Annotated in this window: 35 protein-coding genes and 3 pseudogenes (1 of these 38 running past the window's edge); 15 read left to right on the forward strand and 23 right to left on the reverse strand. The window is 57.9% G+C overall.

Annotation, left to right across the window (positions count from 1 at the left end; genetic code table 11):
- From EOA16_RS16295 to EOA16_RS16310, 4 genes and pseudogenes are all read right to left on the reverse strand, one after another.
- Positions 1 to 24: the 5' portion of a HAMP domain-containing sensor histidine kinase gene (locus tag EOA16_RS16295; protein WP_063169275.1), read on the reverse strand. It extends 1,305 nt beyond the left edge of the window; 24 of the gene's 1,329 nt are visible here — the first part of the coding sequence; its start codon is at positions 22 to 24; its stop codon lies beyond the left edge, outside the window.
- The gene (locus EOA16_RS16300; protein WP_024505389.1) at positions 21 to 680 is read right to left on the reverse strand and encodes a response regulator transcription factor; all 660 of its coding nucleotides are present in this window, start codon (positions 678 to 680) and stop codon (positions 21 to 23) included. The genes EOA16_RS16295 and EOA16_RS16300 overlap by 4 nt, the downstream gene beginning before the upstream one ends.
- Before the next feature lie 619 nt (positions 681 to 1,299).
- Positions 1,300 to 1,732: pseudogene (locus tag EOA16_RS16305) on the reverse strand (helix-turn-helix domain-containing protein); the annotation flags it as partial.
- A gap of 244 nt (positions 1,733 to 1,976) precedes the next feature.
- Positions 1,977 to 2,435 carry a response regulator transcription factor gene (locus EOA16_RS16310; RefSeq protein WP_224570033.1) on the reverse strand — a complete coding sequence of 153 codons (459 nt, stop codon included), beginning with the start codon at positions 2,433 to 2,435 and terminating at the stop codon, positions 1,977 to 1,979.
- Positions 2,436 to 3,186: 751 nt separating this feature from the next.
- On the opposite strand from EOA16_RS16310, the gene EOA16_RS16315 reads away from it, so the two are divergent.
- Positions 3,187 to 4,308: a DUF418 domain-containing protein gene (locus tag EOA16_RS16315; RefSeq protein WP_063169274.1), complete on the forward strand. Its 1,122-nt coding sequence runs from the start codon at positions 3,187 to 3,189 to the stop codon at positions 4,306 to 4,308.
- A gap of 1,543 nt (positions 4,309 to 5,851) precedes the next feature.
- Positions 5,852 to 6,064: a cold-shock protein gene (locus EOA16_RS16320; RefSeq protein ID WP_008874821.1), complete on the forward strand. Its 213-nt coding sequence runs from the start codon at positions 5,852 to 5,854 to the stop codon at positions 6,062 to 6,064.
- A gap of 228 nt (positions 6,065 to 6,292) precedes the next feature.
- Here the strand turns inward: EOA16_RS16320 and EOA16_RS16325 are convergent, their stop codons facing one another.
- The 6 genes from EOA16_RS16325 to EOA16_RS16350 all read right to left on the reverse strand — a co-directional run bounded on the left by EOA16_RS16325 (position 6,293) and on the right by EOA16_RS16350 (position 12,201).
- A complete protein-coding gene (locus EOA16_RS16325) occupies positions 6,293 to 6,763 on the reverse strand; it encodes a MucR family transcriptional regulator (protein ID WP_024505385.1) in 471 nt (156 codons plus the stop codon).
- 894 nt (positions 6,764 to 7,657) lie between these two features.
- Positions 7,658 to 8,200 carry a tetratricopeptide repeat protein gene (locus tag EOA16_RS16330; RefSeq protein ID WP_082826568.1) on the reverse strand — a complete coding sequence of 181 codons (543 nt, stop codon included), beginning with the start codon at positions 8,198 to 8,200 and terminating at the stop codon, positions 7,658 to 7,660.
- Between the two features lie 53 nt (positions 8,201 to 8,253).
- Complete coding sequence (sctV, locus tag EOA16_RS16335) at positions 8,254 to 10,317, reverse strand: type III secretion system export apparatus subunit SctV (protein WP_063169272.1); 2,064 nt, start codon at positions 10,315 to 10,317, stop codon at positions 8,254 to 8,256.
- Between the two features lie 232 nt (positions 10,318 to 10,549).
- Complete coding sequence (locus EOA16_RS16340) at positions 10,550 to 11,440, reverse strand: hypothetical protein (protein ID WP_024505382.1); 891 nt, start codon at positions 11,438 to 11,440, stop codon at positions 10,550 to 10,552.
- A gap of 117 nt (positions 11,441 to 11,557) precedes the next feature.
- The gene (locus EOA16_RS33210; RefSeq protein ID WP_224570034.1) at positions 11,558 to 11,800 is read right to left on the reverse strand and encodes a nodulation protein NopA; all 243 of its coding nucleotides are present in this window, start codon (positions 11,798 to 11,800) and stop codon (positions 11,558 to 11,560) included.
- A 71-nt stretch (positions 11,801 to 11,871) separates the two neighbouring features.
- The gene (locus EOA16_RS16350) at positions 11,872 to 12,201 is read right to left on the reverse strand and encodes a hypothetical protein (RefSeq protein WP_081714433.1); all 330 of its coding nucleotides are present in this window, start codon (positions 12,199 to 12,201) and stop codon (positions 11,872 to 11,874) included.
- A 1,348-nt stretch (positions 12,202 to 13,549) separates the two neighbouring features.
- Between EOA16_RS16350 and EOA16_RS16355 the strand changes: the two genes are divergently transcribed.
- Positions 13,550 to 15,664 carry a hypothetical protein gene (locus EOA16_RS16355; protein ID WP_224570035.1) on the forward strand — a complete coding sequence of 705 codons (2,115 nt, stop codon included), beginning with the start codon at positions 13,550 to 13,552 and terminating at the stop codon, positions 15,662 to 15,664.
- Between the two features lie 525 nt (positions 15,665 to 16,189).
- On the opposite strand, the gene EOA16_RS16360 is transcribed toward EOA16_RS16355, so the two are convergent.
- The 12 genes from EOA16_RS16360 to EOA16_RS16415 all read right to left on the reverse strand — a co-directional run bounded on the left by EOA16_RS16360 (position 16,190) and on the right by EOA16_RS16415 (position 25,740).
- The gene (locus EOA16_RS16360) at positions 16,190 to 16,993 is read right to left on the reverse strand and encodes a hypothetical protein (RefSeq protein ID WP_024505378.1); all 804 of its coding nucleotides are present in this window, start codon (positions 16,991 to 16,993) and stop codon (positions 16,190 to 16,192) included.
- Positions 16,994 to 17,348: 355 nt separating this feature from the next.
- Complete coding sequence (locus EOA16_RS16365; RefSeq protein ID WP_024505377.1) at positions 17,349 to 18,386, reverse strand: EscU/YscU/HrcU family type III secretion system export apparatus switch protein; 1,038 nt, start codon at positions 18,384 to 18,386, stop codon at positions 17,349 to 17,351.
- Entirely contained in the window at positions 18,383 to 19,201 is an 819-nt protein-coding gene (gene sctT, locus EOA16_RS16370) for a type III secretion system export apparatus subunit SctT (protein WP_063169270.1), read from the reverse strand. Before sctT ends, EOA16_RS16365 begins: the two co-directional genes overlap by 4 nt.
- 8 nt (positions 19,202 to 19,209) lie before the next feature.
- Complete coding sequence (locus tag EOA16_RS16375; protein WP_024505375.1) at positions 19,210 to 19,485, reverse strand: EscS/YscS/HrcS family type III secretion system export apparatus protein; 276 nt, start codon at positions 19,483 to 19,485, stop codon at positions 19,210 to 19,212.
- A 2-nt stretch (positions 19,486 to 19,487) separates the two neighbouring features.
- Positions 19,488 to 20,153 carry a type III secretion system export apparatus subunit SctR gene (gene sctR, locus EOA16_RS16380; protein ID WP_029354851.1) on the reverse strand — a complete coding sequence of 222 codons (666 nt, stop codon included), beginning with the start codon at positions 20,151 to 20,153 and terminating at the stop codon, positions 19,488 to 19,490.
- Positions 20,146 to 21,174, reverse strand: coding sequence for a type III secretion system cytoplasmic ring protein SctQ (sctQ, locus tag EOA16_RS16385; protein ID WP_095769044.1), 1,029 nt, complete (start codon positions 21,172 to 21,174; stop codon positions 20,146 to 20,148). Before sctQ ends, sctR begins: the two co-directional genes overlap by 8 nt.
- Before the next feature lie 89 nt (positions 21,175 to 21,263).
- Positions 21,264 to 21,776 carry a hypothetical protein gene (locus EOA16_RS16390; protein ID WP_063169269.1) on the reverse strand — a complete coding sequence of 171 codons (513 nt, stop codon included), beginning with the start codon at positions 21,774 to 21,776 and terminating at the stop codon, positions 21,264 to 21,266.
- Entirely contained in the window at positions 21,752 to 23,110 is a 1,359-nt protein-coding gene (sctN, locus tag EOA16_RS16395) for a type III secretion system ATPase SctN (protein ID WP_063169268.1), read from the reverse strand. The genes EOA16_RS16390 and sctN overlap by 25 nt, the downstream gene beginning before the upstream one ends.
- Positions 23,107 to 23,730 (reverse strand): type III secretion system stator protein SctL, encoded by a 624-nt coding sequence (sctL, locus tag EOA16_RS16400; protein WP_024505371.1) that lies wholly within the window; start codon positions 23,728 to 23,730, stop codon positions 23,107 to 23,109. Before sctL ends, sctN begins: the two co-directional genes overlap by 4 nt.
- Entirely contained in the window at positions 23,727 to 24,413 is a 687-nt protein-coding gene (locus tag EOA16_RS16405) for a nodulation protein NolU (RefSeq protein WP_210326671.1), read from the reverse strand. Before EOA16_RS16405 ends, sctL begins: the two co-directional genes overlap by 4 nt.
- A complete protein-coding gene (gene sctJ, locus EOA16_RS16410; protein WP_024505369.1) occupies positions 24,358 to 25,221 on the reverse strand; it encodes a type III secretion inner membrane ring lipoprotein SctJ in 864 nt (287 codons plus the stop codon). The genes EOA16_RS16405 and sctJ overlap by 56 nt, the downstream gene beginning before the upstream one ends.
- Positions 25,222 to 25,230: 9 nt before the next feature.
- Positions 25,231 to 25,740 (reverse strand): nodulation protein NolB, encoded by a 510-nt coding sequence (locus EOA16_RS16415; RefSeq protein WP_024505368.1) that lies wholly within the window; start codon positions 25,738 to 25,740, stop codon positions 25,231 to 25,233.
- A 187-nt stretch (positions 25,741 to 25,927) separates the two neighbouring features.
- Between EOA16_RS16415 and EOA16_RS16420 the strand changes: the two genes are divergently transcribed.
- From EOA16_RS16420 to EOA16_RS16475, 12 genes and pseudogenes are all read left to right on the forward strand, one after another.
- Positions 25,928 to 26,626 (forward strand): secretin N-terminal domain-containing protein, encoded by a 699-nt coding sequence (locus tag EOA16_RS16420; RefSeq protein ID WP_024505367.1) that lies wholly within the window; start codon positions 25,928 to 25,930, stop codon positions 26,624 to 26,626.
- Positions 26,627 to 26,927: 301 nt separating this feature from the next.
- Entirely contained in the window at positions 26,928 to 28,862 is a 1,935-nt protein-coding gene (locus EOA16_RS16425) for an HrpF/NolX family T3SS translocon protein (protein ID WP_024505366.1), read from the forward strand.
- 1,056 nt (positions 28,863 to 29,918) lie between these two features.
- Complete coding sequence (locus EOA16_RS16430; protein WP_082826567.1) at positions 29,919 to 30,263, forward strand: helix-turn-helix domain-containing protein; 345 nt, start codon at positions 29,919 to 29,921, stop codon at positions 30,261 to 30,263.
- 37 nt (positions 30,264 to 30,300) lie between these two features.
- Positions 30,301 to 31,638, forward strand: coding sequence for a serine hydroxymethyltransferase (glyA, locus tag EOA16_RS16435; RefSeq protein ID WP_063169266.1), 1,338 nt, complete (start codon positions 30,301 to 30,303; stop codon positions 31,636 to 31,638).
- 57 nt (positions 31,639 to 31,695) lie between these two features.
- On the forward strand, positions 31,696 to 32,871 hold the full coding sequence (metK, locus tag EOA16_RS16440; protein WP_063169265.1) for a methionine adenosyltransferase: 1,176 nt from the start codon (positions 31,696 to 31,698) through the stop codon (positions 32,869 to 32,871).
- Positions 32,872 to 32,971: 100 nt separating this feature from the next.
- The gene (locus EOA16_RS16445; RefSeq protein WP_063170366.1) at positions 32,972 to 33,985 is read left to right on the forward strand and encodes an adenosine kinase; all 1,014 of its coding nucleotides are present in this window, start codon (positions 32,972 to 32,974) and stop codon (positions 33,983 to 33,985) included.
- Between the two features lie 65 nt (positions 33,986 to 34,050).
- Positions 34,051 to 35,085: an L-threonine 3-dehydrogenase gene (gene tdh, locus EOA16_RS16450; protein ID WP_063169264.1), complete on the forward strand. Its 1,035-nt coding sequence runs from the start codon at positions 34,051 to 34,053 to the stop codon at positions 35,083 to 35,085.
- A gap of 714 nt (positions 35,086 to 35,799) precedes the next feature.
- Positions 35,800 to 35,968: pseudogene (locus tag EOA16_RS33215) on the forward strand (transposase); the annotation flags it as partial.
- Between the two features lie 805 nt (positions 35,969 to 36,773).
- On the forward strand, positions 36,774 to 37,460 hold the full coding sequence (locus EOA16_RS16460) for a response regulator transcription factor (protein ID WP_063169262.1): 687 nt from the start codon (positions 36,774 to 36,776) through the stop codon (positions 37,458 to 37,460).
- 71 nt (positions 37,461 to 37,531) lie between these two features.
- Positions 37,532 to 38,953: a type II and III secretion system protein family protein gene (locus EOA16_RS16465; protein WP_063170365.1), complete on the forward strand. Its 1,422-nt coding sequence runs from the start codon at positions 37,532 to 37,534 to the stop codon at positions 38,951 to 38,953.
- 12 nt (positions 38,954 to 38,965) lie between these two features.
- Positions 38,966 to 39,526 (forward strand): CpaD family pilus assembly lipoprotein, encoded by a 561-nt coding sequence (locus tag EOA16_RS16470; protein WP_063169261.1) that lies wholly within the window; start codon positions 38,966 to 38,968, stop codon positions 39,524 to 39,526.
- An 83-nt stretch (positions 39,527 to 39,609) separates the two neighbouring features.
- Entirely contained in the window at positions 39,610 to 41,481 is a 1,872-nt protein-coding gene (locus EOA16_RS16475) for an acyltransferase family protein (RefSeq protein ID WP_063169260.1), read from the forward strand.
- Between the two features lie 106 nt (positions 41,482 to 41,587).
- Here EOA16_RS16475 and EOA16_RS16480 read toward each other — a convergent pair.
- Positions 41,588 to 41,719, reverse strand: a pseudogene (locus EOA16_RS16480) (IS481 family transposase); the annotation flags it as partial.

Below are 41,719 nucleotides of genomic sequence, written 5' to 3' on the forward strand. Positions count from 1 at the left end.
CGTCATGCTGTTCGAGTTCGTCATGTGACCACGAGCCTGTATCCGGAGCCACGCACGGTTGCTATTCTATCCCCGCCGATCTTCTTGCGGAGCCGGCTGACATAAACCTCCACTGTGTTGCTCTCGAACTCCGAATTGAATGAATAAAGCGCGTGCTCGATCCTCCCCTTTGAAACGACCGAACCGGGCCGGCGTAGAAGGCAGTCGAGCACCGCCCATTCGCGTCCAGACAGGTGGACCTCCTGCCCGTCGCGGAAGAGGCGTCGCTCGGCTGCCTGTATGGAAAGCGTCCCAACCGAAAATTGCGGCTCCGGAAAATGCCCTTGGCGACGTGCCACTGCACGGATGCGTGCCGAGAGTTCCCCCAGATCGAACGGCTTGACCAAATAGTCGTCGGCGCCAGCGTTGAGCCCCTCGATGCGATGCGAAATCCGATCGCGGGCTGTCAGAATGATGACCGGCGTTGTATCAAGCCCCTTGATCAGCTCCCGCAGATAGTCGATGCCATTGCCGTCCGGCAGGTGAACGTCGAGCAAAATAACGTCGTAGCCGGCCACAGCTGCATGACCGCGCGCTCCGGACAGGCCCTCGGCCCAGTCGACCGCGTGGCCACCAGCCACCAAATGATCGTGCACAGCACTTCTAAGGTCGTCGTCGTCTTCAATGAGCAGTATTCGCATCAGGCTGCCGAGCTCCGGTATGAGGGCAAGGCTCCTGCCTTATTGATCGAAGCTGACAGTAGGCTGAACCGGCGCCAGCGAATATCTGGGGGCTTTCAGGCTGCTGTCAGCTACAATTGCAAGAAAGGGGTCGTTAACAAAGCCAAACGAAGAGGCCTTATGAAACCCCTCCTGATCTCGGCACTTTTGCTCAATGTGACCACCGGCGGCTGTACACTGGTTGGCGGGCAATTCGACGTGGCGGTCAACGAATGGCAGCCGCGCCACGCGTCAATGTCCAGGCTTGAAACTGACAGGTGTCTTAAATACGAGGGCACCGTAGCGGGTGCCTCCAGTTATCGAACAGTGCCTAGCAGGTCAGAAGTGCACTTTGACCATAGGGGTCGTCCGTATTTTCGGCGCTCGCGAACAGAGTCGACGGTCAATCGATGCGCCACTGCCAGAGTCTGGAACGGTCAAGTGTTTGTTATCCCCCGTCCGGGCCATATTCTCTGCCGAGGACCAAGAAGGCCCTATTTTCGGTGCCCACGAACAGAGCCAACGGTCAATCGATGCGCCACTGCCAGGGTCTGGAACGGTCAAGTGTTTGTGATCCCCTGTCCCGGCCGTGTTCTCTGCCGAACTCGCCCTTGTAGTCGGCACACCAAAGATCGTTAGGGCGACAGCCGTTTGAAAGTGGTGTCCCCGTCGCCCTGTTGCGCCTGCGCTTGCGGCGCTCGACCATGCCGTGGCGGTCGAGCACGGCATGCACGGCCGAGATCGCGGGCCGGTGCACATCCGGATACAGCCGGGCCAGCCGCTCGCGTATCTTCGGCGCACCCCATGTCGGCTTGTCTTGCTTGAGGCGCACAATCAGCTTCTCGATTTGAAACGGAAGCTGATTGGCGTGGCGATAGGGCCGCCGCGATCGGTCCGTCAGCCCTCCAGGCCGCTGTCGTTGTAGCGCGTGAGGATCTTGTAGCCGGTCTTGCGCGAGATATCGAACTCCCGGCAAAGCACCGCCATCTTCTCGCGTCCAGCAGCCGGGCGACGAACTTCAGCCGCTCTTCCATGACGTTACACTCCTTCCAAGGCACCTTGCTCTCCTTGCAAAGGGCCGAAAGTGTAACCCATCTATCCGGAATGAACTGTCACCCATCTCTCGGGAAGGAAAGTCATGGCCAAGGCAACTGGAAGCCGAATTTTCTTTTAGAGTATGAATCAGCGCCGTCTGCCGAAAAGCGCGTCCACGATCTTCCCTTTTGAAACGACCGTGCAGGGCTGGGGCAGACGGTAGTCGAGCACCGCCCATCCGCGTCAAGTCAGGTAGACCTCCTGCCCGTCGCGGAAGAGGCGTCGCTCGGCTGCCTGTATGGAAAGCGTCCCAACCGAAAATTGCGGCTCCGGAAAATGCCCATGGCGACGTGCCACTGCATGGATACGCGCTGAGAGTTCCCCCAGATCGAACGGCTTGACCAAATAGTCGTCGGCTCCAGCGTTGAAGCCCTCGATGCGATGCGAAATCCGATCGCAGGCTGTCAGAATGATGACCGGTGCCGATTCAAGTTCCTTGATCAGCTCCCGCAGATAGTCGATCCCATTGCCGTCCGGCAGGTGAACGTCGAGCAAAATAAGGTCGTAGCCGACCACAGCTGCATAATCGCGCGCTTCGGACAGGTTCTTGGCCCAGTCGACCGCGTGGCCACCAGCCACCAAATGATCGTGCATAGCACTTCCAAGGTCCTTATCGTCTTCAGTGAGCAGTATTCGCATCATGCTGCCGAGCTCCGGTATGAGGGCAAGGCTCCCATCTTATTGGTCGAAGCTGACAATAGGCTGAACCGGCGGCAGCGAATTATTTGGGGAGCTTTCAGGCTGCTGTCAGCTACAACTTGCAAGAAAGGGGTCGTTAACAAAGCCAAACGAAGAGCCCCTATGAAACCCGTCCTGAACTCGGCACTTTTGCTCAATGTGACCCCCGGCGGCTGCATCAGCAAATTGATTTGGGAAACAGGCGCGCCGGTTCTAATGACCGACGCAGGCCGAGGTCTGGAGCTGGACCAGCGAACGGCGTCTTCGGTTTTTCAGGCAACAGCCACATGGAAGAATATGATTGGCTCGACCATGCGCCGAGCTTTGTCGAACGGATTGGTCGCGGGCGCACTACCACAGATTATGGCAGGTTTACGCCCTGGCCTTGACACCCGGGGTGATCGTCACCGGCGGAGCCGCGGCGTACTGATCGGATATCTAACGTCGCTGAGTCTCTCGTCGGTGCAGTGGATCTCTCGGCTTAGCCATCATGCAAAAAACGACGGTTCCGCGACACCACTTTTCAGGTCCGTGACACAGGCTTTGTGAGCCGATCTGTTGTTCTTACCCCAGGCTAATGGCTGAACAGCTCTGTCGCCGGCTCGATGCGCCAGATGGCGCGATGTTTTGAACCCTTTCACGAGGCGACGGCAGCAGCCGACCGGCTCTCCTATCGCGGCTCCCGCGATCCACACACCCAACAAGGGAATCTACCATGGTAATGAAGGCACCGGTTGCCGACGCTAGGAATGGGTCGGTAGTAGATCGGCTGGTCGGCATCGACCTCGCTCGGGGCCTGGCTGTCTTCGGGATGTATGCCGCCCATCTCGGTCCCGACCCCGGCGAAGGAGGACTAGTCGGGTTTCTGATGGAACTAACCCATGGGCGGCCGTCGGCCCTGTTTGCCGTATTGGCCGGTTTTTCAATCCTCCTGATTACAGGTCGCAAGGCGCCGAAGTCGGGGATAGCCGGTAGACAGGCCATCGCCAGAGTCGCAATTCGTGCCCTTGTTTTGCTCGCGCTTGGCTCAATCCTGGGCTGCCTCGGTACCCAGGTCGAAGTCATCCTAGAATACTACGGAATTTGCTTCTTGTTGGTATTGCCGCTCCATCGGCTCAGCGCATATCAGCTGGGCTTGATCGCTGCCGCTACGGCATTAGTTCTCCCGCAAGTCCGTTCCTCCCTTCTGTCGGTTGCCCCCAACCTCCTCGACCCGGTCTTCAACCTCATGGTCAACGGCTACTATCCCGCGGTGACCTGGGTTCCTTTCCTCATCGCTGGCATGGCCATCGCGCGCCTTAATCTTAATACGCTAGCAGCGCATTGGCGCCTTGGTCTGGCGGGGGTCGCGCTGGCCGTGTTGGGCCATGGGGGATCCTTGCTCGCGCTGAGTTCCCGCGCTTTGACTGAAACCTCCTTGTGGTGGTCTGACGTTGACGGCGCTTTTGAGCCTTCCAAGTCGTCATTTATAGTCAAGTCGTCATGGATAGCCGCACCTCATAGCGAAACGACGCTTTCGATCGTGGGCAGCACCGGTTGCGCAATGATCATCTTGGCGGCTTGCATGCTCGCTGTGGATGCGCTCCCGCGTCTGCGAAAGCTGGTCTGGCCAATAATCGCAGTCGGCTCGATGTCTTTGACGGCCTATGTGCTGCACATTGCGGGAATAGCCTATCTTATGAAGATAAACATTTTCAAAGACGAGAGCCTGTCCACGCTCTTTGGCTTCGTTGTGGTTATCAGCACTTTTGCGGTGCTTTGGCTGCGCATCTTCCAGCGAGGACCGATGGAAGTGCTGATGGGTAGGGTCGCAGATCTCGCGCGTCACATCCGCTGAGCACCGCCGCGCCCCGGCCTCCCGATCACATTACGGACAAGGTGGGGCTTTGTCCAAAGCTTGTTCGCGGCAGGGGAGGGTACTTCCTCCCAGCCTGCCGCCTTGTTGATGGAAGCTAAAACGGTCGCGCAGGCGCTAGAGTTGCATCGGCATAATCAGCTTAAACTCGCGAAGTTAAACCCGCGGTTGGTCTATCTCGGCCCGCCTCACCTGAAAGGCTAAGGTATCCGTTTCGGTCAAGGGTTTTAGGGGCCATTTTCGCTGCGCCTTGAGGAGAGCGTTTGCTAGGATGAGGAGCTTTCGCAACAAGATGATGACCTTTGCGGGTTTGCCTGCCGCCTTTAGCGCCTGGTATTTTGCCTTGAGGTCGGGGTTGAAGCGCAGGGCGAAGGGCCGGGCATGTAGAGGGCCTGGCGAACATTGGCCCGGCCGCCCCGGATGAAGGCGCGGCCGCTCCATTTTGCCGAGGCCGGCGAGGCTTGCGGCCTTTGGTTCCGAGTTCCGGCATGTCGATGGTGAGTGTGCAGGCGGTGGCATCCGATGCGCCATATGCTGGTCAGGATTTCGCGGCGCTGGACAGCGTCGGGATCGGCTTTCATGAGGGTAAGCATCGTCTGATCGATATCGCTGAGTTCACGTGGATCTGCTTCCAGCCACTCGTTGTTGTGGCGCCTGAGCAAGGCAAGCGGTCAAGGTCTGGCTCTGGTGCTGGCTGCGGTGCGATCCCCGCACGGGCCAGGTGCCGATCGTGTCGACGATCCACCTCGCCGCGACCAGAGAGCTGCTACTCTCTTCCGCTGTTCATTCTGGCCTCTTCGCAATGAATGTCATAAAATCACCTGTCGCAATTAATGGTTTTTGATTTGGCTCCTACAGCTGGCAGATATCGCCGAGAGTTCCGCAGAGAGCGTCGAAAGTTTTGGCCGCCTTCTTCCGCAGCCGCGCCTTGAGTTTTGAGCAGACCTGTCTTGATCGGGTTGAGATCGGGCGAGCATGGCGGCAGGATCAGGAGCCAGTGCCCCTTTGGCCAACCAGTGGGCGGCGCGTACCTTGCCGACAATCTGGGGTTCCGAACCCGACAGTTGGTTTTCAACCCGACAGTGGCCCGCCTCAGAGCAGGCTACCGCCCTTCGGAGCAGGCAGAAGCTAATCGAGGTTCGCGGGTTCCGGTTTGAATGTGCAGGTCGCTGCGCGCCTGATCTTTCGGTCTGGCGGCACATGACAAAAACTCTCATTTTGGCCGACGATACCCGGTCAGGAGCGGGTATCGCAGTCGAGAAGCGACCCGAGCACGTCCACAAGATGTGCCGAGTTTGCAAGGTGTGTCATTGTTTCTGTCAACGTTCGAGCGACAGCGCACGACGAAACGTCTGGCATACGCCTCGTCTGGCACGCGCCTCGCATATGTTGCAGTTGCTGCTGGAGATCAGGCGATCGAGTGGGCCTTGCAATTTTCCGATTTTGATGCGCCTAAAGTCTCGTGTACAAATCAGGCTGGCGTGAATGGCCTGCCTAAGTTGCGACTTATTACAAAGGAATGGATATGGCGACTGGAACGGTGAAGTGGTTCAACAGCACGAAGGGTTTTGGTTTTATTCAGCCTGACAACGGCGGTCAGGATGTCTTTGTCCACATTTCCGCTGTTGAACGAGCGGGCCTGTCGACCCTTAATGAGGGCCAGAAGATCAACTACGAGGTGGAACAGGATCGCCGCACGGGAAAGTCCTCTGCAGGCAGCCTCAGCAAGGCTGGCTAACGGTCCGGGAAAGCCTTGGCAAGGTTCGTCATCGCCGGAACGCATTGACGGCTCGAAACCCGGGCCGGAGCATGCAAGTTAATGCCGCGGCAGGGATTGCTGGAGCCATCATGAATTACTCTGGAAATGAGGCTCTTGGACGGGAAAGGCGGGGCTCATCCCCGCCCTTTGATTCCGCGCAGATTGGGCCAACGGCTGCTGCGCGTCCGAACGACTGTTGATACGGATTTAGGCTGCGACCTTCTTGCGGGTCCGTTTCGCCGGCGCCGTGGCTGGGGCTTCCGGCTCTTTCGGTTTGCGGCCGAGTCCCATGGTCTTGGCCAAGGCGGAGCGCGCAGCGGCGTAATTCGGCGCCACCATGGGATAATCCGACGGCAGACCCCATTTGGCGCGATATTCGTCTGGGGTCAGACCATAGTGCGTCGCCAGATGGCGCTTTAGCGATTTGAATTTCTTGCCGTCTTCAAGGCTAATGATGTAGTCCGGTTCGATCGACTTTTTGATCGGGACAGCAGGTTTTTTTACAGGCACAGGCTCTTCTGCCGGTATGAGTCCAGCCGTGCCGTTTAGAGCCCCGTGCACTTGGGCGATCAGGGCAGGAAGCTCCCCCGCCGGGACGGGGTTGTTGGAGACGTAGGCTGATACAACATCGGCAGTGAGCTCGATGAGGATGTCGGTCTTGTGGGGTTCTTCTGTCATAAACTTCTCCGGGCAGCTTGAAACACAGTTGGGCGAAGTGTCGCTTCATAGTGGCGGTTGCCGCTGAAAGCAAATGGATCGACGGGTGCGCTGCTCCTCCACCATTGAAGTCTCGGCGACGCATCCCGTCATCGTCCATCGCTAAAGGCAGCGTATTGAATTATGGGAGCGGTCGCGCCCGCCCCACCATAGCGATACAGCAAGACAATCAAAAAAGCCGGTCTTTGCTTGGCCCCAAATCTTTTCTCCTTTCGTGAACGCTGAGCTGCCAAGCTGCTACAGTTCACCTCGCGGGGCAACCGTGCACAACACAGGAGTTGCCCGAGCGATACATTCTTCACTTGCCGCTTATCAGCGCTGGTGATTGCACTTTGCAGCCTGCCTCCGGACCCGCAGCGCTCACGCTGTTGGTTTTGCGCCTGCAGGCGTCGGAAGTCGGATCGCCGCAGCTAATTTCCTCAGGCGGACGAATTCAACAAATCGATTGTTTGGATCGAAGGCATCCACACCATCGATGCCTCTAGAATATGATCCAGCTACAATCACCGTGCTGTAATGGCAGGGACGGCCAGCACAAGCGCGACACGATCCGGCGGGTCCATCGCTGCGTTACGTATTCATGGCTACTGCATCGGGCGCTCGGTCGACCGCCTTAAGCCAGGTCGCCGCATTGCGAGACGGTGACCGGCGAGGGAGAGGGCGCTCTGGCAACGAAGCGAGGCGGGTGGCCTTGCGGGTGGCCGCGTGATGTCATCCGGCTCTCCTGCCGATCTCTGCCGGCCAGATCTGGAGCAACTGTTTTGCATAGATATGGCTCTCTTCAGGGGGCCATCTATGATGGGAGCCGAGCGCGTGTTCGAGCCGGGGAACAGGCTGCGCATGCACTGTGCCCACCTATTGCGATCGTGCTAACCTTGGTTGTTCGGACTTGCCGTTAAAGGCAAGCGACAGATTGAAGTTATGCTGCACCATCTGATTGCCTGGCTCGTTTTCGAGAGCTCGCCGATACAGGGCCTGTGCCGCGTCATGCCGCCCCTCAATGTCCAAAATCACGCCCTTCGCATTCAATGCACGTACGTTTCCTGGGGCTGCAACCAAGACGCTGTCGAGCACCTCAACCGCTTCGTGCGGGCGCTTCTGGCCCACCAAGGCATTTGTAAGTCGTATCGCCGCATCAACATTGTCCGGGTGCTGCTTCACCTCATCCCGCAAAGCCCGCTCTTGAACATCCTGACCAACTTCGCGCAAAATGCGTTCGCGCATAGCCGGATCGATTTGATCGGCGCTGAGCAACTCGGGGGAAGATGTCTCCTGCACGGAAAGAGCCGGCTTTTGCCAGCTGGCGCAACCGCCCAAAGGCAGAATGGCGAGTACGGCAAAAAGAAGTGAGTTCCGGCGCAGAAACATAGGCGATGGAGAAACTGTATTACTATTCATGTTATCTCTCAGTTATCGGGGAGGCGCGTGGCGTTCAGTTAGGAAAGGTGGGACTACTCTAACAATCCGCTGTTCGATCCGTGCGGGAGTGTGACGGATCCTGCGGGGCGAATTGTAAAGTCGGAGGCGAGGTCTTGATAAGACAGCACGGCGAGATCAACCCCGTTTCGCGTCAGAAAGCCGCGGACGAAACGTCGGACATCCATCGACGTCAACAGAATAGGGCGGGTTTGACCCGGTTCTGCGTTCGAAAGGACCTGACGTATCTGTGATAGCATCGCTTCGCTTTGCCGATCCTCCAGTGCGAGATAGGGGCCTGCATCCGAATCTCGAACCGCGCCACGCATCACATCCTCGCTCTCGCGCTCGACGACCAGGGCGGACACGATGCCCTCCGTGTTGGCATGGCGGTGGCAGATCTGTCGCTTCAAACCAGAACGGACATATTCCGTCAGCAGGGCAACGTTCTGCTCACGCTCGCTCCATTCGGCCAATGCCTCCAACACGAGACGGGTGTGGCGGATTGGGATACCTTCCTCCAGGAGGCGGCGCAGAACATCGGCAATCCGAGGAATCGGCGTCGTGCGTAGCACCTCTTTCACAAGCTCAGAATATTCCTGCTCCATTCGGCCCAGGAAATGTCGGGTCTCTTGGATGCCCACCAATCGCGGTGCGTAGCGGGTCAACGCTGCATGGACGCGCAAGGCGAGGAGTTCGCCGGGAGCCCTATGCTCCGTGCCGGCGCCCGTAAGGGCCTTTGCAGGGGTATGTTCAACCGGGAGTCTGTCCGTTTTCGGCTCACGTCTAAGGGGGACACCGCTCGAGTCGACGTGCGCTACATCGGCTCGGAGCGCCATCTGGTTTGGATCTAAGGCGTCCTGTTCGACTGGCACGCCCTCGACATCAATTCGGAATTGCGATTCAGGCAGCTGCTCGTCAACCAAGACAGGGATGCGAGGAACGATAATGCCCAGATCGGCTGTGACCAGGAGCGAAACGCGCCCAATATGTTTTTGCAATTCGGCTTGATCGACCGCCTGCATAAGATCTGGCGCTAGAAAAAATGCGATCGGGAATTCCTTCGCAGGCGCGGCTTGCTTAGGCTCCGCTGCAGTTCCACCTTTCGCATCGGCAGTGCCGGCGCCCAGCACATCAGCCTTGACAATGCTTACCGCAGCGAACACTGCGGCCAGCATCAGAAAGACGGGGAGGGGAAACCCAGGAACGAACCCCATTACAACCAGGACGCCGGCCGCCAGTCGCAAGGCTCGAGTGCTGGCCGTGAGCTGACTGACCATTTCTGTACCGAGGTTGATCCTCGCCGTCCCAGTCACACGGGTGACGATGGTCGCCGCAGTAATGGAGAGCAGAAGGGCCGGAATCTGCGATATCAATGCATCGCCTATCGTCAGCAGAGTGTAGTGATGCAGTACCTCGCCGAAGGACATGCCCTTGGAGAGCAGGCCGATCGAAATTCCACCCAGCATGTTGATGCAGATAACCACCAGCCCGGCGATGGAATCGCCCTTCACAAATTTCATCGCGCCGTCCATCGCGCCATAGAGTTGGCTTTCCTTCTCCAATTCGGCGCGCCGCCGGCGGGATTCGTTGGCATCGATGTGGCCGTTGCGTAGCTCTGCGTCGACCGCCATTTGCTTGCCCGGCAGAGCATCCAGCGTGAAACGCGCCGCCACTTCTGCCACCCGTTCGGCACCCTTCGCGAGGACCATGAATTGCACCATGGTGACGACCAGAAATATGACGAAACCCACCACGATATTGCCTGAAATGACGAAATCGCCAAAAGTATGAATAATGCTGCCGGCCTCCCCCTCGGCCAGGATCAGTCGCGTCGTTGCGACCGTGAGCGCGAGACGGAATACAGTGGAAATCAAAATAACGCCGGGCAAAGAGGAAAAATCAAGTGGAGTACTGACATACAGGGCAACCATCATCAGCAGTATGGCCAACCCCATATTGAATCCTATCAGGGCGTCGACCACCACGACCGGGATAGGCATGACCATCATCGCGACAGCCAGAAGCAGCATCAACGCAACCATTAAATCCGGGCTGGCCGGCGCACGCTTGATGAAGTCACGCAGGACGTTGGCCATCGAGACACCTTTGCAATCGGTTGAGACTTACTCTGCTGTTACGCCATGAAACGTGGCTTTCGAACTCCGAAGGCGCCTCAGCCTTGGCCAGCGCGTGACCCTGCATGAGAGCCACAAGCAGGCGCGAAATGGCTGGGCAGCAAATGTTTCCAACGCAGCCAGCTTGTCAGCACCGAGCGCGACAGGATGTTTGGCTGGCCATAGAGTGCTGCTTGATGGGGCCTGCGAGCTTTCAATATTGGAGAGCAGCAATGCGGCCATTCCTGCTCAGCAGCACACGGCTGTCCTCAATACGTTCGACCACCCATCCATCAGCCAAAATGGCGCCGACAAAATACTTCTCGCTGTCGATGACAATATATGGTTGGACCCCATGCCACACAGCTTCGACCGCGATTGCGGATGGCGCCTTCTCCTCTTTGATGAGCACTCCGTTCACCAGTGTTAGAGTACCCTTGGTGCGACGATCGAACGATTGCTGAAGCTTCTGCCAACTGATGACCGATTCAGACGTGACGGTGCCTTCGGCGGTCACAACACCCTTTGCCGACCCAATCTTGACGTCGAGAAGACCCGCTCGATCGACTTCCTCCTGCAGCTCTTGGGCCGCTGCCTCCGTAAGTTCATTGTCAGCGCGGTGACTGATCGTTCTGGACGCGACTTCAGCCCGAAGTGAATTGGGGCTCGATCCACTTGCATTGCCAAGATAGGAGATCGTGCCTGAAAGCGCGCCGATCCCGAGTGAGCTGATTATGACCATGGCGAGCACACCGATCGGTAGGCGCGGTATGCCGGTCGAACCAGGCGGCTCTGCATCCTGCACGGACAAAGCAATGGACATCTCGCCTACGAGCAGGACGACAGGAAGGGGCACAACAACGGACTGGCCTGCGGCGATATTCCGGTTGCCCTCGATACTGAGTCCGGGTGCAAGCGCCTCCAGTTCGATCGACTTGCCAAGAAGAGTTACACGAAGGTGATGCGGTGCCAGTCCCTGCTCGACAAAGACCAAATCGGCATCGAAGCCGCTGCCGATTAAACACTTTTGAAGATCCGTCTTGCCGGTCAGACCGCAATAGTGCCCCGAACGCACTTCGAAACGGAGGGAAACGGCGTCATCCACAGAGCATCTCTCAAACAGGATAGAAGCCGCATGGCAATTGCCATGCGGCTCATTTCGGGACTACGTCGCGTCAATAAGGAGACGCGCTAGGGGGCAGTCTAAAACCCGCTTCCGACATTACGAAACGCGTTCGTCGGCGGCCTTCTTGATGGTCTGGAGATTGGTCGTTAGAGTGCGCAACTGGACACTCCTTTTCGTCGCCTCCAAGCTAACATTGGTTAGTTCCTGCACTTGCGCCTGAAAAGCAGTAGCATCAGCTCCGCTTGTATTGCCGGGAGTGCCACTGTTAGTTTTATCGGTATTGCCGGCGCTACTGGTATTGGTATTGCCTGATTTTTTATTATTATCAACTGCAGCCATGATCATTCCTTTTTCTGTTGGAGTTGTGCCGTCAATAACGGCCTGTATGACCTCACGCCGGATTTCCCGCGTCAGGCATCTTCTGTGTCATCCAAAGCTTCATCGGCCTCAGCCATCGCATCGTTCGCGAATTGGAACGCGAACGATCGCAGGATACTTTGGAAGGCTTCACTTTGTGCTGCAGACTGTGAGTTGTCTTGAAGTTGATCATTTGAAACGGTCCGGTTATCCGCCCGATCGTTCCCGCCAGCTGCCTTGCCATCATTCCCACCAGCTGGCTTGCCATCATTGCCATCAGCCGGCTTGCCATCACCAGAATGCTCGGATTTCGAATCCCCATGGCCCTTTCGGATCAAGGAAGTCCCGAGGTTGCCAACTCCACTCCCAATTGCTGCTATCATCAGGTACTCCGGCATTTGCCATTGGCGGCGACGTGTTAAAGGTTAGCCTCGATCAAGCTAAGGGCGGGAGCTTTCGAGAACCTGACGGCTTTTGACAAAAACCGGCCAGCGCAAAAACGTATGCTCTGCAGGATGTTGCTCTCGCATCGAACAGTCGACCACGATCTCGGCTGTTCGGCCAATCCCGCCGTCCACGCATGCCGCGACCGAATGGCAGCCGCAGCAGCTCGTTTGCATCCTCGATGCTGTGGTGTCGAACAGGAGACACGGTCCACGTGCTGCATGACCGCAATGACCGTATTCTTGCTGGCTCCACGGGCGCACGCAACGAGCAGGAACTCGGTCTTTGCATCACCATTCTCTCGCCTGCACATCACGGCCCGGCGCGGTGAGCTCATTGGCTTCGAGAAGGTCGGCGACCGTACGAACATGGGATGGTCTGCCGGCTTTGGGAGGCCGGTGCGGATCCTCTTCTCACCATATCGAAAGCTTGAAGCGGTCGGATTTTCTTGCCCTGTTCGTGAGAACTCCCATCGTCAGCTAATCGTCAGCCAAGCGGTCTATCTAGGCCGGCCGTGCCTGACCTTCGGATCCAAAGGTCCCGTCTCGACACTTTTTGTAACTATAGATCGAAATGGTCCGCGTGATACGCAACGCACACGCTTCTCTGAAGCAAATGTGTGACTTTGTCGGTGGCGAACGAGAGGAGTGACGCATCAATAAAATCGTCAGGCACGTGTCTAGGAAGGGGAGCTAGCCGAGTTGGTCTGATTTCATTCGCTGTTCCTGGAAATCGGCGGACTGAAGCGCTGATAATCTCAGGACATCGATGGCAACGTTGCGAAAGTCCTGTGAGCTCGGGCCAATCTTGGCCTGCTACTGAGAAGCACTTTGGCGGGAACATTACGCCGTCGCGGGTCTGGCTGACCGTGACGTTAACCGAAAGATGCCGCTGGTCTCGTCAGCCGCCAGCACAATAGCAGCACATTCTCGCCTACTACGGAGACGCAATATGAAGGGCATTGGCCGACCACGGAAATCGCAGGCTGAAACTGGAGCCAGCCGCGCGGGGCGGGCGAGCAGTTCCCTTTCGCAATCAAGTCTTGCTGCGGGAGAAGGTGGACAGTCATTCGATTCCGTTGTGGAGCAGATGCGCTCTGGGGACGCCGATAGGAGGCCCTCCTCCCTTCCAGTTGCGCGCGGTCCAGGCGATGCCCGCGAAAGTCTGCCAGGCGCCTCGATTGGCGAAGATCAAATCCTGAACACACCGCCACGTGGAGCCGCTGCGCCACCACGCGGAACCGTAGCGCCACGTGGCGCAGCCGCAAGGCGGCGCGGTTCTCCCTCCATGTCTGAGGGCGAAGCCATGGCGCCGGTCGGTAGCCAACTATCAACCGCGCAGGTGGAAGGCACCAGCTCATCGTCAAATAAAGATATCAGTCCGACACAGCTCAGAATGAACAGTCTTGTTCAACAACTGACTGATTGCGAGGCTGCGGCCAGGAAAACCGACGTCCCCGAGGAGGCGGTGGAGCTGATCAGTGGGGTCGTCGATGCAGCCTCAGCAATTCTGGAGTACCGCGCTAGCCTGCCTGCGGCTGAGGCGCAGACAATTATGCCAGACGACAAGGTGCGTAGATGTTGCCAGATCGTGTGCGACGCCGCGAATGAAGTAGACAAACTTGGCCTGTCGACGATCACGAAATTGGACAAAAAGACCAAGAAAGCGGCAGGTATGGTCGATAAACTCTACTCCTACTCCCAGGCGGACCGGCAGGAGCTGTTGATTTTAAATGTGGAGAACCACCATACGGCGGCAATTAAGTGGTGGGAAAAAAAGGCATGGCGCTCCGAACGGCAGCGATCCGCCTGCGCTGCCACCGCTAGCCTATCCAGTGGAACGCCCGTGATGCGGGAAGCCGAGCGGTGCGCACTGCGGCTGCGTGCCGGCTCGGTACTGAGTGTCAGGATCTGGCTGGTCCGTGAGCGGATCGGTCTTGCGCGGGCCAAGATTGAACTGCGGGCGAGCAGGTTCGAGCCAGATTTGAAGGAACTCCTCGTCGGTCGAAATGGAGTGGTGCAGCTGATGGCAAGCGCCGCTCAAGAAGCTCTTCGCGCCCTCTCTTTGGCGAAGGGCATAATGGATGATGGCAAAACACTCAACGCTCATGATTGCGCGGTTGTAGAAAAAATCATGGAGCGGCTTTCGGATTTTGGATTGGCGTTGCACGAGGTGCATACCAAGCTAAGCCATACCTACCCAGATGCCGGCCTCCCATTGAAACTGTTCGAACGGATCGTGGACGATGCATGGATCACTGCGCACGATGCCATGCACTTGTTGAACCTGCAGTCTCCGCCGTCAGCCATCATGGCGCCACAGGCCCAGGCGGGCGCTGCGATGCCGGCCAGGGCAGGCGCTGCGATACCGGCTGACACTGCTGGTACGGCTGCAGTGTCAGAAGGCACTACAGCGCGAAGGAAAGGGAAGTCAAAGCATAAGTCGGCAGCTCGCGCCGGGACTTCTGCCGCCGGGCAGCCATCAACACCAGTCGCTGCGAACGCCGGCACAGTGCCAGCAGCCAAGGTTCTCGCGCGCTCGGATCAAGTTGCGAGTACACAGGTGAGAGCGCAAGAGGTGGCTGCGAGTTCGTCGGGGGCAGGCTCGACAATCGGGGGCGCCGCGTTGTCAATGGAGGTATTGACGGAGCGGCTCAAACGATTGGACGAACTTTTGCAGTTCGATCTGGCCGGTCAGCAAAGCGTCGTCTCCCAAGTGCGCCAGATGAAGCCTGAGGAGGCCGGTAAGGTCGTGGACGATGTGGCCCAGTACCTGCGAGCCCAGGCCATTGAGATGCAAACCTGTCTCGCCGGGTTGCAGGGGCGTAATGTACGCCTGCTACTCACCTCCACCCAGCTACCCAAAGTGCACGAACGCACAGACCAGCTCAAAGGGTTGCTGAACATGGTGCTGGGACAGGCCAACGCATTGAATGAAGGAAAAGCCGGCATTACGACTGATTGCATGAAGACCTACGCATTTCCGGCGCAAAAATACCTGGAACATTTGTGCAATGCCGACGAATTGATGCCGCCGGAGGCACCGGTCGCGCTGCGTGGCGAGCCAGGAAAGCTGTTTGAGATGAAGCTGCAGCCCAAGATGCTGGTCAATGGTGCGATGCCGAGCCCGATGTGGGTGCACATCCACACGAGTCGCCCCGTCATGGCCAGAAACTTGGAAGGGCTGGCTGATTCCGAATTCACCGCTTGCCACGTTAAATCCAACGAACAGCGCGGCTACAATCGAGAGCGAGAGGAAGCCGATGCTAGGTCCGGTCGCGAGAAGGTCATAATTCATCGCGGCAAACTCACCCCCGCTTTCTGTAAGTCCTTGTTGACCTCAGGGCTTGGCCGCCAACCACGCCATTCGCGTGCCGAGCTCCCGTCGGCGCAGGCTGCATGACAGGGCACTCAGAATGCGGCCGGCCACGCTGTGAGTCAGCGAGCATTTCTCCTGGCCAAACCGCGAATGCCGCTGCGCGAGTTGCGGTCCGGCGATTGGAGTCGATCGGCTACCGTCAGGGCCGATTTGCGATGTCGCGTTACCGGCTGTTGACGTGGCGGCGTATCTTGCCTCCCATCCAACTTATCGCCGAGATCGCGCCGCCAAGATCGAGGCGGAAGGTCTTCCTGCGAGCGCGGAGCAGGCATAGCCGATCCGATCGGGATCGGCGCATCGCAACGACCCAACGGTGTGGTGGAGAAAATTGGATTCGGGAGAGCTCGGTTCCAAGAGGCGGAGTTCCGGCCCGAATACAATCCGCTCGCAAGCACCCACGATGCGCATCCGCAGTTTATTGTCTGGGAGATGGGCTGGATTGCTCGGCGGCGCTGGCGCTAAGGCGGGGCTGTCGCCGGACAATTAGCATTCACTGCCAACAGCCTTGCAACCGTCACCAGTTGCAAGGCTCGGCGGCGGGTCGACAAATCACATGAAATCGTCGTCGGACCCGCTATCGCTGCTGTCGCTATCCTCGGTTTTGTGGAGATAGAGTGGAGGTTTGCCTGCACGCTGCCACTCACCGGCACTGTTCTTCGTCCATTTGTCGGGATGCTGCGTAGGGTCAAGCACCAGGTCGCCATGATCCACTTCAACAAACCCCATCGTCTGCGCGCGCGCTTGTGCTTCCGGATTAGCCGCACGCCAATTCAGCAACGGTCGGTCGCCGTCTATCCGAAGTTGATGCTCCAGCAGAATATCGCCCGCATTTTCGACGAGCGGATGGGCGACTTGAAGATCCACTATGGAAGTGACCTCAGTTCGACCAGGAAATTGTTCCCGCCAACTTTCCGATTCGAACTCGTTCATGCTGAATCCGCCTTCCATTCTCAGCAGTCCGGCACTCCGGTCTCCCAATTGGTAACTGAAATATCGCGCGTGCTCCGTATCTCGACGGATGCCATATTGCTGAGCAACGTCCGCGGTGCGCCTGGCTCGTGACGATACGAACTCCGAATACTCTTGAGGATTGTCGGCGATGTGCGTGATTTCATCACCATGAAATTGCCTCACCTGTCTCCTGAAGGAAGTCCTGTTGATCTCCACCACAGGAGGTCGGGAATTGAGGGAGTATGCTTGGGGAGCCGCCGATGATGAGGCGCCGCTACCTTCCGATCCGGATAAGTGCATTCGGGCAAATGTGTCCGCGAACCCTTCGCTTCCTGCATCCGATTGCTCGCCGGCATTATGCGCGCGGTAACTATCGGATGAGCCACCAATTCGACCATACATGACGATTCGTACTCCTATGTTTCGCAACCGAGCTCAAGTTAGCACGGCTGTTCAACATAGGGCGCTTAGTTGACGACTAGCTGACGAGGGCATTCCAACGGCTGCACCAATCAAATCCGCACTGCCGGCCTCAAAACCTCGGACTGCGCCACGCACCGGCCAGCAGAGGCTGCAAGGTCATGCCCGGAGGACTTGCCGTAGTTGCTGGGTGGCAGATCCGAGGGGAGTGATTGCCCCAGGCCCGCGGTTGCGCGGTTGGCCTGACAGAGACACTGGGGCACGGATGGCCAGCCGACATTTGCCACTAGCATGGAGCCAGGTCAGTTTTGAACTGGGCAGTCGTGGACTTCCATGACTAGGCCAAGCCTGCGGCAAAGAATGCTTTCGCGACAGGCTGGAAATATTGCATAGGAACCGCGTGGCCGAGTTTTGTAGTGCCTATCAGCTGACGCGCTAAGACATGGTCATGGACGATCGTCAGGCGTAGTGCCCGCGCCTCGCTCAACACATGTGAAACGCGCTCACCTTCGGCACGGCAAACTAAGAACGGCACCCCGGTTTCACCGCGAACGTAACGCAGACCGATCAGGACCGCCCTTCCTGTTAAGACCAGCGTGGCGCGATGCACGCCAAGCGCAGGCTCGTCGGCCGCCTCCTCGCGGATGCGACGCTGTTCACCTTTCAACTCTGGCGCTCCTTGCTGATCCTTCGACTCGCGCGTCACTTCGGTATTGGTCATGCGCATTTCGCGCAGATACAACGCGCGCTGGAGCAGAAGATCGATCAGTCCGCCGACCAGCAGTGCGCCGGCGCCAATTCCCATCAGCAATTTTGTCTCCATAAAGATGAGGCCAACACAGCCCATGCCGCAGATCGGCAGAGGGACCATTGTCTTCCACATCCCGAGAAGGACAATGGAAAAGGTTGCGCTGAGAACCAATACCTTGAACATGGTCTTGCAGACTTCGACCATGGAACGAGCAGACCCCAAGCGCTTCAGCCCTTCAAAGGGGTCAATTTTCTTAAAGCTGAGCTTCATCGGCTCCAGAGAGAAGACAAATCCACCATTGGCTAGCAGGCTGGCCAAAATCACCGCGGCGACAAGGGTTCCAAGCAGCGGGCCAACAGCCGCGACTGTGAGTTGGACGAGCACAACCAATGCCTGCGGCACCGCGGTATCGAAAGGTAGGCTCTGCAACTTGGTGGCTAATAGGAGCGCTTCCCGGCATTTGTCCTCGATCACGCTGCCTCTTAGCCAAAGGTAGCCGAGCCCAGCGCAAGTCCCGACCGCGCGGACGAAATCGGAGCTACGTGGCAGCTGTCCTTTTTTGCGCGCTTCACTTAACTTCTTCGGGCTGGCGGCGTGTGTCTTCTCTTCACTTGTGTCGCTCATGGCAGCAATTTGTCGAACCACTCCAGCACGCCGTTGGCACGTGTGACCTCCAGTTTCATGCTCTCCACCAGATAGGCAGCGTAGGTGACCATGAGAACTGGAAAGACAATGTTCTTGATTGCCGGAGACAGTTGGCTCGCCTTAAATTGCGGGGCAAAGCGACGCAGCAGCATCATCGATATATCAATCAGTATCAGGAAGAACACGACAGGCCCCGAAACCAATAATGCCGTGCGCATTATGCTGTCGAGAAGCCCCAACAACTCCATTGCTCCTGGCCCGCTCAGTGTCGGGTGAAACTGATACACCGGCCAGATCAAGTAGCTGCGGTACAGGACACTGATCAAAGTTTCCAGGCCTCCTGATCCGACGAATATGGCAATCGCAGTGATCCCCAGAAAAACGCCCATCGCGGAAGCCTGACTGTTCGTCGCGGGATCGGCCGAAGCGGTCGGGCTGCTGATGCCGCGTTGGTTGTCGATAAGCTCCCCGGCAGCCTGAAGGCCCCAAAGCGGAATGCCAAGAAAAGTGCCAAGGAGTACACCGACAAAAACTTCCTTGAATCCGAGCAGGGTTAGCTGGATCAGGCGCGTATCAGGATCCAGCGCCGGCAATCCGCCGCTGACGTGTGCCAGGCATGGTAGTGCGAAGCCAACAGCCAAACAGCCCCGGATCAGCCCACTGATCTGCGAGCGTGTGAATACGGGAAAGATCAGCATGATGCCCATCGCGCGGGCTGCCCCAAGACCTGCCGCAACGACGAGTTCGAAAGCCGTCTGGATCAGAATTTGAATATCGGCCGATGGCGCGTCCATGGGGCGGACTAGTAGCTAAGTGTCATTGCGGGAAACTCGGTGAAGATCTGATCGGCTAGCTCTATGAGCGGGGCGCTTAGCACAGGAGCAAACAGCCCAATCACCGCGACAACGACCAGAAGCTTCACGGTGAGCGGCAAGCTTTCATCCTGGATCTGCGTCGCCGCCTGGAGGATGCCGATGACGAGGCCGACAACCACTGATGCAATGAGCGGCGGTAGAATCCAGATCATGAAAACCACCAGTGATTGGCTCATAAGAGTAATGATGCTGGATTCAGTGATGATCAGCCTCCCGGTAACGTATAACTCAGCACAAGCCCATGCATCAATTTTGACCAACCATCAATGGCAACAAACAAGAAGATCTTGAACGGAACAGATATAACAGTTGGTGAGACCATCGACATACCCATTGCCATCAAGATAGTTGTCACTATCAGATCTATAACAATAAAAGGCAGATAAAGTAGAAATCCTATCTCAAATCCGCGCTTCAATTCTGATAGCAAGAAAGATGGTACAAGTATTGCAAAGTCATCAGGCGTGGCTGCAGCGTGCATTTCCTCTGGCCAGACCTTTTCTGTCGAAGATAGGAAAAATCGCCGCTGCTCTTCATTTGTGAATTTCTTGAGATGCTCGCGCAAGGGCTCACTTCCGGCTTTAGCGGCGCTTACCCAGTCGTCGAATGTCTGATAGTGGAGCTTGGGATCCGACATGCGGTCATAGGTCTGCTCAGCAACGGGCGCACTAACGAACATAGTGAGGATCATCGCCGCGGCGTACAGCACCACATTGGGTGGTATGGTCTGGGTCCCGAGCGCATTGCGGACGAGGAAAAGAACAATTGATACCTTTACAAAGGCCGTTGTCGTGGCAACTGCTAAAACCAGCAGACCGAGTCCGGCGGTAACCGCAAGAAGCGCCAGGATTGTCGGCTGAGCTTCACTCATTGCATGCAAACCCGCCACGGAGCCTGATGCCCAGCTCTTCTCCGATGCGGACAATGTCGCCACGCCCGATACGCTGACCATTGGCCACTATGTCGACCGGGCCGTCGATCGGCCATCCAAGTTCAAAAATATGCCCTTCGCCGGCACTTCTTAATTCCCCAAGAGAAATAGGCCAGCGGCCGCATTCAAAGACAAGCACGATCTCGACATCGTCGAGATCCTTAGTAAGCTCCAGTTGCGATCCGGGTTGTGTCATATGCGCACTCTCCAAAGGACACGGTCGCGGGCGGAAAGGCCCCCGCAAGATTAATTCATCGCCGTCAAGATCCGCCTCGGCGCACAACTGGCCGACAGCTAGGGTGATCTGGCCGCGGCCGAACGGCGCAATATCGGGCAACAATGCATCACCGACACATGCGCTTCGAAGAAGCGCCGCAGGAAGGCGAAGCGTGCCGACCTCTCCTGCAACAATGAGCGGGAGCTCTGGAGGCAGCCCGCCCAGCTGCCGCGGCAACTGGGCAAGCAGTTCGCCTAGCGCGCGAAACGCAGGCGGTACTAAGCCGTCAAGTGGCGTGAACAGGAATAGACGGCCCTTGCCCTTGACCGCGCCGAAAATGATGTCGAGTTCAAGATGAGGAGCCAGCATCGTGGCTTCGCATACCCGCACGAGTTGCACGTTCAGACGCGTCGTCTCCTCCAGTCGAGTGACAAGCGGCTCCAGAGCGAGTTCGAGAATTAGCGAAGCAGTTGGCTCGGAAGGGAAGGCCAAGCCGTTCTGCACTGTCGTGATGAACTCCTCTACGAGCGGGCGCGACAGTGACAAGATGACCGTTTCGGCTCCCACTCTCCAGACGCAGTCAAGCATCGGAATGGCAGCAGGTTCCTGCTGCCAGACAAGCCCTGCCGTTCGCACCGATAGCGGCACCTCGTTGATCCGGCTTTGAAACGGCGTGCGCGGCGCTGCTGTATCATTGAGCCACGAGACAACCGTGTGGGACAGTTTCAGAACTGGTTCGAACATGGCGGGTGTGACCGCAGCGCCTATCAAAGACTGCACGGTCGTGTCATTCGGACGACCTCTTGCGACCGTCGGATCCGGTTGCGCGGCATTTAGGCAAGCGACCCCCTCGCATATTTCAGCAGTATCTCATCGTCGGCCTCGATCTCGGCTGCGGCCTCCGAATGAGTCTCGACGGCGCGCCGCACGTCGTCCTCGATTTGTTGCCATTTGTCCCTTGCCGCCGAACATATGACCCATAGCTCCCTCGTCCTGGACGCCGCCATCTCAGCCTCCTCTTGAGCGATTTGGGTATCATCAAGCATCTGCCGTCTGGAATTGATCTCAGCGGCAAGTTGTTCAGTGTGAAGGCGGTGACGGTCGAGCGCTGCGCTAGACAAGTTGTCGAGTGACATCAGATGCTGATAGAGCGCTGCTTCTTTTCTTGAACAATGTTGCTGTATCATTGCAAGCTCCCTAGAGGCATTTTGTACGGCTGAGGCGGCCACATCGCGCTGGGCTTCCTTCTTGGACAGCTCGCCAAGGGCACGACGCTCTTGCATTTCCTTCAGAAGCCGTATACTCGAAGACTGAATCCAGTTTACGCGGTCAGACGCGACATCCATGCGACCGTCTCCTCGAAATCTGACGCGTCATCTTCGCTCTGGCGCAGAAACTCCCTCAGTTCGTCGATTGACGCGACAGCCCGGTCAGTCAGGGGATCTCCACCTGGCTTGTATTCGCCAACATTGATCAAGAACTCGGTCTCGGCATAGCGCGACAGGAGCTCGCGGAAAATGGATGCTGCCTTGCGATGTGTCCCCGAAACGACTGCATCCATGACGCGGCTGCGACTCTGCAGCACATCAATAGCGGGGAAATGCGATCGCGCCGCAATAGCGCGTGAGAGGATGACATGGCCATCGAGAATACCACGCGATTCCTCGGCGATTGGATCACCCGTGCCATCACCCTCTACAAGCACCGTATAGAAGGCCGTGATTGAGCCCCGCTCACCCATGCCGGCGCGCTCGAGCAGGCCTGGCAGCATGCCAAAAACGGAAGGAGGAAAGCCCCGTCGCGTCGGCGGCTCACCCGCAGCAAGGCCTATTTCGCGCATAGCGCGGCAGAAGCGCGTCAGCGAATCCAGCATGAGAGCAACGCGTAGGCCTTGATCGCGGAAATATTCCGCGAGCGCAGTCGCCATTGGAGCGCATTGCGCACGCTCTACCGCCGAGCGGTCGGATGTTTCAACCACGACGACCGTACGGAGAAGGCCCTCTTCACCAAGATTCCTTTCGATGAATTCACGAACTTCCCGTCCACGTTCGCCTATGAGCGCCACTATGACGACGTCAGCGGCGGCACCCTTTACGATCTGTGACAACAGCGTCGACTTGCCACCACCTGGCTCGCCATAAATCCCGATCCGCTGGCCCTCGCCGCACGTCAGCAGACCATCGAGGACACGGACCCCAAGCGGGAATGGCCGCTCAATCATGCGCCTCGTCATCGGATTGGGGGCTCTGCCATGCAGGGGCCGAGTTTCGACGGTCTTGATTTCGCCTTTGCCGTCCAATGGGCGGCAACGACTGTCGATCACGCGACCGAGCAAATCGCCGCCGACGGGCACCTCACGCATTCGGCCAGTGGCCACGACCTCTGCGCGGCTGGATAGGCCCACCAAGTCCCCGATCGGTGTCAGCAATACACCATCACCCGACAGGCCGATCACCTCGGCCTCGAGCGACAGCCCGGTTCGCGGGTCCTCTAGGAGGCAAAGTTCCCCAATACGAGTGTCTGGCAAGACGGCATGAACCAGTGTGCCGATAGCCCGCGTGATCCGACCGCGCACCGCACGCGTGTCAATTCGCTTGGCCGCAGCCCTCAAAGACGAGATTGCTGGAACGAGAGCTCGAGTGTGGGCGTCAGCGTTATGTTCTGGGACGGGCTTTCTCATAGCTCGCCTTTCTCACAGAGCGTCCCGAAACCAAGGCGCAGCGCGCGCATCTGGGCGTCAAGTCCAAGGTCAACATTGCCGTACTCGCTCCACAGCACGCAGCGTTGCGGCGACAATGTCGGGTCGGGCTCGATCCGCACCCTTGGTCGACCATCCTGGCCGTCGCATCGAGCAAACTCTCGTGCAAGCATGTCGACTTGCATGGGAGAAACATGAAGGCAAACGTCGGCGCCGCTGTATTGACACTCTATGGCGTGACGAACAGCCCTCACCAATAGCTCGCCCGGATCGAAAGCGCCGATAAGATCGCTCAATATTTCCATCACGAGCTGCGGCAATTCCTGCTCCAGAGCCGCCTTTCGTCGCGCGATTTCGGAGATTGTCTCCGCAATCAACCCTGCCATCTCCTCGGTGCCTGCATTCGAGCCCTCCATGTGGCCGCGCGCCCACGCCCGCTGGTAAACCGCGCGTGCCCAGTTTCGAACGCGCTGCCGATGCCGTTCTGCCGCGGCAAGGGCTTGCGCGGCGCTGTGCCAGGTTTCGAGCTCGCTCGCGGGTATCAGTGGTCCGACTGGACGCATCTGCGGCGCTATTGGCCCCTCGGAAAGTTCGACTGTCATTTCACCGGGGTCTCTGTCTCAAAATGAGCTACTACAAGTGAAAGCAATTGGCCGGCGGCGGTCCAATGCTCATGTGCTGGAGTCTCCGCGGCAGTCCCCTCGGGCAATCGAAGAAGCACGCGGTTACGCTCGGTCGCTGAACTGTCCTGGAGCCAAGCTCCAAGACATGCGTGTCCATCGTATTCGATTTGCTGAGCGAGTTTTTCTGGGTCCGAGATCAGTCTTTTGTCAACAGCATGCAGCAGGTGTCGGATTCCGAATGCGTGTGCATCCACGCCGATGCGTTTAACAAGGATGGCAAGCTCAGGCTGAGAGACAAACGCGACCAGCGAACGGGCATGCCAGATACTACCAGCAAGAAGGGTCGCTCGATATGGATCATGCCCGCGTAGAAGGTCCGGCCTGCAGCCGATGTGGTTCAGATCCACGTCATCGTTGCCCAGCAATTCTGCCAGCCTTGGATGCAGTCTGGAACACTTCTGCAACTTCACTAACGTTTCGGCCGATAACGCTGGATCAAGACGCGCCGCAAGACGGGTTGGATGGGCCGAAGCCGCAAGCTCGCTCGCGCCCGGAAAGTGCGGACCATCAGGTCGGGCGGTCTGTATAGGCATTGGCAATGAGATGTCACCCACGTCCAATTGCAGGCATTCTTTTGCGAATGGCCTCGACAGCAGAAGCATCCCGGCGCCCCTCGACCTTGGAAACGCCGGTTGATTGCTTGCGCCGACGCGTAACAACGCCGATCAAGAGATAACAGGCCACGGCGAATACGGCTGCGGCAAAACCTGTTACGGTCGCCAGAAGTGGCGCAGGAAGAGGTAGTGATGCTTGTGGCAAAACAGCAGTCGGATCGGGCCGTTGCTCGTGTGCGGAACGTTCTACCGGCACCAAAACCACTTCCACCTTATCGTAGGACAGGCCTTCGATGCTGTCGGCTACAAGCATCTTTATCTTTGGCAGCAGAGCCGCGACATTTGTTTTTGCGTCGTGCCTGATAAACACCGAGGCCGAGGATGGCGTGGCACCGGCTCGCACAAGGTCGTTATGCGGCAGCACGACGTGAACACGTACAGAAAAAACGCCATCGATATCGCTGATCGTCCGCGACAACTCTTCGCTCAGGGCATACACGTAACGGGCACGCTCTTCGGTCGGCGAGGCAATCAGGCCTGATCCTTGGAATATCTCACCGAGGTTCTTGAAGGATTGGCGCGGCAGCCCCTTGGCGTTCAGAAGGTTGATTGAGAAGGCGAGCAGCTTTTCGTCAACCTGGATCGTGCTGGTTCCATCCTTGGCGACCACCCGGATCGCGGCGACCCCGTTGTCTTCAAGAAGTGCGAGCATTTCATTTGCCTCACGCTCTTGCAATTGCGTGTAGAGGTCGGCTTTGCAAGCAGTGAGGGCGACGAGAACTGGCAGCATGACAAGTCTAACCGACCGCCACCCTGACAGGCCACGCATGATTTCGCCCTCGGCCAAGCCAATCATGCGCGCGGTTCAGCCTTCCTTCAAAAGTTTATTCACGGATGATGTGACGCCGCTGACGCCTTTGGAGATAAGCGCCACCTGGGTGACGCCGTTGTAAACATCCCGAAGACCAGCCATCATCGTTTCGAAGTCTTGCCCTTGTTGGGGAATGCCCGAGATTCCGGTTCCCGCCTCACCTGGAACGGGAAGCTTCTGCGCCGGTCCCGGTAGAGCGCCCTTCGAAAGGGCTATGTCATGGTCGAGCGCGGGGAAGGAAACAGTGTTGTGTGGATATAGGGAGGAAATCGTCTGCAACACGCGATCGCCCATGCCGCTCGTCGGCGCAGCCGCGCGCTGAACATCCATCGCCGCAGCAACTGGCGCCGCACTCGCTGGCCCCGCGGCGGCATCGTTTTTCAGCGAGTCGGCTGCATGCCCTAAGGCGCGCTCAAACTGGGCCTGCTCGACAATCGACGGTGATCCGACCCTGGGGAGGCCAGCCGTTAGAGTGGCAGAGATCGACGTGACAGGCATCATCATGTAAGGACTCGGTTGCTCTCTCTGACCGGGCGAGCCCCGCCCATTCATCACCCGGTGTCGGCGCAACACTCCTAGGGGGGCAAGCTGACAACAAGCTGACTAACGGCGGCGTCATTTCGACAATCTAAAATCTCTTCGGCAATTTAGTCACTTGTGATGATTTCAGCGTTTGGTTTATCAGTGCGACATGCCGAGAACGCTTATCCAACCCGTCACCCTGCATGTTTTGAGACTTCTTTGTGCCGGGTTTTTTCTGTCCACCGGGATTCACCCGGCGCATGCAGTCCCGCTGTCCCTTCCGGCGACACCCTATAGATACACGGTTCTGGATCAGGAGCTCGCTGCAGCGTTGCAGGAATTCGGCAACAACCTGAATATCAGGGTCAACATCAGTCCTGCGGTGAAGGGGCGAATTCGCGGACGTATGCCTGATTTGCCACCGCGCGCGTTCCTCGACCGCTTGACGAACCTTTACGGTCTACAATGGTACTATGACGGCCTTGTGCTCTATGTGTCTGCTGCACAAGAATCGCAAACTCGAATGCTTTTGATGACGTCGATTCGCTTCGATGCGTTCAAGGGGGCTCTCGACAAGCTTGATATCTCCGACGAGCGCTATGTGGTCAAACCCGTGCCAGGCAATGGCCTCGTCTTCGTTTCCGGTCCACCGCGCTTCGTCGCACTCGTGGAGCAGACCTTTAACGGCTTGGTGGCGCAGGCGCAGGCGCAGACTCACATAGCGGCAACGCCAAAGGAATCAGTGCTGATCTTGTTTCGCGGCTCCTCCACTACGGTCGTTCGCGACGGACGACCGGATGCTTCTTATTCTTCTGACATCCCACAACAGGATAGCGTTGGCGGGAAGCCTGAGCTGGGCAAGAAATGAACATTGAGGATTTCCCGCAGCTCTGAAGAACATGACTGCGGCTACCCCTTTGTGAACTCTTCGCAAACTCGTCAGTTTCTCGAAAGCTAATCCGCTCATGATGAGTCCCGGCAGCTCTCGCGGTGACTCCGGCCATTGTGTTGGACCGAACCTTGGAGCCGGCCCGGAACACAGCAATTGAAGGCAGGGCAGGCGCATTCGTGACCTGCCGACGCTTGGAATTGTCGAATTTTGTGAAACGCAAGGGATCTTCTGTCGGGGTCTCTTGTGGGGATTTCAACGTCACGTCTGAGGATGCATAATGTCGGCCAGTAATCTTTCAACTTTCTACCGCTCAAATTCGCTACAGTCCGCAAGGGGTTGGCCGGGCCTGAAAGTTTCCCATTTTGCGACCCAGCATCAGCAAAGTGCATCGTGCTTCGAAGCGATGCTGTCCACTTGTGTGCTGGCAGACAAGCCCGGCTCTTTCGCGCAAGGGGATCTGCCAGCGTCGAATCTTGATTCGACAATGGATAAATTGCGGCAGGACCCTTTGGGCCATCTGGCACCGGATGTCTTGACATTGAATGGCTTGGAGCAACACCCACTGGATCTGCTGCCGCCAAATATGAGGGCGGCTCTCAAGGAGGACCAATCGCAACGCTCCAAGGCGACTGAAGCCCAACATCTGCTCGGCGTCACTCCGAAGATCGAGCCGGCTCCCAGGCCGAGCCCCGGAATCACGTGGAACGGTGGGTCGCTGACCACGGCTGAGTTGCAGATTGTTGCGGTACTCAACCGTCACAAGGACCAATGCCCGCTTACTTGGAAGTCGTTGACCGACAAAGCCAATGATCCCTCTACGCCACCGGATCTGAAAGCGGCGATCCAGGGACTGCAGCAGGATTCGGGACTTTTTTATGCGATTGGCTCGCAGGGCGACGGCCGCTGTGGAGGCAAGATCAACGCCAAGGACTTGGCCGGATTTTCAAACCACCACCCACAAGTTGCTGCATTTCAGGAAGCCCAAGCGCGAAGCTACGAGCAGAACTACATACCATCCGACGGCAGCGGAGGTTTGCAGCCTTCGGTCATGACCTTGAGCGATGCCTTGCGGGAGTTTTACCGGTACTCCGAAAATCTGTCCAAGGACCTGAGTCTGGATGAGTTCAAGAAAATGGTCGGCGGCGAATCGAAAAACGGCAAATTTCCGCCCCAGGTCATTGCGGCGGCGCAATATTTCCTCGATCACCCCGATGCTTGGAACCAGTTGTGCGGTGGCTCGAAAGGGAAGATGCACAAAGAGGATTTCCTGCAAGTCGCCTCATCGTCGATGAGCCTCACGCAAACTGAGCTGAATACGGTCGAGATGATCAAGGACCATCAGGACACGTTCTTTGGAAGCGGTGTTCTGACTCGCGACAAACTGGCGAAAATGAAAGACGACAAGAGCCTTGATCCGAAAGTGCGGGAAGCAGCCTCTCAGCTCCTTTCAGATCCTCTTTTGTTTGGCCTCCTGAACAATTCGATCACGGGCTATAAGACCCATCATAAATTCTTCGACTTTGGCGGCGGGCATACGGTTGATTCCGGCAATATCAGCAAAAAAGACTTTGCCCATTTTTGCACAAACATGTCGTCTGCGAACCGCAACGTTCAGCAGCCAATCACCCACGGCGCCCAAACCGCAGAAGAGCAGAATGCCGTCGCGGACATGAAGATGGGCCTGATGGACCAGCCTGACATTAAGTCAGCCAAAAAGAACGGCGGGGCCGTCATGCACGTCGTCGACTCCGTGCTCAAAATCGAGACGAAAGTGCTCGACTTGGCGGCAACGGCGGTGGGACTGCTCAGCTTCATTCCGGGCCTCGGACAAGTAGCCGATCTTGCCTCGATGGTTCTCGAGGCTGAGTCGCAAGCAGCCAATCTCCTGCGTACGGCCATTAACGGAGGCGATATGAAGCGAGCGCTGGAGGAAGCTGGCCTCAATATGGCCGCGCAGGCGATCGGCCTTATCGCAGGCCCCGAGGTCAAGCTGGCCATTCGAAATGGGCTCGTAAAGCACCTGATGGAAGAGGCCTTGGCGGCAGGCATTGATCTTTCGGTCTCGACGGCGCAGGACTACGCAGAAGGCTATGTGAATAACCTCAAAGCGCGCCTTGCAGGCGGCCCTGAGCAAAGCCTAGGCCTTCCGAGCATGCCATCATTCCAGAGTGTGGCAAGCAATGTGCCCTTCGTCGGCATTGCCTTATCCTAGCCGTCGCCTTGCGCGGAAGCTTTGGCTCGCGCGCTGACATAAGGGTCATTGTGGCACAAGCAGGGGTTCATCCGCATCAACGCAAGCGGTGTTCCTGACGCCATCTGGATCGGACTGTGAGGGGGATGTCCGAAGTCTGTGAAGACTTCGGTATATGACGACTTCAGAGTTACGCTGAGCCCAGCCATCTCGAGCCGGTGCGCCGGGTCGAGGTTTTCACGGGCGCCGGCCGGTAGCGGGAATGGTCTCCGGAAGGCACGGCGCGGATGGTGGCGGAGCGGCGCAGCCGAAGGAACGGCTGTCGCGCGCCCAGGGCGGCCTCCCGAACAGCAGACGATGATCTCCTGCCTTGGGCCTATATCCTCGTGCCACGCTCAAGGCAGTCGGCTGAAAACAGCGCTGATTTAAAACAGCATTATCCTGCACTGCACCCTCGATCCTTGCGCTCACCGATCGCTCGTCGACACGCACGCGGTCAAGTCGTTATCGGCGCTATGCCGATGGGCTTCGAGAGCAAGGTGGACGCTGAGCGGTGCGTCAGCCTCAGGGCGCGGCTGGCCAGCTTTGGGTCTCACGCTCTATGACGGCAACACCCGGCTGATCCACTTGGCCTGTTCGCGGGCTCCCGGCAGCGGCGCGGAAGCCACGGTCCGCCTTCCTCGGCTTCAGGCCAAAGATACCGCAGCATGCTCCAGAGCTATGTCTGCCGCCTTCGCCCCATCGTCGCTGGTCATGTGGAAAGGACAAGCAGGCTACGCACCCTATAATCCCGTCGGGCAGGATTCGACAGTCGACGGCGAGACATTCGCCAAACCTCCCCCTTGATTCTCAGCAACGTTAAAAAAAATTCACATAATGTTCGTGAGTGTAGTCTCCTGTCAGGTGGTACATTAGCCCCAATATCTGGCGTCTTAGTCGTAGAAAGGACTGTGATCTATCTTCCATTAGCATCCATACCAGCGGATTTACAGCAAATGACGAGAGAGGTCTCATGCGGATTGATGGGGATAGAAGGGCTAGCGGCTTGCTGCATCCCGTCCGGGTTGATGCTAACCAATGTTGACACTGGTAAATCGCCTAAGGACGGCAGCGCATCTTGATCGCCTTCGAATCCTGGGCCTTTGCGCGCATGCGGATCTAACCGTCGGCGAGCTGGCCGATATTACCGGTCTGCCTCGCGAGCAGGTTCGACGCCACGTTCGGCGGCTGGTCAGAGCCAACTTTCTTTGCTGCAACGAACAACGTCCGCAGTCTTCGTACCATATGCAAGCAGGAGGCAAGGATGGCGAGCTGGCTCAATTGGTGGTCGATCTCCTGCCCCACGATGATGGCCATCATAAAAGAGACCTACAACGCCTGGAAGCAATACAAGACGCGCGGTTGAAGGGACCGCCTGCTTGATCGTGAAATAGATCAGTCCAAATGGAGCGCGACTACCATGGATAACTCCGCCGGCGGCGCCATCGCGCAGCCCGACACTTACGGGCGGCCTCACTTAGCCGCCGTCGACTCCCGCGTTCACGAACTGCTTCTAAGACAGGAGCGTCAGGAGCGGACAACTCTCAAACTGATCGCCTCCGAGAACTTTGCCTCCTCGGCGGTGTTGGAAGCGACCGGGTCGATTTTCACCAACAAGTATGCCGAGGGATACCCCGGTGCGCGCTACTACGCCGGAAACGAGATCGTCGATGAGCTTGAGACCCTCGCGATCGAGCGCCTGAAAGCGCTATTTGGCAGTGAACATGCCAACGTCCAGCCTTATTCAGGCTCGCCAGCCAACCAGGCTGTCTATCGCGCGCTTTTGAGCCCCCGTGACAAAGTCATGGGCTTGCCTTTACCCGAAGGCGGCCATCTGACTCACGGTTGGTCCGTCAATTTTTCCGGCAGCGATTATCAGCGCGTCCCGTACAGGCTGCACGAAAAGACACAGCAAATTGACTATGACCACTTGCGCGAGACCGCCAAGCGGGAACGCCCGAAGCTAATTTGGGTCGGCGGAACTGCTTATCCGCGTATTTTTGACTACGCGGCAATGGCCGAAATTGCTTCGGAGGTGAACTCGTATCTGGTGGCTGACATCGCCCACATCTGCGGCCTGGTTGTCGCAGGAGTGCATCCGAACCCCGTGTCCCATTGCGATGTGGTCACCAGCACCTCTCACAAGTCGATCCGCGGTCCCCGGGGTGGCTTCATTTTATCAAGGAATGAAGACCGTTATCAGCCCCTCCATCATCCGAAGAGCAAACACAATCTGGCCAAACGTATAGACCGCGCCGTGTTCCCTCTTCTGCAAGGCGGACCGCATATGAATACTATCGCCGCGCTTGCCGTCGCTTTGCAGGAAGCAGCGAACTCGTCCTTTCGTGTCTACGGTCAGCAGATCGTCCACAACGCCAAGGCTCTGGCCCAGGCACTTCTGGAGCGAGGTTATGAACTCGTCACCGGGGGCACTGACAATCACATGCTGATCCTTGATCTTCGGGACCGGTCGCTGTCAGGCAAAGCCTATGCGGAGCGCTTATCGCGTGCAGGCATCATTGCGAATTTCAATATGGTCCCGGGCGACCGGCGGCATCCGGCGCTGACAAGCGGCATCCGCTTAGGGACACCAGCGGTGACGTCCATGGGCATGCGCGAAACGGAGATGGTGCAGATCGCCGCTTTCATCGACTCGGTCTGCCGCCAGCCCGATGACCAGGAAGTTCATGCGAGCGTACGAAGAGACGTTGCCGACTTCTGCACTGCGTTCGATGTTCCCGGCATCCCCGACCGATAAGCCACCCCAATCCAGAAACTCCTCACTAACTCCAGCACTTGAAGCGAGGGCATTTTTATGACCAGGCAGTTCGTGTTCTCTTCCGAATCCGTCGGCGCGGGACACCCCGATAAGATGGCAGACAACATCTCCGATGCCATTCTCGATGCGGTCCTGCGCACCGATCCGAAGGCGCGCGTCGCCTGTGAAGTGTTGGTGAAGACGGGGATGGTCGTTGTGGCTGGCGAGATCACCAGCCATGCCCACATCGATTACAGCCAAGTCGCCCGCGATACGATACTCGATATTGGCTACGACGATGATGCGATTGGCTTTGATGGTCGACGTTGCGCCGTCGTTCTGGCCCTCACCGAGCAGTCGCCCGACATAAGCCAGGGCGTTGATGAAGGACGAGGGCAGGATCTCGGGCAAGGGGCAGGGGATCAGGGCATCATGTTTGGATTCGCATGCAACGAGACGGATACATTGATGCCCCTGCCGATCCAACTCGCTCACCATTTGACGAAAAGACAGGCCGAGGTCCGGAAAGCGGGACAGCTTGGCTGGCTGCGTCCGGACGTGAAATCTCAAGTGTCGGTACGCTACGAAGGGCTCCGCCCGGTGGCGCTGGATACCATAGTCCTGTCAACGCAGCATGACGAAGCGGTCTCACAAGCCACGGTCCGCGAAGGCGTCATTGAGGAGATCATAAAACCGGTCCTGCCGGCCCACCTGGATACTTCGGGGATCAGATTTCTGGTCAACCCAACAGGGCGGTTCGTGGTCGGTGGGCCTGCCGGCGACTGCGGCCTCACAGGACGGAAGATCATCGTCGATTCCTACGGTGGGACCGGGCGTCACGGCGGCGGTGCCTTTTCGGGCAAGGACCCATCCAAGGTTGACCGCTCGGCGGCCTATGCCGCCCGGTATGTCGCGAAGAACATCGTTGCCAGCGGCCTTGCGGAGGTCTGCGAGGTTCAGCTTGCCTACGCGATCGGCGTGGCCAGTCCGGTTTCTGTCATGGTCAATACCTTCGGAACCGCAAGGATCGAGGAAAAAAGGATCGAGCGCCTTGTTCTCGAGGTTTTCAATCTCCGACCGAAAGGCATCATCAAGATGCTTGATCTCTTACGGCCGATATACCGCAAGACGGCGACATACGGACACTTCGGGCGTGAAGAGCCTGAGTTCACTTGGGAGAAGACGGACAAAGCTGACGATTTGCTGCGTGAAGCCGGACCGGCAGCTGCGTGAGGGCGGCTGGATCAAGCGCATGCGGCAACCCATTTCAACTCGCGAGACCACGCCCGGCCGGCGTGGCAAGAAGCCGGCTCGGGTTTTGGCGGAGATTTTGATGCCGGATTATGACGTGCTTTGCATCGGCAATGCCATTGTCGACATCATCGCCCAGTGCGACGAGGAATTCCTCGAGACCAACGGCATCATCAAGGGCGCGATGAACCTCATCGACACACAACGCGCCGAACTGCTCTACAGCCGCATGGGCCCGGCGATCGAAGCGTCCGGCGGCAGCGCCGGCAACACGGCGGCCGGCGTCGCCAGCTTTGGCGGCCGCGCGGCCTTCTTCGGCAAGGTCTCCAACGATGCGCTGGGCGAAATCTACGCCCACGACATCCATGCGCAGGGCGTCGCCTTCGGCACCACGCCGCTCAAGGGTGAGCCGCCGACGGCGCGCTCGATGATCTTCGTCACGCCCGACGGCGAGCGCTCGATGAACACCTATCTCGGCGCCTGCGTCGAGCTTGGCCCTGAGGATGTCGAAGCCGACAAGGCGTCCGGCGCCAAGGTCACCTATTTCGAAGGCTATCTGTGGGACCCGCCGCGCGCCAAGGAGGCAATCCGCCAGACGGCGAAGCTGGCGCACGCGGCAGGCCGAGAAGTGTCGATGACGCTGTCGGATTCGTTCTGCGTCGACCGCTACCGCGACGAATTCCTCGACCTGGTGCGCTCGGGCACGGTCGACATCGTCTTTGCCAACAGCCACGAGATCAAGTCGCTCTACCAGACATCGTCGTTCGACGAGGCGCTGGCCCAGATCCGCAAGGATTGCCGGATCGCCGCCGTCACCCGCTCGGAAAAAGGCTCGGTGATCGTGCGCGGCGACGAGACCGTGGTGATCAAGGCGACCGCCATCAAGGAACTGGTCGACACGACGGGCGCCGGCGATCTCTATGCCGCCGGCTTCCTGCATGGCTACACGCAAGGCCGCGACCTGCAGACTTGCGGCGACCTTGGCTCACTGGCAGCCGGATTGGTGATCCAGCAGATCGGCCCCAGGCCCCGTCAGAATTTGCGCCGCGAGGCTGAGCAGGCGGGGCTGACCATTCCGGACGTTCAAACGAGTTAGTGGCCTACCTTCCCGTTGTGCAGGCTATCTCGCCAGAAGCGCAATCACGGAATAGGGAAATCCTGATGTCGAACATGATGAAGGCGCTTGTGAAGGCCAAGGCCGAACCGGGCATCTGGATGGAAGAGGTGCCGGTGCCGGAAATCGGCCCCAACGACGTGCTGATCAAGATCAAGAAGACGGCGATCTGCGGCACCGACGTGCACATCTACAATTGGGACCAGTGGGCGCAGAAGACGGTGCCGGTGCCGATGGTGACGGGCCATGAATTCGTCGGCACCGTTGCCGATTTCGGCGCAGCGGTCACCGAATACAAGGTCGGCCAGCGTGTATCGGGCGAAGGCCACATCGTCTGCGGCCATTGCCGCAACTGTCGCGCCGGGCGAGGGCATCTGTGCCGCAACACGCTCGGCGTCGGCGTCAACCGTCCAGGCGCCTTCGGCGAGTATCTGGCGATCCCGCAGCACAATGTCGTGCCGATCCCCGACGATGTGCCCGATGAGATTGCCGCGATCTTCGATCCCTTGGGCAATGCCGTCCACACCGCATTGTCCTTCGATCTGGTCGGCGAGGACGTGCTGGTGACTGGCGCCGGGCCGATCGGCATCATGGGCGCGCTCGTCGCCCAATGCGTCGGCGCGCGCAAAGTGGTCATCACTGACATCAACCCGGTGCGGCTGGCGCTAGCCAAGAAACTCGGCGTCCAGCATGTCGTCGACGCCTCGAAGGAGAAGCTGCGCGACGTCATGCCGGTGCTCGGCATGACCGAGGGGTTCGACGTCGGCCTCGAAATGTCAGGCGCCGCCCCCGCTTTCCGCGACATGATCGACACCATGAACAATGGCGGCAAGATCGCCATTCTGGGCATCGCGCCGACCGGCTTCGAGATCGACTGGAACAAGGTCATCTTCAAGATGCTGCATCTCAAAGGCATCTACGGCCGCGAGATGTTCGAAACCTGGTACAAGATGATCGCGCTTGTGCAGGGTCCGCTGGATGTCTCCGGCCTGATCACCCACCGCATCGGCATCGACGATTTTCAGATCGGTTTCGATGCGATGAAGAGCGGCAGTTCCGGCAAGGTGGTGATGGACTGGTAGGGATTGCCTTGGCCGCTATTCAGGAAAAGCTGACGACAGCACCTCTGGTCCGCCGGACATTTTCCAACTAGGGGAACATGGCTGGGTGGAGAGCTATGGCTCCGCTACGTGCGCTCGCTAATCATATACGGCGACGTATCGCGGCCCACCCGGTGACGGTCGATGGGGCAATTCGCTTCAGTCGATGACGGAAACCCGGTGAACCGATGCTGAGGCCCCGACGCGATCGTCTATTTCCTATGATCTGCGATTGAGGTCGAGGTGTTGCCGCTTTCAGCGGGTAAGATGCGATAGACGACTTCCGGTACCCTTCCGGTCAGCGAAAAGGAAGGCAACGAGCCGCATTGCCTCAAGCAAAATGTTACCAATAGTGTCCTGTTCCAAAGGGGATGGACAGGTCGTGCCATTCCGGTTCGGGGGAAGGATGGCGCGGCTCAGCATGGCGACACGGTGAAGCGGCGATCGTGGAGCTTTATTGCGGCGTTGACAAGCGGCGCATTCTGGATGAGTTCGAGGCGGTAACCGGCTATTATTCGCAAGCGCGCGATCCGTCTTATGAACCGTCGTGAGCAGAGGCCGTCTGCGGGCAAGAGCCGCAGCCGCTGTTACGGCAGCGATGTCCGCGACGCGCTCATCGTGTTGTGGGAGGATTCGGAGCGGCTGGGTCCGCATCGACGCTCGCGGCGGCCAGCGCCGCCGGGCAGGAATGAGTTCGCAGTTCGCCGCTCGGTGCCAGCCCGCACCTTCGGCGATTGGAAAGATCCGCCGCCCGGCTTTGTTGAGCGCATTCGGGCACGTCTTCGTCAGGGAGCTTCGTGCAGACGATGGTGCTGACCGGATTGCCGCCGGCTGGACCGATTGCATTCCGCTCCGCACGCGCGACAGCGGCAATGTGATCATGGCGATCAAGCAGGCCCGCTCCCGGTTTCGCTGACCCTGTGCTGCTGTTTGCCGGCATCCGCCCGCACAGGAAGAGCTTGTAAAAGTGCGGAAATCGAGGAGCCGTTGGTCGTCGATCTTCAGCCTGAACGCGGTCGTTTGCTGGTGCCGCAAATCGGCTGTTGCATGTACATCCCTGTCAGACGTCAGTTTTCCTCGCCTATTTTGGTGTCGAGCGCGAAGTGCTCCAACCAGATTGCAAGGCTTTTTGGAAATGAGAGCGGCTTTGCGCAGGGCGCTCCGTTGTTGAGCATTCAAGCTACCAAGCCAATGACGCGCAGGTTCCACCAGGCTCGCCAGCCTTGAAGGACAGCGAAAAAAGCAGAGCACGACAGACACAACAGTGCATCAGGACGCCGCAGTCGTTGAAGATGGTGCGCTGCATCCATACCGTGGATGCATTCGATCCAAATAATCGATTTGTTCAATCAGTTTCTCGAAAGCTAACCCTACCCTCTGTGGGAATCGGGCTCTGAGCCGCGACGCTGCCTTGCGAGCGCAGGGGCTGCACGTAGGAGAGATGATGCAACGAGAAATCGCACGCGGGTTGCTGGCCTCGTGGGTTCGCCGACCGGCGTATTTGAGCCCGTCAGTTGGTCCTCACCCGCGCCTATTGCCACCGAGCGACTTGCATGTCCCTCCGACTCGGACCAGTTCCGAGAGCTGCGACGAGTTGCGCGCCGTGTGCTCCGATCAGATGGCCGCCGGTGACGCGTTCGATGGGCCGTCCCTCTTCGAGAGGAGATGAAATGCGAACGCTGCTCGTGGATCATCATGCGGATCTTGCGCGCGCCATGCGACTTGCGCTCGGGGATGGCGGCTTCGTCGTTGATGTCGTTGGTACTCTGGAACTGGCTTCGAGTGCATTTTCTTGCGCCAGCTATGAAATTCTCCTGCTGGAATTGGCTCTGCCAGATGGCGATGGCTTGGGTTGGCTGAGGCAGTTGAGGACCCACGGGCATTCAGTTCCTGCCGTCATTATGAGCAGCCTTAACGATCTCGATAAGCGAATTGCGATCTTCAACGGTGGTGCGGACGACTTTCTGCTCAAACCCATCTCTACCGATGAGCTTATTGCCAGAATGAGAGCCATTCTGCGCCGGGCGACACAGATGACCGACCTGAGGCTCGTATTTGGCAATCTCGACTTTGATCCGGTCGCCCGCCAGGTTTTCGTTGATGGGCACCCAATGATGATCGCACGTCGCGAACTCTGTGTTCTAGAGCACCTGCTTAACCGGGCAGGCCGCATCGTGCCCCGTGCGCAATTGGAAGATCACCTCTATTCATTCAACGACGACGTGTCTGCCAACGCGCTTGAAGTCGGAATTTATCGTTTACGGGGACATCTGACCAGATCAGGTGCAACGCCACGGATCAAGACCATCCGAGGCATTGGTTACATCCTAGAATTGACTGACGCCTCGTCCGCATAGTTTGTCGAATCGAAAGAAGATCTATTTTGCTGATCCTTCAACATCCTTGCGCTGCGCTCAATTGGCGGGCGATCGCCAACAAGGTTACAAGACCTGCAGTGCCCCGTTACCTGGGCCATCTCCTCTGCGCGCTTATTGTGACTTTCCCACTTGGTGTCGCGGCGCAAAACAAGCAGGACAAAGGCCCGCCGCATGCGGCTTCGAATAGCATCAACGCCACGCTGACCCTTTCCTCTTCGCTCGGGGAGACCGTTCATCTGCCCGGGCCAGCCACGACCATCTTTGTTGCTGACCCCACGATCGCGGATTTTCAGGCGCCATCGAGCAAAACAATCTTCGTCTTTGGCAAGAAATCGGGGCGGACCAGCCTATTCGCCTTGGATGGCAATGGCGAGCCTCTCGCCGAATTGCGTATCGTTGTCACGCAACCGATCGGGGATTTACGCGCCATGTTGCGGGAGCAGGTCGGCGACTATCCCATCCGCGTCAACTATACGCCGCGCGGCGCAATCCTTAGCGGGACGGCGCCCGACGCAGAGGTCGCCGACACCGCAAAAAGAGTCACTGAGCAATATCTGGGCGACGGAGCGCAAGTCGTCAACAACATCAAGGTCGCTGGATCCCTGCAAGTTAACCTCAGCGTGCGCGTAGCCGAAGTCTCACGCAGCGCCATGAAGTCACTCGGCGTCAACTTGTCCGCCTTCGGTCAAATCGGCAATTTCAAAGTGGGCGTTCTAAGCGGAAGCGCTGCAAGCGCTGGGTCTGGTTCAACCCAGGGTGGCGGTACAGCAGAAATCGGATTCGACAACGGTGCCGTCAACGTCAGCGCGGTTCTCGACGCGCTCGCCAAGGAGCATATAGCTTCCGTCCTGGCTGAGCCGAACCTCACCGCTATGTCGGGTGAAAAGGCCAGCTTTCTCGCGGGCGGCGAATTTCCCATTCCTGTCCTGCAGGAAAACAGGCAGGTATCGGTTGAATTCCGTCACTTCGGCGTCAGTCTGGAATTTGTGCCGACAGTTCTCAGCAACAATCAAATCAACATTCACGTAACGCCCGAAGTCAGTGAACTGTCGACGCAAGGTGCCGTGCAAATCAACGGAATTTCCGTGCCGGCAGTTTCCACGCGCCGAGCCGATACGGTCGTCGAACTCGCCAGCGGCCAGAGCTTCGCAATCGGCGGTCTAATCAGGCGGAACGTCAACAATGATGTCAGGGCCTTTCCCTGGCTCGGAGAACTGGCGATCCTGGGACCGCTTTTTCGCTCGACCTCGTTTCAAAAAGAGGAGTCAGAACTGGTCATTCTAGTTACGCCTTACATTGTAAGACCAGGCTCCAACCCAAACCAGATGAGCGCACCGACCGAGCGGGCGGCACCGGCTTTGAACGGAGGGGGCGCTCCGACGAATTCCGTGACAAGTCCCCCGCGAGACCGCGCTGCTATCCGTGCGGGCGCGCCAAGCGCCCAGGGCGGTCTCGGCTTCATCATCGAATAGTGTCATCCAAAGATGTTGCGTTTTATAATCCTCTTTGTCGCTCTGGCACCAAGCGTAAGTGGCTGCACAAGCACTACGCCAGTTGATGTCGAACCATCGGCACCAATGCTTGTCCGAGAGGAGACCACCGTCCTGACGTTGCAAAGCCTGCGCGCTTCCGAACGGCAGCGTTTGCGTGTTTTCCTAGACAAGGCCAGTCGCGGCCGGTTCGATGCCATCCACCTCCTCATCAGCGGTTCGCCCCAGCTCAGCGCAGGGGTAGCCCATCAGGCCAGGCAGTTGGCAATCGAAGAAGACAACATTCAATTGCGCGATCAACACGACGCCGGCTCAGTGCGAATTGAGGCGATTGTCTATCACGCCCGTCCGCCGGTCTGTCCCTCATATGGTGCCTTACCCAATGAAGAATCCTTCAAACAGCCGCTTGGTTGTTCGACAGGACATAACCTGGCCGTGATGGTCAACGATCCGCGCGATCTGCTCGACAATCAGGCCGTCAAGGCCGGCGATGGCGATCGTGCTTCTGTACCAGTTGCAACTTACAGAACATTCGGGACGGATAAAGGTGGCTGATACCGCCCTTATCTCGGCAGCACTCCTACCGGAGATTGAAAGCTTCCAATCGCGTCCTGATCTAAAATAAAAGGAACCGCTGGATGCAATATAGGCGCTATATCGAGGGCCTTAGGGCCGTTGCTGTACTTCCGGTCGTACTCTTTCATTTCGGAATTTCGGCGATCCCGGGTGGCTTTAGCGGGGTCGATATCTTCTTCGTCATCTCCGGCTACCTAACCAGCGGAAGCCTCCTGGATGACCTTGAACGCGGCCAATTTTCCATCGTCAACTTCTACTGGCGCCGTGCCCGGCGCATTCTGCCGGCGCTCGTCTTTGTGATGCTTCTCACCTGCATTGCGGCATTGTTCATTCTTCTGCCACCGGATCTGCGCGGATTCAGTCTTAGCATCATAGCTACCTCGACCTTCTGGTCGAACGTTTTCTTCTGGAAAACGTCAAGTTACTTCTCTATCGATGCCGCGCTTCTACCACTGTTGCACACTTGGCCGCTTTCCGTAGCGGAGCAGTACTACATCTTCGCACCAATCCTGATGTTCCTAATCTATCGCTACATCGGGAAGCGCTGGCTGACGACACTTCTTCCGATAATTCTCTGCAGCTTCGTAGTGGCGGTGATGGCGACATCGCTGGCACCCACCGCCGGATTCTATCTGCTGCCGACCCGAATCTGGGAACTCATGTTGGGCGCCCTGCTCATGCTCAAATGCCCCTCGCCGCTGGGCAACCGACTCCTGATGGAGTCGGTGGGGGTGGCCGGATTTGGCCTTCTCGCCATCGGGTTCTTCGCGATTTCGGCGAGTGATCCGTTCCCAGGCTACAACGCCTTGTATCCATGCATCGGAACGGCCCTTCTGATCTATGTTGGCCAAAATACCCCCTCGACGGTCGCCACCCGCATGCTCGAAGTCAGGCCGCTGGTCTGGATTGGGCTCATCTCGTATTCGTTGTATCTTGTTCACTGGCCTCTCAATGCGTTCGCGCACTATCTTTCGTTCCAAAAACTCGATCCGTTGATGACCGGTGCGATGTTGGTGGCAAGCCTCGCATTGGCTGCATTCTCCTGGAAGTTTGTAGAGCAGCCGTTTCGACAGAAGAGGGCCTTCACCTCCCCGGGGCCTATCTTCGCCTTTTCAGCGCTCGCGATCGTTGTCCTTTGTGCCGGCGGAGCGGCGGGGGCGCTCGGCAACGGCTTTCCGCAACGGTTTCCGGACTATGTCCAGCGGCGCATTTCCGTCGGGGACTGGAGGAATGGCATCTGTTTCAACGAGGGCACCAGCCGGATCGAAAGCTGGAATATGGAGGATTGCACGCGCACCAGCGGTTTTCCAACAACGGTTTTTTTGTGGGGCGACTCCTTCGCCGCGCACTATGTTTCCGGCTTGGGTGCTAACATAAATCGATTGCAGGCGAACATCGTTGAATATACGTACGCCAGCTGCGCGCCGATACTCTATTACTACCCGTACGATCGTCTTGATTGTGTCCGGTTCAATCGCAAGGCCTTGGACGTCATCTTGGAAGCGGACATCAAGACGGTTATCCTCAGCGGTAGATGGAGTGACTATGAGGTCAGAGGTTTCGACGGTCTTCAGCAAACAATCGCTACGCTTCGTGCCCTGGGCGTGCGCGTGTTTGTCATCGGCCAGTCTCCGCAGTTCCCAACTGACGTCCGGAAAATTGCGTTCTTCGCCAAGCGCCAAAATCTGGACGATACGTCCTGGCCGATCGCGATGGACCCCGACGTCAACGAACGTGTGCGCTCATTTACCAAAGGCGCCACATTCATCGATCCGCTGAAATTCCTGTGCAGCGCAGGACGCTGCGCCTATTTCGATAGAGGAGAGTTTTTATATTTCGACTATGGTCATTTCTCTTCAGCCGGCGCCACACTGGCAATCTCGAAATACTGGCCGGCTTTTGGCAAGGACAATGCTCTTCCTAAGACGAAGTAGCGGCTCAGCGGCTGACAAGCACCAGTACGGGTCCCAGTGATAGCTCCTGCTTCCGCAGCAGCCGCGACGATGGAGCTGTTCAGGTTTAAGGCCCCCCGATAGTGACCTAGGTGTGGAGCTTCAACAGGTTGTCCTCGATCAGGGCGAGGCGACTGATAGGCGTTTTTGACTTTAGGCTGCCATGTGGACGATGCCAATTGTATCTGTGCAGCCAGACAGGCAGTTCGGCGGCACGATG

This window comes from Mesorhizobium sp. M7A.F.Ca.US.008.03.1.1, assembly GCF_003997495.1.
Taxonomy (GTDB): domain Bacteria; phylum Pseudomonadota; class Alphaproteobacteria; order Rhizobiales; family Rhizobiaceae; genus Mesorhizobium.

Bases quoted from the DNA above. Each gene is read 5' to 3' on its own strand.
- EOA16_RS16475 (WP_063169260.1), top strand. From the start codon at position 39,610: ATGCAATATAGGCGCTATATCGAGGGCCTTAGGGCCGTTGCTGTACTT.
- sctJ (WP_024505369.1), bottom strand. From the start codon at position 25,221: ATGATTGGCTTGGCCGAGGGCGAAATCATGCGTGGCCTGTCAGGGTGG.
- EOA16_RS16310 (WP_224570033.1), bottom strand. From the start codon at position 2,435: ATGATGCGAATACTGCTCACTGAAGACGATAAGGACCTTGGAAGTGCT.
- sctR (WP_029354851.1), bottom strand. From the start codon at position 20,153: ATGAGTGAAGCTCAGCCGACAATCCTGGCGCTTCTTGCGGTTACCGCC.
- EOA16_RS16420 (WP_024505367.1), top strand. From the start codon at position 25,928: ATGCCGAGAACGCTTATCCAACCCGTCACCCTGCATGTTTTGAGACTT.
- sctT (WP_063169270.1), bottom strand. From the start codon at position 19,201: ATGGACGCGCCATCGGCCGATATTCAAATTCTGATCCAGACGGCTTTC.
- EOA16_RS16430 (WP_082826567.1), top strand. From the start codon at position 29,919: ATGTTGACACTGGTAAATCGCCTAAGGACGGCAGCGCATCTTGATCGC.
- EOA16_RS16325 (WP_024505385.1), bottom strand. From the start codon at position 6,763: ATGACAGAAGAACCCCACAAGACCGACATCCTCATCGAGCTCACTGCC.
- EOA16_RS16350 (WP_081714433.1), bottom strand. From the start codon at position 12,201: ATGATAGCAGCAATTGGGAGTGGAGTTGGCAACCTCGGGACTTCCTTG.
- EOA16_RS16365 (WP_024505377.1), bottom strand. From the start codon at position 18,386: ATGAGCGACACAAGTGAAGAGAAGACACACGCCGCCAGCCCGAAGAAG.
- EOA16_RS16360 (WP_024505378.1), bottom strand. From the start codon at position 16,993: ATGTATGGTCGAATTGGTGGCTCATCCGATAGTTACCGCGCGCATAAT.
- EOA16_RS16320 (WP_008874821.1), top strand. From the start codon at position 5,852: ATGGCGACTGGAACGGTGAAGTGGTTCAACAGCACGAAGGGTTTTGGT.
- metK (WP_063169265.1), top strand. From the start codon at position 31,696: ATGACCAGGCAGTTCGTGTTCTCTTCCGAATCCGTCGGCGCGGGACAC.
- glyA (WP_063169266.1), top strand. From the start codon at position 30,301: ATGGATAACTCCGCCGGCGGCGCCATCGCGCAGCCCGACACTTACGGG.
- EOA16_RS16445 (WP_063170366.1), top strand. From the start codon at position 32,972: ATGCCGGATTATGACGTGCTTTGCATCGGCAATGCCATTGTCGACATC.
- EOA16_RS16470 (WP_063169261.1), top strand. From the start codon at position 38,966: ATGTTGCGTTTTATAATCCTCTTTGTCGCTCTGGCACCAAGCGTAAGT.
- sctQ (WP_095769044.1), bottom strand. From the start codon at position 21,174: ATGTTCGAACCAGTTCTGAAACTGTCCCACACGGTTGTCTCGTGGCTC.
- tdh (WP_063169264.1), top strand. From the start codon at position 34,051: ATGTCGAACATGATGAAGGCGCTTGTGAAGGCCAAGGCCGAACCGGGC.
- EOA16_RS16330 (WP_082826568.1), bottom strand. From the start codon at position 8,200: ATGAATAGTAATACAGTTTCTCCATCGCCTATGTTTCTGCGCCGGAAC.
- EOA16_RS16300 (WP_024505389.1), bottom strand. From the start codon at position 680: ATGCGAATACTGCTCATTGAAGACGACGACGACCTTAGAAGTGCTGTG.
- EOA16_RS16405 (WP_210326671.1), bottom strand. From the start codon at position 24,413: ATGCTTCTGCTGTCGAGGCCATTCGCAAAAGAATGCCTGCAATTGGAC.
- sctL (WP_024505371.1), bottom strand. From the start codon at position 23,730: ATGACAGTCGAACTTTCCGAGGGGCCAATAGCGCCGCAGATGCGTCCA.
- EOA16_RS16390 (WP_063169269.1), bottom strand. From the start codon at position 21,776: ATGGATGTCGCGTCTGACCGCGTAAACTGGATTCAGTCTTCGAGTATA.
- EOA16_RS33210 (WP_224570034.1), bottom strand. From the start codon at position 11,800: ATGGCTGCAGTTGATAATAATAAAAAATCAGGCAATACCAATACCAGT.
- EOA16_RS16425 (WP_024505366.1), top strand. From the start codon at position 26,928: ATGTCGGCCAGTAATCTTTCAACTTTCTACCGCTCAAATTCGCTACAG.
- sctN (WP_063169268.1), bottom strand. From the start codon at position 23,110: ATGAGAAAGCCCGTCCCAGAACATAACGCTGACGCCCACACTCGAGCT.
- EOA16_RS16460 (WP_063169262.1), top strand. From the start codon at position 36,774: ATGCGAACGCTGCTCGTGGATCATCATGCGGATCTTGCGCGCGCCATG.
- sctV (WP_063169272.1), bottom strand. From the start codon at position 10,317: ATGGCCAACGTCCTGCGTGACTTCATCAAGCGTGCGCCGGCCAGCCCG.
- EOA16_RS16315 (WP_063169274.1), top strand. From the start codon at position 3,187: ATGGTAATGAAGGCACCGGTTGCCGACGCTAGGAATGGGTCGGTAGTA.
- EOA16_RS16415 (WP_024505368.1), bottom strand. From the start codon at position 25,740: ATGATGATGCCTGTCACGTCGATCTCTGCCACTCTAACGGCTGGCCTC.
- EOA16_RS16355 (WP_224570035.1), top strand. From the start codon at position 13,550: ATGTCTGAGGGCGAAGCCATGGCGCCGGTCGGTAGCCAACTATCAACC.